Genomic DNA, 55,727 nt, shown 5'->3' on the forward strand with positions numbered 1-55,727 from the left:
GGGCAGTCTGGAGATCCACGAGGAGGTCCGGAGCCTCTCTGCGGCGGGACGGTATCTGGCGGTACTGTACACGGACCGGCTGGTGGTGTATAATGAAAACCTGCAGGTATATGCCTCTCTGTGGGGGATCAGCGGGGTCTCCTCGGCGCTGATGCGGCCGGACGGCTCGGCGCTGCTGCTCTCGTCGGAGTCCGCCAGCCAGTTCCTCCCATAGAAGCGAAAAATTTGCGGTGAGTTCACAAAACGTTTACAGCGTGAAAGGTAGGAAAATGTGACGGTACCTGTTATAATAGACATCATTGCGGCGGCCCTGCTGCTCGGATTTACGCTCTATGGGGCGAAACGGGGACTGTTTCGCGCCCTGGCGGGACTGCTGATTATAGTGCTGGCCCTGGTGGGCGCCCGCTTCGCGGCGGAGACTTTGGCGCCAGCCGTGGCAAGGCTGGCAGCGCCCGCCATTGAGCGGCACATTGAAAAGCGGCTGGACGAGGCTCTGCCGGACACTGCGGGCCAGATGCCGGAGGCGGCCCTCCCGGAGGAGCTGCTGGGCCTTCTGGGAATCACGGGCGGCCGGTTGGAGGATCTGGCGGAGCAGGCCCGGGCGGGCGTCCGGGAGACCGGGGTGTCCATCCTGTCCGCCGTGGCCCGGAGCGTGACGGAGTCCTTTTTCTACGCGGCCCTCTACATCCTGGCTTTTTTACTGCTGGCGGTTTTGCTGAATCTGGCCGCGAAGGCTATGGACCTGGCGTTAAAGCTGCCGGTGCTCCACGGCGCCAACGCCCTGGGCGGGGCGGCGGTGGGGCTGGCGGAAGGCGCGCTGGCCGTGTTTTTGCTGGTTCTGCTGGCGCAGAGACTGGGCGTCTCCCCGGAAGGGAGCTACATTTTACAATTCGCGTCCCGGATCTGACGGACGGGATGCCTTGCAACCTCAGCGGCGTGGCCGCTGGATTTTCTGGAGGTATACGATGCAGCCTACACTTTGTTCAAGATGCAAGAAAAATGTCGCCGTGGTGTTCATCTCCAAGCTGGACGGCGATAAGCCCATCAACGAGGGACTGTGCCTCAAGTGCGCCAAGGATCTGGGACTGCCCCAGGTGGACGACATGATGAAGCGCATGGGCATCTCCGACGAGGACCTGGAGACCATCAACACGGAGATGATGCAGGCCTTTGACGGGGTGGAGAATATCGAGGACCTGCCCGGCGGCGAGGAGAGCGGCGGGGAGGAGGAGGACGGCAAGACCGCCACCTTCCCGTTTTTGAACCGTCTGTTCTCCTCCGGCGAAAAGCCCGCCAAGGAGGAGCCCGCCGAGGAGGGCGGCTCCCGGGGCGGCCGGGAGAAGAAGGACGCCAAGAGCGGCAAGCGGAAGTATCTGAACAGCTACTGCATCTCCCTCAGCGACAAGGCCAAGGAGGGCAAGCTGGACCCGGTGATCGGACGGGCCCAGGAGATTGAGCGGGTGGTGCAGATCCTGAACCGCCGGCAGAAGAACAATCCCTGCCTTATCGGCGAGCCCGGCGTGGGCAAGACCGCCATTGCCGAGGGACTGGCCCAGCGGATCGCGGAGGGGGACGTGCCCTTCAAGCTGCGGGAGAAGGAGGTCTACCTTCTGGACCTCACCGCGCTGGTGGCCGGCACACAGTTCCGCGGCCAGTTTGAGAGCCGCATGAAGGGCCTCATTGACGAGGTGAAGCGGCTTGGCAACATCGTTTTGATGATTGACGAGGTTCACAGCATCGTGGGCGCCGGCGACGCCGAGGGCAGCATGAACGCCGCCAACATCTTAAAGCCCGCCCTCTCCCGGGGGGAGATTCAGGTCATCGGCGCCACCACCTTCAACGAGTACCGCAAGTCCATCGAAAAGGATACCGCCCTGGAGCGGCGCTTCCAGCCGGTGACGGTGAACGAGCCCTCCATTGAGGACTCCGTGGAGATTTTGAAGGGCCTGGCCCCCAACTATGAGAAGTTCCACGGCGTGAAGATCTCCGACGGTATCCTCCGCCAGGCGGTGGTGCTCAGCGAGCGGTACATCACCGACCGATTTTTGCCGGACAAGGCCATTGACCTCATTGACGAGGCCTGCTCCGACCTGAACCTGAAAGACCCGGACATCTCCCGCAGAATGCAGATCCAGCGGGAGCTGGACGACTATGAAAAAGAACGCATTATGCTGGAGGAGAAGGAGGAGAAGATCGAGGGGGACTACGCCCGCATGGCGGAGCTCAAAAGCCGGGAGCTGCAGCTGAACACGGAGCTCACGGCCCTGTGCGAGAAGGGAGACCCGCAGCTGTCCATGGAGAATTTGGCCCACGTCATCGAGCTTTGGACCAAGATCCCCGCCTCCCGCATCCGGGAGCAGGAGTTCCAGCGCCTGAGCCAGCTGGAGCAGCGGCTCAAGGGCCACATCATCGGCCAGGACGAGGCGGTCTCCGCCGTGTCCGCCGCCGTGCGCCGTAACCGGGTGGGCATCTCCCCCAAGCACAAGCCCGTCAGCTTTATCTTCGTGGGGCCCACCGGCGTGGGCAAGACGGAGCTTGTCAAGCAGCTGGCCAGCGATCTTTTCAACACGCCGGACGCCCTGATCCGGCTGGATATGTCCGAGTTCATGGAGAAGCACTCCGTCTCCCGCATCGTGGGCTCCCCCCCGGGGTACGTCGGCTATGACGAGGCGGGCCAGCTGACGGAGAAGATCCGCCGCAAGCCCTACGCCGTGGTGCTCTTCGACGAGATTGAAAAGGCCCACCCGGACGTTTTGAATGTCCTCCTCCAGATCCTGGACGACGGCGAGATCACCGACGCCCACGGGCGGAAGGTGAACTTTGAGAACACCATCATCGTCATGACCTCCAACGCCGGCAGCGCCACCAAGGAGGGCACCGTGGGCTTTGGCCGCACCCAGCAGGAGCAGGACGCGGACCGGGCCATGAAGGCCCTCCAGCAGTTCCTGCGGCCGGAGTTCATTAACCGGGTGGACGCGGTGATTACCTTCAACCGCCTGACGGAGGAGCACTTCCAGTCCATTGCCCGGATCATGCTGGAGGAGCTGGTCGCCTCTCTGAAAGAGAAGGCCGTAACGCTCACCTATGACGACGCCCTGGTGGAGCTGCTGACCCGCAAGTCCTACTCCAGGACCTACGGCGCCCGGAACCTCCGGCGGACCATCCAGAAGGAGCTGGAGGACCCCATGGCCACACGGATCATCGACAGCTATGAGAGCCCCATCACCCAGATCCGGGCCACAGCTGAGGAGGAAGCGGTCAAGCTGTACTGCCTGTAATTTTGATTTTGAAAGGGAAGCGTATATATGCTGTTTCGCAGGGATATGGACCCCCGGTGCGCCTACTGCCAGCGGGGGCAGCAGATCAACGAGCGGGAGGTGGCCTGTGTGAGGCGGGGCATTGTGCCGGTGGAGAACAACTGCCGGGCATTCCGCTATGACCCCATGAAGCGGGTGCCGCCCCGTCCGGCGGTGCTGGAGACCGAGCGGCTGAAACCGGAGGATTTCGCCATTTGACCGTGGTTTTCCGGGGAGAGGAGAAGCGAGATGGAATTGAAAAAAGTCTGGGCGGTGTATTACAGCGCCACCGGGACTACGGCCAAGGTGGTCCGCTCCATGGCGGAGGCCCTGGCGGAGCGTCTGGGCCTGCCCATGGAGGAGCGGAGCTTCACCCGGCCCAAAGAGCGGGCAGAGGCGCTGGCCTTCACGGCGGCGGACATTGTGGTAGTGGGTTCGCCCACCTACGCGGGGAAGCTGCCCAACAAGCTCCTGCCGGATTTCCAGGAGAAGCTCCGGGGAAACGGGGCGCTGGCGGTGCCCGTGGTGCTCTTTGGCAACCGAAGCTATGACAACTCCCTGGCGGAGCTGCGGGCGGTGCTGGAAGCGGGGGGGTTTTGCCCCGTTGCGGCGGGGGCCTTTGTGGGCCGCCACGCCTTTACGGACGAGCTTGCCTTCGGCCGCCCCGCCTGGAGTGATTTGGAGGAGATCAAGGACTTTGCCGGGAAAATCGCGGAGAAAGCGGGCAATCCCGCGCCGGTCCAGGTGCCCGGGGACCCGGCGGCGCCGTACTATATCCCCAAGGGATTGGACGGGGAGCCAGTAAAGTTCCTGAAGGCCAAGCCCAGGACAGATCTTGCCAGGTGCAGCAACTGCGGGGCCTGTGCCCGGGCCTGTCCCATGGGCGCCATTGACCTGGAAAACACGGCGGAGGTGCTGGGGACGTGCATCAAGTGCCAGAGCTGCGTGCGCAAGTGTACCCGGGGGGCCAAGTACTTCGACGATCCGGCGTTTTTGTCCCATGTGGCCATGCTGGAGCGGGATTTCCGGGAGCCCAAGGAGAATCAGGTGTTTTTGTGAGAAAAGGCAGAGGGGGCCGGACGCAAATGCGTCCGACCCCCTTTTTTGAGTGCGGTTAAAATTGGAAAACGCCTGGGCCTCGCCCAAATCCGCAGGGGCTTTGCCCCCACCGCCCTTTGAAAAGGGCGGCCCTAAACTTTATCGCTGTTACTGCCACCCTCGGGCGGCGGGGTCCAGCGTCTCCGTGGCGGCGTACAGCAGCGCATTGCAGATGGCAGCGGCCACGTTGCTGCCGCCCTTCCGTCCCATGGCCGCGATGGCGGGAACGCCGCGGGCCTCACAGGCGGCGAAGAGGATCTCCTTGCTCTCTTCCACATTCACAAATCCCACTGGCACGCCGACGACCAGGGCGGGCCGCAGGCCCTCCTCCATCAGCTCCGCAATCCGCAGCAGCGCCGTGGGTGCGTTGCCCACCGCCAGAAGGGCGCCGGGGTGCTCCCGCGCCGCCCGTTCCATGGAGACCGCCGCCCGGGTGAGGCCCCGCTCTTTGGCCAGTTTTGCCACCTCCGGCTCCGCTATGAAGCAGTGGAGCCCGCAGCCCAGCTTTTCCAGGCTGGGTCGGCTGATGCCCGCCTTTGCCATGTTGGTGTCTGTGACGATGGGGACGCCCCGCCGCAGTGCGGCCTGACCCAGCTCCGCCGCCCCGGGGGTGAAGCGGAGATTTTTCGCATAGTCGAAGTCCGCGGTGGTGTGGATGACCCGCTTTACCACCGCCTCGTGCTCCGGCGGCAGGACGATGCCCCGCTCCGCAAGCTCCGCAGCGATGATGGACATGCTGGTCCGCTCGATGTCCCCGGGCAGGGTGTGGCGTGTGTTCATGGCGACATTCCTCCTGTTCCGTATCGGGCGTACCGCTCCATGGCCTTGTAGACGGCGGTCATGTCCAAGCTGGAGCGCACGGCGTCCGCCAGCAGGTCGTACTGCCGCTCCTGATAGGCCAGGCGGCTCTCCACCGCAGTCTCCGATGGGGAGAGGCCTCTGCGCCCCAGGAGCCAGGCGGCCAGCCGCTCCGTCAGCGCGCCGCTGTCAAAGAGGCCGTGAAGATAGGTGCCGAACACGTTCCCAACGGCGGCGCCGTCCTCCTGGCCGGTTTCCAGGCGGCAGAAGGGAATGCCCTCCGTGCGCCGGGTCAGGCCCATGTGAATCTCGTACCCGTCGATTTCCACCCCGGCGAAGGGGCCCGCCGTGACGGCGGCGGCGATCCGGGTGCGGGTCTTTTGGGGGGAGAACACGGTCTTGCAGGGGAGCAGGCCCATGCCCCGCAGCTCGCCGCCCCGCTCCACGCCCTCCGGGTCGGAGAGGGTCTGACCCAGCATCTGGTAGCCGCCGCAGATCCCCAGCACCGGCACGCCTGCCGCCGCCAGCTTCAGGACGGCGGCCTCCAGGCCGCTCTGCCGCAGCCAGAGGAGATCGTCCATGGTGCTCTTGGTGCCCGGGAGAATCACCAGGTCCGGCGTCCCCAGGGAGGCGGCGCTGTCCGCGTACCGCACCCCCAGGGCGCCGTGGCTCTCCAGGGGGGAGAAGTCTGTGAAGTTGGAGATGCGGGGCAGGCGGATCACGGCAATGTCCACGGCCCGGCGGACCCGGGTCTCCTCCAGCCGGGGAGAGAGGCTGTCCTCGTCGTCGATGTCCGCCCGGGTGTAGGGCACCACCCCCAGCACCGGGATGCCGGTTTTCTCCTCCAGCATGGCAAGGCCCGGCTCCAGCAGCGCCGGGTCCCCCCGGAACTTGTTGATGACAAGGCCCGCGATCCGCTCCCGCTCCCAAGGCTCCAGCAGGGCGGCGGTGCCGTAGAGCTGGGCGAACACGCCGCCCCGGTCAATGTCCCCCACCAGCAGGACGGGGGCGTTCACCAGCTCCGCCAGCCCCATGTTCACAAAGCTGTCTCCGTCCCGCAGGTTGATCTCCGCAGGACTGCCGGCCCCCTCGATGACGATGACGTCGTACTGGGCGGCAAGGCTCTCATAGGCCGCCAGTACCTCCGGAATCAGGCTCTTTTTCATCCGGAAGTAGCCGGCTGCCTCGTACTGGCCCTGCACCTCCCCCAGGACGATGAGCTGGCTTCCGGTGTCGCTGGAGGGCTTGAGGAGCACGGGGTTCATCCGCACGTCCGGCTCGATGCCCGCCGCCTGGGCTTGGACTGCCTGGGCCCGGCCCATCTCCAGGCCGTCCCGGGTGATGTAGCTGTTCAAAGCCATGTTCTGGCCCTTGAAGGGGGCCGTCCGCCAGCCGTCCTGGCGGAAGATGCGGCACAGCGCCGCCGCCAGCAGACTCTTTCCCGCGCCGGACATGGTGCCCTGCACCATGATGCACCGCGCCATTTACAGCACCTCCTCCATGATTTTCAAAAAGAGATCGTTTTCCGCCTCTGTGCGCACCGCCGAGCGGTACCAGCCGGGGCCGAGACCATAGTAATTGGAGCAGTTCCGGATCAGAACGCCCCGCTCCGCCAGCCGCCGGGGCAGATCGGGAACGCCGCAGAAGAACAGCAGGTAGTTGGCCTCCCCAGGGCAGACCCGGCAGCCCAGGGCTGCCAGCCCTGCCGAGAGGCGCGGCCGCTCCTGCCGGATCAGCCGCCGGAGGGCCTCCGGACCCGCTGTGTCCGCCAGGGCCGCCATGCCCGCCGCCTGGGCAGGGGCGGAAACCGACCAGGGCGGACCGCCGCGCCCCATGGCCTCCAGCAGGGCGGCGTCCTGGCTGAGGGCGTACCCCAGCCGCAGGCCCGCAAGACCCCGGCTCTTGGTGAAGGCCCGCAGGATCAGCAGGTTCTCATAGCGCCGGAGGGATTTCAGCAGGGTATGCGCCTCCGGGTCGGCCAGAAGATCGTTGAAGCACTCGTCCACCGCCAGGAGCGTACCGCAGGCGGCGCAGTGCTCCAGAATCCGCTCCAGCAGCGAAAGGCCTGTGGTGCGGCCTGTGGGGTTGTTGGGCTCGCACAAAAACAGCAGATCCAGCCCGGGGACGATGGCGGTGAGGATGTCCTCTGTGACGGCAAAACCGTTCTTCTCATACAGAGGAAATCGGGACACGCGGCACTCCCACAGGGTCAGGGCGTTTTCGTACTCAGAGAAAGTGGGGGCGGTGACCAGAGCCCTTCCGGGCCGCCGGGCCGCCGCCAGACGGTAGATCAGATCCGCCGCCCCGCTGCCGCAGAGAATCCAGTCCGCCGGTACGCCGTGGTACGCCGCCAGCTTTTCCCGCAGGGCGCGGCACAGGGGGTCCGGATACCGCCCCGCCTCCGCCAGAGCCGCCTCCGCCGCCCGCCGGACGGGCTCCGGCGTCCCCAGGGGGCTGACGTTGGCGGAGAAGTCCAGAGGCGTACTGCCGTATGTTTCTGCAAAGCCGGCCCAGTCGCCGCCGTGGTCCGTCATAGGCTCACTCCTTTGATGATGAGTATCCGCAGTGCGCACAGCAGCGCCAGACAGAGAACGCTGGCGGCGTACAGCATCCGATTTGCCCGGAGAATGTCCCGGGGCTCCGCTTCCCGCAGGGCGTCGCCGATAAAGGGCTTGCCGTGAATCTGCCCGAAGTAGGACGCGGGTCCGCCCAGCCGGATGCCCAGGGCCCCGGCCATGGCGGATTCCGTCTGGGCGGAGTTGGGGCTGGCGTGGCGCCGGCGGTCCCGCCGCCAGATCCGCCAGGCGCCGGGAAGGCTTTCCCCCGTCAGGCCCGCCGAGAGGACCAGCAGCAGCGCCGCCAGCCGGGCGGGGAGGAGGTTGACGGCGTCGTCCAGCTTCGCCGCGGCGCGTCCGAAGTGGAGATACCGGTCGTTTTTGTAGCCCACCATGCTGTCCATGGTGTTGACGGCCTTACAGCACAGGGCCAGGGGCGCGCCGCCCAGGAGCATATAGACCATGGGGGAGGCCACGCCGTCAGCGAAGTTCTCCGCCACCGTCTCCACCGCTGCCCGGGTCACGCCCTGGGGGCTGAGAGCGCCGGTGTCCCGCCCCACAATGCGTCCCACCGCCCTCCGGGCCTCCTCCAGCGTGCCGCCGGTGAGGCTCCTGCGCACGTTTTCGCTCTCCGCCGCCAGGCCCCGCACGGCCAGGGCCTGCCAGCACCAGACGGTTTCCAGCGTGAACGCCAGGACGGGGTGGATCAGGCGGCAGAGGTGGAGCAGGCCCAGGGAGAGGGCCAGGGTTCCCAGGGGCAGCGCCGCCGCCAGGACCCATCCCGCGGCCCGCTCGCCGCCCGGCGTCCCGGGGAAGAGGGCCCGCAGGCGGCGCTCCAGGAATGTGATGCACCGGCCCATCCCCACCACCGGGTGGGGCATCCAGGCCGGGTCCCCCAGCAGCAGGTCCAGCGCGAAGCCGCCCAGAGCGGCATAGATGATCTCCATAGTCTCAATCCCTTGTAAACCGTACTTCTTTGATGAGCTCCAGCCGGCGGTGATCCCGCCAGGGGGCGGCGTCCAGCAAAAAACCGCCGCCGCAGGGGGACTTCCAATCAAAATATCCCCGGGGCGGCAGGGCAAAGCGTTCCAGCGCCGCCATCTGGGTGCCGCTGTGGGCTACGATTACAAGACGCTCCGCGCAGGAGGCAAGCTCCTGGTCCACCAGCTGGGCAAATGCTCCGCAGACCCGGTCTGAAAATTCCACGCGGCTCTCCCCGCCGGGACAGGGGCCCGTGCAGCCGCTCTCCACCCAGGCCCGGTAATCGGAATCGCGCTCCATCTCCCGCCAGGTCCGGCCCTCAAAGACGCCGAAGTCCATCTCCGTCAGGGCGGGGACGGGAATCCGCGCCGCGCCGGAGAACAGGGTTGCGGCGGTCTCCGCCGCCCGGGAGAGGGGGGAGACATAGACGCTCTCCGGGGAGAAGTCCGCCGGCGCCAGGGCCGCCCGGCCCGCGGGGGAGAGAGGAATGTCGCTTCGGCCCTGGTAGCGGCCCTCTGCGTTATAGGACGTAGCGCCGTGGCGCAGAAGATAGATCAGCACGGGAGATGTCCTTTCAGCACCTGGGGCAGGCCGCAGCAGACCCGGATTACCGTGTCCGCCCGCTCCGCCAGGAGGCAGCTGAGCCGCCCTGCGGCCTCCCGGGCGGCCCGTTCCGCCGGGTCCGTGGGCACCAAGCCGCCGCCCACCTCTGTGGCGATGACAATCTCCCGCCGGGAGAGGGCCTCCGCCAGGGCGGGGAGGTCCGGGGCCGCCGCCGCCAGTTCCTGCACGTCCCGCACGGCCCGCCGGGCGAATTCGTCCGGCGAGATGCCCAGGGCGGCGCAGATGCAGCTCTGTTTGCCCGCCAGCAGCGGGCCTGTGACAAAGATCATGACAGCCTCCTCAAAAAAGGTTCCAGATACTGCGCGGCGCAGGCCGCGGCCAGCATCCACAACTCGGCGGTCTGTAAAAACCAGCCCGCCAGATCCCCGGAGATCCCGCCGAAGGTGTTCCGGGCCATGGAGCGGTAGAAGAGAAATACGCCCAGGGCCGCCGCCGCCATGGAGATTCCCGCTGGGCCCCGCAGGCACAGCAGTGCAGCCAACAGGGCAGAGAGCGCCGCCAGCAGGGCGCGGAGCCGCCGCCGGTCCGCCGCCGCGGCGAAGGTGTGGGCAAGGCCAGTATCCCGGGCCAGGGGAAAGGCGGCGATGGCCAGTCCGGACAGGGCCCGGGACAGGCAGAAGGACAAAAGGAAGGCAGGGCCCTCGTACCGGGGCAGGGCCGTCCACAGCGCGAAGGAGGCCAGGAAATAACAGCACAGCCGGATGGCGGCAAAGGCCCCCAGATGGGGGTCCTTCAAAATCTCCTGCCGCCGCTGGGGGGAGGCGTGGCTGGCCAGGGCGTCGCAGGTGTCGGCATAGCCGTCCAGGTGGACGCCGCCGGTGATGAGCGGAGGCAGCAGGCACAGTCCCGCCCCCCGCAGGATGGCCGGCAGGGTCAGAACGCCGCACAGGGCGTCCCAGGCCCAGCAGGCTCCGCCGGAGACAAGGCCCACCAGGGGAAAGGCCGCCAGCATCCAGCGCATATGCTTTTCGTCCCAGGGTACCTGGGGGACGGGCAGGGCCGAGAACATGGAAAACGCGGCGGCAGCGGCGCCCAGAACGGTTTTCACGGCAGGGGCCCTCCCTTCAAATAGTTGGGCAGTCCGCAGATCACCTCCGCCACGGTGTCCGCCCGGGCCGCGAGAAGGCGGTTGATCCGTGCCAGGGCGCGCAGGTAGCGGAGGGTGTCCTCTTCGCAGGCCGTGCCGCCGGAGAATACCTCGTTGGTGACCACGGTCAGATGGCCGCACCGGGCCAGCAGGGCGTCCACGCCCCGGAGGACCGCCTCCTGGCCGCCGCCCTCCGGGTCATAGAGCTCGTTGGCGGTCAGGTTGCTCATGCACTCCAGCAGGACGTTGGCCCCTGCCGGGACCTCCGCCCCCGCCAGGTCCGTGTACCGCTCCAGGGTCTCAAAGCCCTTATCCTGCCGGAGACGGCGGTGGCGGGCGATGCGGGCGCGGCACTCCTGATCCCAGGGCCGCATGGTGGCGAGATAGATCCGCCGTCCGGGCAGGCGTACGACGCGGGACTCGGCGTACTCGCTCTTGCCGCTGGCGGCGCCGCCGATGACCAGTGTGAACATGAGCGCCTCCTTATTGCGGGACGTAGGCGTCAATGCCCAGACGTCCGAAGGTCTGGCCGCTGCGATAGACTGCCAGGGCCATGTCCAGCAGGGGAAGGACCGCCGCGGCCCCGCTGCCCTCTCCCAGGCGCATTCCGGCGGAGATCAGGGGACTGAGACCCAGGGCCTCCAGCATCAGCCCGCCCGCTGGTTCGGCGGAAACGTGGCTGGGAAGCATGGCGAACTCCGCTCCGGGCCGCAGCCGGGCAGCGCACAGCGCCGCCGCGCCGCTGATGAATCCGTCGATCACCACAGGAACGCGGTACAGCGCGCCCCCCAAAAACACGCCGCACAGACCTGCGATGTCCAGCCCGCCCACTTTGGAGATGACGTCCACAGGGTCGGAGGGGTCCGGACGGTTCAGTGCGACGGCCCGCTCAATGGCGGCGATCTTCCGGGCAAGCCCGGCGTCGGACAGGCCCGCCCCCCGGCCGGTGACCTCCCATGGGGACTTATCCAGCAGGACGGATGCCAGGGCGCTGGAGGTGGTGGTGTTGCCGATGCCCATCTCCCCGGTGGCGATGATGGACGCGCCGCTCTCCCGGCACTTTCGCACCAGCTCCGCCCCCAGCTCAATGGCGTGGACGCATTCCGTCCGGGTCATGGCGGGGCCCTGGGTGATGTCCGCCGTGCCGTTTCGCACCCGGCGGTCCCACACGCCGGGTGTGGGGGAGAAGTCCGCCATCCCCATGTCCACGGGAACGACCCGGCACCGGGCGCACCGGGCCATGTGGCAGACGGTGCTCTCCCCTGCGGCCAGGGCCCGGGCCACGGAGGCGGTGACGGAGCTGCCGCACTGGGTGACCCCCTGGGCCACCACGCCGTTGTCGGCGCACAGCACCAGCAGCGTCCGATGGTCAAGGGTGATGTCCGGGCTCCCGGTCACCGCCGCAATCCGGGCCAGGGAGTCCTCCAGCAGTCCGAGACTCCCCAGGGGCTTGGCCAGGCCGTCCCATTGGGCCAGACAGGCGGCCCTGGCGGCCTCGTCGGGGCCGGTGATCTGCGCCAGGATTTCCGAAAGCGTTTTCATATGTGTTCCTCTCTCCAGCGGGCGGCCCGGTCCGCAAAGCGCCGGGCCAGGGGCAGCTGGCCGTTAAAGTGCAGGTGAGGGAAGGCGGCGTACAGGGTGGGGGAGGCAAAGCCGCAGCGCCACGCGGTCTCCCGGCCCGCCTTTTGGGCCGCCAGGGCCGTGCCGTTTTCCGTGCAGTCCCAGTAGTGGAACTCGTGGGCGGGGACCGTCTCGCCCCGGCGCAGCAGCAGGCTGTCGGAATCCGCTGTCAGCGTCAGGTAGCCGAAGCGCTGCAGGCGCCCGGTTTGGAACCCTGCGCCCGCCAGCGCGCCGGCCATGGGCCAGGGGGTTCCGGCGTCATCCTCCAGCGTCCGCTGGAGATAGAGGAAGCCGCCACACTCCGCGACAGTGGGCAGGCCCACCGCGACGGCGCGCCGGATACTCTCCCGCATAGCTGCGTTTTCGCTCAGGGATCGGGCGTGGAGCTCCGGGTATCCCCCCGCCAGATACAGCCCGTCGATGCCGGAGGGCAGTTCCCGGTCCCGCAGGGGGCTGAAAAAGACCAGCTCCGCGCCGCTTTGACGCAGGGCGTCCAGATTGTCCTCGTAGAAAAAGCAGAATGCCTCATCCCGGGCTATGGCGATCCGGCAACGGGCCGGGGCGGGGACAGGGGCGGTAAACGGGTCAGACGCGGCCCTTGCCAGAGCCAGCAGAGCGGGAACATCCACGGTCCGCTCCAGCTGAGCGGCCAGGGCCTCGATCCGGGCGGAGAGGTCCGTGATCTCCCCGGCAGTCAGCAGGCCCAGGTGGCGGCTGGGAAGGACCGCCTCCTCCATGGGGGGCAGAAAGCCCAGCACCGGCAGGCCCGTCTCCCGCTCCAGGATGGGAGCCAGGTGGGTGTGGAGAGCGGGCCTGCACGCATTCAGCAGCACTCCTGCCAGATGGCTGGGAGTGCGGAAGGACTGGAGTCCCCGTATCTGGGCCGCCAAGGTCAGGCTGGAACCGGCGGGGCGCACCACCAGCACCGCCGGAATGTCCGCCGTGTCCGCCGTCTGCCAGGCGCTGGATTCCGCGGTGCCGGCTACGCCGTCGTAAAACCCCATGGCTCCCTCCAGCAGGGCCAGATCCGCCCGCTGGCAGGCCAGGGTGCGCCGCACGCCCTCCGGCCCCTGTAAGAAGAGATCCAGGTTCCGGCTGGGGGTGCCGAGCGCCTGCGTGTGAAACATGGGGTCGATGTAGTCCGGGCCGCACTTGAAGGACTGCACGGAGATTTCCCGCCGTTTCAATGCTGCCAGCAGGGCGCAGGCGACGGTGGTCTTTCCGCTGCCGCTGTTCATAGCGCTGAGCATCAACCGCCTCAAGGCCGCACCCCCGTGATGAGGAACACCGGGTTCTGAGCTGTCAGCAGGTGAAGCGGTCCCGCCGGTTTTCCCCGGGTGACGGCGATTTGTGTGACCTCCGTTTCCCAGTCCAGAGCCGTGAGAGTCTCCAGAGCGGTGTGCAGCGTCTCCAGGGCGATGGCGGAGACGCAGACCCGGGCGTTGAGGTTTGCGTCATGGACGGCCTGCAAAATCCGGGGCAGTTCGCCGCCGCTGCCTCCCACGAATACCGCGTCCGGTTTGGGCAGAGCGTCCAGGGCCTCCGGGGCTGCGCCCTCCACCGGGCGCAGGTTCCAGGCGCGAAACCGCTCCCGGTTGGCCCGCAGCAATTCCAGGGCCTCCGGATTTCGCTCCACGGCCCAGACCGCCTTGGATTGCAGAGCCAGCTCCACACTGACGCTGCCCGTGCCCGCGCCGATGTCCCAGCACACATCCTCCGGGCCCGCCGCCAGCTTTCCCAGGGCGGCGGCACGAATCACCTGTTTTGTCATGGGAACCCCGCCCCGCAGAAACGCCTCGTCGGGAAATCCCGGCGTCCGCCGGGGAAAGGTGGGGGCGGCCTCTGCCAGAAGTACGCTCAAAGGAGCGAAGTCCCGCCGGGCGAACTCCGCCGCCGTGCCGGATTCAATATGTTCCTCCGGGTAGGAGATATTCTCTCCCACAGTCACGGACAGCGTTCCCAGCCCGGCCTCCGCCAATTGGCGGCACAGCGCCGTGGGGCCCAGGGTCCCGCCGGTGAGGAAGCAGGCGGGCCTGCCCCGGCACACCGCCTCCACGGCGTCGCACTCCACCCCGTGGGCGGAGCGGAGGACCCAGTCCTGCCAGGGGCGGCCCAGCCGCGCGGCCAGGTACTGCACGCTGGAGACGCCGGGGAGAACCCGGGCCCCGATGCCCCGCTCTGCCAGCAGGGGCAGGAGACTCCGGGCGCCGGAGTAAAAGCCGGTGTCCCCGCTGTACAATACGCAGGCGTTTTCACAGCCGGAGTCCAGCAGCAGTTGTACGATCTCCCGAGGCTTGACGGCGCTCCTGCGCCGGGGGGTGATGCCCTCCGGCAGATGGTCCAGCAGCCGCTCCGCGCCCACCAGGAAGTCCGCCTGGGCCAGGGCCTCCCGAACCTCCGCCGTGACCGTGGCCGCCGTTCCGCAGCCAAGACCCGCCAGTGTCACCTGCATAATAATTCCTCCTTGATCCAGGATAGAACCGCCTCCAGACCGACGCCGCCGTCGGCGGGACGTTCCACCAGCACCAGACGGGCGCCCGTGTTTTGCGCGGCGGCCAGCTTTTCGCCAAAGCCGCCGGGGCCGCCGCCGTCCTTGGTCACAAGCCACATGATGCGGTACTGTTCCAGCATGGCCTCGTTCAGCTTTTGCGTGAAGGGGCCCTGGAGGGCCAGAATGTTCCGGTGGGGCAGGCCCAGGGCCTCACAGGCCGCGATGCTCTCATGGGTGGGAAGCACCCGGGCGTAGAGCCGCTCCGGCGGCAGGCGCGAGAAGGCCGCAAGCTCCTTAGAGCCGGTGGCCAGCAGGATATTGCCGGTCTGCTCCGCCAAAAAGGCGGCGGCGCCGGCACAGCTGGACACCCGGACCACGTTCTCCGCGGGACTCGCAGGCCGCAGGAGCCGCCGCAGGGGCGTATTCGTGTTTTCGCAGGCCGTCCGGACTGCGGCGGTGACGATCTTTGCGTAGGGGTGGGTGGCGTCTACGCAGCAGTCAAAGCCCGCCAGCAGAGATTCCATGGCGCTCTGGTCCAGCCGTCCCGTCAGCACGCGGACGCCGGGCAGTCCCGCCAGCTCCTCGGCTCCCAGGGGCGTCGCCACGCTGACGGCGACCTCCGCCCCCAGGGCGGCGGCCCGCTCCGCCAGGACGCGGCCCTCGGTGGTACCGCCGAAAATCAGCAGCCTCATGCCTTGGCCTCATAGCCCCGGGGGGTGACCATCCGGCCGCTCACCGTCCGGGTGGCGCTGCTGCCAATGAACACGGTGGTGAACATATCCACCGTCTCCTCCCGCAGCTCGCTAAGGGTCAGCACCCGGCGCTCCTGTCCCTCCCGGCCGATATTCCGCACCCAGCCGCAGACGGTCTCCGGGCCCTTCTCCCGCAGCAGGATGTCACAGGCCCGCCGCAGATAGTCCGCCCGCTTTTTGGAGGAGGGGTTGTACAGGCATATGGAAAAATCCCCCCTGGCGGCGCAGAGAAGGCGGCTTTCAATGGTCTCCCAGGGGGTCAGCAGGTCCGACAGGGAGATGACGCAGAAGTCGTGCATCAGCGGCGCGCCCAGCGCCGCCCCGCCGGAGAGGGCGGCGGTGACGCCGGGGACCACCTCCACCTCCACCTCCGGAAATTCCGGGCAGAGCTGGAGAAGAGGACCGGCCATGCCGTAGACCCCGGCGTCGCCGCTGCACAGCATAGCCACTGTCCGCCCGGACCGGGCGGTCTCCATGGCCCGCCGGCAGCGCTCCCGCTCCCGGGTCATGGGGGTGGTGAAAACCTCCTTGTCCGGGTACAGGGGCCGCACCAGATCGATATACACCGTGTAGCCGCACAGCACCTCCGCCCGGTCCATGGCCTCCCGGGCCTGGGGCGTGATCTGGTCCGCTCCGCCGGGACCGATGCCCACCACATACACCTTATTCATCCCGCCATCTCCAATCCGGGGAGAAGGGCGCCAGGGCCGCCGCCATGGTCACGCCGTCTCCCGCCTGTTTTTTTACAATCAGCGCTCCGCCGCTGCCCAGAACCGCGGCCCGCTCGCACACGTTGTCCACCCCGGTGACGCTCTGTACGAAAGCGGAGGGGGAGAAGCGGCCCTCCACGTCCCGAAGCGCCTGGGCGGAGAAGGTCTCAAGGGGGAGGCCGCGGTTTTGGCAGAAGGCCAGAAGTCCGGGTTCCTCCCGTTTTAAGTCAATGCTGCACGCCTTATAAAAGGCCAGCGAGTTCAGCCCGCTCTTCTCCAGAAGCGCCGCAAAGGCCCGCTCCAGGAGCGCCGCGGGCGTGTCCCTCCGGCACCCCACTCCCAGCACGGCGATGATGGGAATCAGGCGCAGGGCGTCCCCGCTCTCCCGGCGGAGAGTGAGCATGGCGTCGCAGCTGTGCTCCGCCGCCGGGGCCGTATGCTCCGGCGGCCGGCCCGTGATGGGCCAGGGGCTGTAAATGCCGGCGGTCTCGCCGGCGAGCACCTTGGAGGAAACGCGGACAATGGCCTCCGGATTTTCTACCCGGCAGTTCTGCCGCCTGGCCCACTCGTCCACGGCGAAGAGGCCCCGGACGTCCGTGGCGGTGGTGATGACCGGCACCGCGCCGCACTGGGCGGCGATCCTCCGGGCCAGGTCGTTGGCCCCGCCCAGATGGCCGCTGAGGATGGGCACCGCGAAGCGGCCCGCCTCGTCCACCACCACCACCGCCGGGTCCGCGGCCTTGTGGCAGACGTGGGGGGCGATGGCCCGCACGGCGATGCCCGCCGCCCCCACAAAGACCAGGGCGTCCGCCTGGGCAAAGCCGTCGGTGGTCCAATCCGCCAGTCCCAGGGGTGCGCCGCAGCGGGCGGCCTCGCCGCCCAAGGCCCCGGCCAGCGTTTGGGCCAGGGCGAATCCACGGGCCGTAAAGGCCAGCAGCCGAAGGGTCATTGGGAGGCCTCACGGAATCCCGTGGTAAAGGATGGATCGTAGAGTTTGCTCCGCTGGTAGTCCGGCTCCAGAAAATCGCCCACCAGCACCAGGGCCGTTTTGGTGATGCTGTGCTCCCGCCCAGCCTTCGCCAGGGTGCCCACAGTGCAGCGGACCACCTTCTCCTCCGGCCAGGTGGCCTTGTACACCAGGGCCGCCGGGGTGTCAGAGGTATAGGCCCCTTTCAGGAGCTCGGCCTGGAGTCCCTCCAGCATCCCCGCCGAGAGAAAGACCGCCATGCTGGCCCCGTGGCGGGCCCAGGCGGCGATGGACTCCGCCTCCGGCACCGGCGTGCGTCCGGCCATGCGGGTGATGACCACCGACTGGCTCACGCCGGGCAGGGTGTACTCCGCCCGGGCGGCGGCCGCCGCGCCGCAGAAGCTGGAGACCCCCGGCGTATCGTCGTAGGGGATGCCTCGGGTGTCCAGGGCGTCCATCTGCTCCCGGATGGCTCCATAGAGACAGGGGTCGCCGGTGTGGAGACGGACGGTGGTTTTTCCCGCCCGCTCCGCCGCCTCCATGACAGAGAGAACCTGCTCCAATGTCATCTCCGCGCTGTTATGAATCTCACAGTCTGCCTCGCACAGCTCCAGCAGGGCGGGGTTCACCAGGCTGCCGGCGTAGATGACCACGCCCGCTGCTTTTAAGAGCTCCGCGCCCCGGAGGGTGATGAGGTCCGGCGCGCCGGGCCCCGCTCCAACAAAATGGATCATAGCTTACTCCTTTACGATGACGGTTGCAAAATACCCCGTCTCCTCTGGCAGCCGCGTGAGATCCCGGCAGACCTGCTCCGTGGGCAGGCCGCAGTCCCGGACCATGGCGGCTTTCTCCAAAAGCCCCTTTTGCCGCAGGACCTCCGCCGCCTGGGGGAGCTGCCGGCCGGATTTCATCAGCACCTTGGTCCCCGGCAGGTCCAGCTGCTCCGCCAGGGAGCTGCTGCCGCCGGGAAGAATGTGAAGGGGGGAGGAGACGGTGGTGAGGCTGGCGCCCAGGCGGGCCGCCACGGCGCAGAAGCTGGGCACGCCGGGGACCATGACAGCCTTGTACCCTTCTCCGGTGAGCATGTCCATCAGGTAGCCGAAGGTGGCGTAGATGGACACGTCCCCCAGGTTCAGCATGGCTACGTCCTGCCCCGCCGAGAGGCGGGCCGCGATGGTCTCCGATGCCCGCAGACGGGAGGCGCGGAGAACGGCGGGGTCCCGGGACATGGTGAACTCCAGGGGAAGGATGGTCTTGCCCTCCAGGGGCATGGCCTGCCGGACGATGTCCAACGCCAGCATCTCGCCGCTCTTTGTCCGGGGCGCCGCGATCACCGAACAGCGCTCCAGTGTCCGCAGGGCCTTGGTGGTCAGCAGCTCCGGGTCGCCGGGGCCCACGCCTACGCCGTAGAATACGCCTTGTCTCACTTCCATGCCTCCATAATCTCCTTTACAGCTTCCGTCTGCCCCAGGGGGCCGTATTCGTTGGAAAATAAAATGACGCCGCTTTGGCAGGCCCCGCCGGTCCGGCGAATCAGATGCCTCTGGATGGCAGAGAGCATCCGCTCCAGCACCGCCTCCCGCAGGTCTGCTCCGTCCAGAATGGCGATGCAGGCGTCGGAGGAGACGGCGTCCATCAGCGCGCGGCACACCTCCGCGGAGGCCCCGCACACTGCCGCGTGGGCGCAGAACAGCTCCGTGCGGCAGTCGGCAAAGCGGCTGTGGGTGTTCATGATGCCGCCGGAGAGCTTTCCCAGCTTGCCGATGTGTCCCGCCAGCAGGACGGTCTCAAAGCCAGACCCGGCGCAGGCGTCCAGGGCGTCGCCAATGAAGTTGGAACATTTTACCACGGGAACGCCCAGCCTGTCCAGCCCCTGCGCACTAAGGAAGTCCAGCCCGAAGTTCCCGGGGGTGAGGATGATATGGCGGCTTCCCAGGGCCGCGGCCTGACGGATCTCCAGGGACACGGTGTCCGCCAGGGCCCGGAGGCTCATGGGCTCCACGATGCCGGAGGTGCCCAGGATGGAGATGCCCCCCTCGATGCCAAGCTCCGGATTGAACGTCTTTTTCGCCGCCTCCCGGCCGCCGGGGACGGAGACAGTGATCCGCAGTCCGCCGCCGTACCCCAGCTCGCCGCACACCGCCGCCGCGGCCTCCCGGATCATCTGCCGGGGCACGCGGTTGATGGCGGCGGCCCCCACCGGCTGGTCCAGACCGGGTTTTGTCACCCGTCCCACGCCCTCGCCGCCCTCGATGACGGTGCCGGGGGCGTCCTGCCGCTCCGCGTGGGCGAAGACCAGCAGTCCGGCGGTGGCGTCAATGTCGTCTCCGCCGTCCTTGCGGACGGCGCAGGAGGCCCTGCCGCGCTCCAGACTGCAGGACTCCAGGGGCACCTCCACGGTGATTCCCCTGGGGGTCTCCAGGGAGACGGAGGCCGGCGGGGCGCCGGTGAGCAGCAGCCGGACGGCCCCCGCCGCCGCCAGAGCGGCGCAGGTGCCGGTGGTGTAGCCGCACCGGAGACGCCTGCCGCCGGAGAGGACGTAGTGTTCAAATCCCGCGCTCATAGAAGCTTCCCCGCCTGTTCCGCCAGCTCCCGCAGGAGCCGGTTTTTTTCGTTCATGGGCCCGAAGGCGGAGAGGGGACAGAGAACCTTGGCGCAGGACGCCATCCGCTCCGCCGCCAGACGGAACCCCTGGTCTCCGATGGGGGTGAAGGCCGCCTCGGAGATCACCTCCGCCGCCAGGGACTTCGCCACCGGGTAGTCCAGATCGTTTTCATGGAGGACCCCGGCGGCAAAGGGCACGCCCTGCCGTTGGAGGCGGCGGTACACCGGAATGCCGCTCCCCCCGCCGCCGATGACAAACACCTGGGGAGCTCCGGCGGGGGGCTCCAGCTCCAGACAGCCGAAGGCCGGGTTGTAGCTGCCCCGGGCGGCTTCGTACAGCTCCAGGATGTATTCGGCGGTGAAGATCTCCTCCGGCGCCCCGCAGCGCTCAATGGCGTGGTTGTGGACGCAGGCCACGCGGTCGGAGACCTTCTGGGCCAGGTCCAGCTCGTGGAGGCTCATGAGCACCGCCAGATTGCGGCGGCGCACCATGTCCTTTAGGATGGAGAGCAGCTCCAGCTTGTAGCGGATGTCCAGAAAGGAGGTGGGCTCGTCCAGCACGATGACCTCCGGCTCCTGACAGAGGGCCCGGGCCAGCAGGACGCGCTGGCGCTGTCCGTCGCTGATCTGGGAAAAATCCCGGTCTGCCAGATTCTCCCCGTGGACCAGGGCCAGGGCCTCGTCCACCTTCTTCCAGTCCGCCGCGGTCAAAAGACCCAGCTTTCCGGTGTAGGGGTAGCGCCCGGTGGCCGCCACGTCCCGGCAGGTCATCAGCTCCGGATGAACCCGGTCTGTCATCAGCACGGAGAGCCGCCTGGCAATGTCCAGGGCCGTCATACGGTCCATGGGGCGGCTGTCCAGGTACACCGCGCCCCGGATGGGGGCCAGCTGGCGGATGACGCTGCGCAGAATGGTGGACTTTCCCGAGCCGTTGGGGCCGATGAGGGTCATGATCTCCCCCCGGCGCAGATGGAGGCAGATGTTTTCAATCAGGGCCTGGCCGTTGTAGCCCACGGCCAGATTCTCCGTGTACAGATAGGCCTCCATCCGGCATCTCCTCTCCGTTATATTTGCAGTCAGTATTACAGCTTGGGTTTGCCCCGCTGGAAGGCCATCATGTAGATCACAATCGGCGCGCCGAAGACGGCGGTGACGGAGCTGATGCTGACCTCCGTGGGGGCGAAGGCAGTCCGGGCGATGAGATCGCAGAACAGGCAGAACACCGCGCCGCCCAGAAAGCAGGCGGGGATAATCAAAATGGGCCTGGCGGTGCGGAAGAGGCTCTTCACCAGATGGGGCACCGCGATGCCCACAAAGGAGATGGGCCCGGCGAAGGCCGTGACGCAGGCCGAGAGGACGCTGGAGAGCAGAATCAGCGCCAGCCGGAAGGCCCGAATGTTGACGCCCATGTTCCGGGCGTACACCTCTCCCATCTGATAGGCCCCGATGGGCTTGGAGAGGAGGAAGACCAGGGCCATGGCAATTCCCACCACCGCCGCCATTACCTGCACGCTGTCCCAGTAGATACCGGAGAAGCTGCCCATGGACCAGTTGTGGAGGTTGACAATGTTGGAGTCCTCGGCAAAGGTGACGGCGAAGTCCGTGATGGCGGAGCAGATATACCCGATCATCACGCCGCAGACCACCAGCATGCTCATCCGCTTTACCCGCTGGGACACAGCCAGGATAAAGCCCATGGACAGCATGGCTCCTCCGAAGGCCGCGCCGATCAGCGCCGCTGAGCCGGCGACGGCTCCCCGGCTCAGCAGGAGGATCATGGTCAGGGACACCGCCAGCTTGGCCCCGGAGGAGATGCCCAGCACAAAGGGACCGGCGATGGGGTTGGCAAAAAAGGTCTGGAGCAGAAACCCGGAGACGGACAGCCCGCCGCCCAGAATGACGGCGGCGCAGATCCGGGGCAGCCGCAGGGTGCGCACGATGCCGTACTCCGTACTGCCGTCAGGGGAGCTGAATAAAATACGTAGGATTTCCGTCCCGGACAGCGGAACGCTGCCGGCGTTGATGTTCCAGACCACCAGCAGCGCCAGAAGTGCCAGCAGCAGCAGGAATGCCCCCAAATAGCGGGAGCGGACTTGTTTCATGGGTTCGCCTCCTCCGGGGCCTGTTTGCACAGGCCCTAGTCCAGATGGTGCAGGTACGTCAGGGGAGCGTCTTCCCCGGAGAGAACGGTGTGGAGATCCGCAATCAAGTCCCCCAGGCCCAGGCTCTCCTGGAAGAGATTCTTCCCGGTGCACCAGACATTTCCCTCCTGTACGGCCTTGAAATCCGCCAGGACGCCGCTCTTCTCCAGCAGCTGGTCCACGGTCTGGAGCTCGCCGTCAATGGCACTGTTGTAGATCAGGATGTCCGTGTTTCGTGCGCCCTCGTAAAAGGACTCCATCTGCATGTTCATGGTGGACTTGACCCCCTCGCCGCTCTCCAGGTCCGAAAAGGCGTAGACGCCGCCGGCCAGACCGATGGACTTGGCGATGTAGTCCCCGGAGCGGCGCACATTCACCGCCCCAGTGGAGGTGATGTAGAAAAAGGCCACGGTCTTTCCCGTGTTCTCCTGCTCCAGGATGGGGGCCAGCCGCTCCATGAGGCCGTCAAAATAGTCCGCGGCCTCCGCCTCTTTTCCCAGCAGCGCGGCGTAGAGCTTGATCCACTCCATGCGGCCCAGGGGATGGCTCTCATAGCTGGAGCGCTCCACCAGCACCGGGATGCCCAGCCGCTCCAGCTGCTCCTTGACCTCCGGGGTGTGGTAGATCATGGTGGACTCCACCGCCAGATCGCACCCCAGGTCCAGAATACGCTCGTAGTCCGGGGCGCCGTACTTTCCAGCGAAGACCATGCGGCCCGCCTCTATGGCCTCCCGGGCCTCCGGGATATACCAGCCGCCGGCGTCTAGGCCGGCGAGGGTGATGGCGTCAATGGCGTCCAGCTGCCGGAAGAGGTCCATAGCGGAGGTGGCCACCAGATAGATGCTGTCCAAAGGCTGGTACAGCACTGTGACCTCCTCTGGAATGCCGGAGGGAGCGTTTGCCCCCTCCGGTACCACCAGATAGCGGTTGCCGTCTCCAATGGCGATCTTCTGATAACCATTAGTATAATAATCGACAGAAAATTGCTCGGCGTAGAGAAGATCCAGACTGCGCTCATACTCCAGCGCGTCCCAGGAGAGGGTCTGGGGCGCCTCCGGCTCCGGCGAAGGGAGCTGTTTAGCGCCTTGGACGCAGCCGCAGAGAACCAGCAGGAGCGCCAGCGCCAAAAGACCCCGAAGGGGCAGGCGGTTTCCCGTGGTCATGACGCGCTTTCGATAGAGGCGGAGTCGAAGCACAATGTGTACTCGATCTCGTGGGGAGTGCTCATGGCGGTGGTGTCGGCGTAGACCACCAGCCTCCGGTCGAAGTACTCCACCGGGATCTCAAAGGAGGAATTGCCCTCGGCATTCAGGGGGAGGAACTTCTCCTCGCCGATTCGCATATAGTCATAGTTGGAGCTGCTCCAGATAATGGTGGCAAAGGCCCTGCCGCCCTCCACCCGCAGGGCGGCGGGAGAGTCCACCTTGGCCTTGCCGGAGCCGCCCTCCAGCTGGACGGACGCGGTGTAATTCCCGTCGGCCAGTCCCAGGCTTTCCGCCGTGGCGAAGGAGCCCTCCTGGAAGGCCTCGGTTGGCAGGGAGTCCGCCCTGAAGACCAGAGTGCGCTCGTACCACAGTTCCTTCTTCTTGCTGTACGCTGCGCAGTCTACGCCCATATCCAGGGCCTCCACGGGAAATACGAAGGTGTGGGCGCCGTCTTTGTCCTGGGCGTAGGGAATCAGGGCGCTCTCTTCCGCCTGGGCGGCCTCTTCGCCGGTGCCGGGGAAGACGTACAGATAGCCCGTGCCGCCCATGTGCATTACGGCGGTCATTTTACCGCCGGCCACTGTCAGCTCGCAGGCGGTGATGTTGAACATGGAGGAGCTGGAGTCCACTGTGACGTCGTAGGTGCCGTCCTGAAGGGCGTCGGCGTAGACGGGAACCAGGTCCGGGTCCACCACATTCTCCACCGGAGCCATCTGGTCAGCGGAGGCCACCTTGGGAGCATCCGGGGCTTCCGGCTCCGCCGCCGGAGGCGGTGTCTCCGGCTCGGAGGGAGCGTCGTCCGGCGCGGCGCCGCAGCCGGCGGCCAGCAGGACTGTCAGAATCAGGGAGAACAGCAGAAGAAGGGACTTTTTCATGATTTTAACCTCCGTGTTTTGCACGGCAGACCGGAGCGTGCTTCCGGTCTGCCGTGTGATAGTGATGTATGGGCTTTGGGACGGGGGTTTCAGCCCAGCGTGTCAATGGCGGCCTGCGCGTGGGCAGCCAGCAGGTTCTGGATGGCCTCGTACTCACCCAGACCCTTCAAAACACATACCACCTCATAGCCGGCGTTTTCAAATACGGTCTTCCAGGAGTCCTCGTCGTCGCCGGCCATGTCGTTGTTGGCGTGGTCGCCGGAGACGATCATCATGGGCTGGAGCACCACCCGCTCATAGCTGCCCGCCTGGACCATGGCCAGCACGTCGTCCAGGGTGGGAGCGGCCTCCACGGTGCCGATGAAGTAGTTGGCGTATCCGGCGTCGGTCATCACCTGCTGCATTCTGGCGTAGATGACGTTGGAGGCGGCCTCCGTGCCGTGGCCCATGAAGCAGATGGCGGTCTTGCCGTCGTCGTACTGGGCGGTGGCCTCTGCCATGGTCTTGGCGACGATCTGGAAATCCTCGTCAGAGGTCAGCAGGGGCGCGCCGATGGCCATGACCTCAAAGGCGTCGGCGTACTGAGCGGCCTCGTCGACCACGTCGTTGTACTCCAGGCCGTCCATCAGGTGAGTGGGCTGGATCACCAGGCGCTTGACCCCGTTTTCCACGGCCCGGTCCAGCGCCTGACCCACGTTGTCAATGACCTCGCCGTCCCGGCGCTGGACGCGGTCGATGATGATCTGGGCGGTGAAGCCCCGGCGGACGGACCAGTCCGGGAAGGCCTTCTCCATGGCCTCCTCAACGGCGCCGATGGTCAATCGGCGGTTGTCGTTGAAGCTGGTGCCGAAGCTGACGACCAGCAGCTCGTCCTCACCGATGCCGTCCTGATTCCGGGGATTGTCCAGAGAGGCGTCGCCGGTGGTGTAGTCCTCGTCGTCGTCCTCAGCGGGCTCCGGCGTTTCATTTTCCGCGGGAGTATTTTGGGCGGGGGCGGGGTCCTGGGGGGCGCCGGGGGTCTTGGTTCCGCCGCAGCCGGCCAGCAGTCCGGCCGCTATGACAGCCATAACCAGCAGGGAAAGCAGTTTTTTCTTGTTCATCTGTGTATTCCTCCTTGTGTTTTCGAGGCGGGGTATCGTCAACACATTTGAAAAGAATCAGAATGATTCTTTTCAGCCTAGCGGCAGTTTTACTGCCGCCAGGGACCATGTAAACGGTCATGTGTTTGACTTCATAGGTGAAGTGGGCAAAGCCCGTCCGGCGGATCAGAGACCCGCCAGTTGAAAATCCGCAATTTGCGGATTTTCAAGTGCTTCAACCATATGTGTCTCCGCCCCTCTGATGTATGGTGAAATTTTACATCAGCAAATTCAGGGTACAGGAATACACAGGACAAAAAAAGCGGTCATCTGAATCAGATGACCACAAGCGCATGCCCTTAAAGGGGAAGCGGTACAATCAAGCCCTCGTGATCTGGAACACCGGACGGTATTCCTGTACCAGCAGGCGGCAGGTTTCCTGACTCGTAAATCATCGCGCGCCATCGCCTTCCCGGCTTTCGCCAGTGGCTGTCCTGTTTCGACTGAGACAGCGCGCTCATTACATACAGTGACGAGATCGTACAGGCCTTGCACCTGTTTCCCTATTACCCGTTCCCCAAGGGGAGAACGGCTCCGACTGCTTTGCGATATTTATTTTTCGACAGTATTATACTACGCTGCTTCTGAAAACGCAAGCCCCCGCCGGCGTTTTCTTTACGTCTCTCGGGACTGCTTCGACGCCGCCTTCGAGAACTTCTGGATGATATAACCATAGTTCTCCGGCCGGTGGGGGATGGTGCAGCCGCTGCAGTCCTTGATGCCGGAGGCGGTGTAGGTGAAATTTCCGCCGCACTGGTCCCCCATGAGGTACAACGGGCAGTAGCAGAAGAGGCAGTTGAAGGACGCCTCGTCCACTCCCTGGTGGCAGGGGAAGAACTCGCACTCCCTGTGGGAGAAGTGGGAATAGTTTTTATCGCGCCAGGACTCGTCCATGGGAAAGCTCCTCTCTGTTTGAAATTGCGGATGTCACAGCGCCACGATGGCGGACACCAGCAGGGGCACCGCCAGTGAGAGAACCATGCCGCTGGTAAAGGAGTAGATGGTAATCCGCTCGTGTGTGGCGCCGATCACCACGGGGAGGACGGTGTCCATGGCCGCCGCCCCCGGCAGAGCCACGCTCTCCACAAAGCCGACGCGCCGGGCCACCAGAGGAATGGCCAGGATGGCGAAGACCTCCCGCATGACGTTGGACAGGAAACACACGGCGGACACCGGGAGGGAGTAGGGAGCCAGCAGGCTGGGGGCCAGGGAGTACCACCCCAAGCCGGCGGCCACCGCCATGGCGTCCTTGGGGCCGATCTCCAGCGCCAGACCCACCAGGGCCGCCGCCGCCAGAGAGCCGGCAGCCACCGCCACGGGAATCAGCAGTACCTTGAAGCCGGCGGCCCTGATGTCGGAGACCACCGTGCCCTGCCGGCCCATGTCCATGCCCACCAGAAACAGCAGCAGGTACAGCCCCAGATCGATCACCTGCCCGCAGTAGGCCACAATGGCATCCGGCACCAGGAAATAGCCCGCCAGCATTCCCAGGGCCACCGCCCCCACGATCCACTTGGTCAGGGAGTTGTCGGCCTTCTGACCACCCTCGCCCCCTGCCTCAGCGGAGGCGGCGCCGCCTGTCGGCAGGCCTTGGTCATCCAGGCGCAGCACGAAGCGGCGCAGAAGCCACAGGGCCAGGACGGACCCGGCCATGGCGGCCGCGGTAATCAAAAAGGCGGTCCAGCCGATCTGTCCCAGAGAGGCGATGACCTCATCGTCCGCGCCAAGTTTCACGCCCAGGGAGACGATCAGGATCATCAGCGCCGCCAGCTGGAGCTTTCCCAGCCAGGGAAGAGGCCGTGTGCGCACGCCGGAGCGGGAGCCCAGCCACGCGCCCAGAGCCACCGCGGCGATGTAGCCGGCCAGATTCCAAAGCGTGCCAAGAGCGGTATTCATGTGATCACTCCGTTTTCCGATTTTTCTCTCTTTGAGTATACATGGGTTGCGGCGTCTGCGCAAGTGCAGAATCGTGATGGTATCCATCCGGAAAAGTCATGACGTGCCGAATGGCGCCGCCGGGACCGTATACCGTATTATATATAATGTATGCGCCGCAGTCAGAGAGAGCTCTCCAGCCACTGGAGGGTGAAGTCCCGGAAGCGGCGGATCAAGGGGGACACGGGCCCGCCCCGGCGGACCGCCAGTCCGATCTCCCGGTAGCGGGGCCGCTCCAGGGGGATGGCGGTCACATTCCGCTGGCTGCCGCGCACCACCATCTCCGGCAGAATGCTGATGCCCAGGCCCTGCTCTACCATGGCCAGAATGGCGAAATCGTCGTTGACGGTGTACTGGATGTTGGGCCGCAGGCCCTCGTCCTGGAAGATGCGGGAGAACTCCATGTCCCAGTGCTCGTGGATGCGGATATAGGGGTCCTGGGCAAACCGGGCCGCGGGATAGCACTCCGCCCCCGCCAGGGGATGATCCGGAGGGAGTACCGCCAGCAGGCGGTCCCGCCGCAGAAAGGCGGTCTCCAGCGCGTCCCCCGCAGGAAGGGCCAGAAAGCCGCAGTCCACCTGGCCCCGGCGCACCAGCTCCTCCACCTCGGCGAATTCCCACTTGCTGACCAGGTCGAACCGGATGCCGGGATAGAGGGCCAGAAACTCTTTCATGATCCCCGGAAGCCAGTGGATGGAGACGCTGGTGAAGGTACCCACCCGCAGGGTACCGCGGGTGAGACCGTGAAGGGCGGAGACCTGGGTTTCCAGAGTCCGCTGGGCGTTGCACAGCGACTGGATGTCCGGCAGCAGGGACTCCCCCTGGGCGGTGAGGACTACCCCGTCCTTGTTCCGGGTCAGCAGTGTCACGTCCCACTCCCGCTCCAAGTCGGCGATGGAGCGGCTTACCGCCGACTGCGTATACCCCATGTCCTCCGCCGCCCGGGTGATGCTCCCCAGCTCCACGGCTTTCAGGAGAATCTGACACTTGATTGTGTTCATTTAACCATTCCTTTAACTCATATAAAACATGAAAATTATTCGTTTGTGTAATGTTTTGTGTTAGAGTATACTGATTACAGAAACAAGAAAGGAGCATACAGCTATGAAGAAGATCAATGAGTTTGCCGCAGTGAAGAAAGAGATGGGACTGAAGTACCTCGCCGGTGTGCCCGCCGCCGAGAAGCGGCTGTATTGGTCCGAGAGTCCCTGGGCCGCCTTCCGCGTCCTCGTCCGCTGAAAAAGGAAATGCCGCCCCACTCCAGACGGAGTGGAGCGGCAAACGCGTTTGTCAGAAGATTTGTCCCTCCCGGGGTCAGGCCGTCTTCTGGGACTCGGTCACCTTGCCGACGATGAGCATGGTGACGATGGTGGAAGCGATGGCGATGATCAGGCAGACGATCTCAGGCACCACATTGATCAGGAAGCCGGTGATCACGTAGTTCACGAAGGAGATGGCCGCCACAGTGACTGCGTAGGGCATCTGGGTGAGCACGTGATTCAGGTGGTAGCACTGAGAGCCGGAGGAGGCCATGATGGTGGTATCGGAGATGGGAGAGCAGTGGTCGCCGCAGACCGCGCCGCCCAGGGTGGCGCCGATGCCCACCATGAGGATGGGCACTTCGTTCAGGGCGTCAGCGGTCAGGTTGGCGAAGCCGCCGGGGGTGAACACGTCCAGCACGATGGGCAGCAGGATGCCGAAGGTGCCCCAGGAGGTGCCGGTGGCGAAGCCCAGGAAGCAGGCGATCAGGAAGATCACGGCGGGCAGCATGTTGCGCAGAGTGGGACCGAAGGACTTAACCAGCCCGGCCACGAAGTCGGGAGCGCCCAGGCCGTAGCGGGTCACGCCGCCGATGGTCCAGGCGAAGCACAGGATCAGGATGGCGGGAACCATCTGTTTGAAGCCCTCGGGGATGCAGTCCATCAGCTCGGTGAACTTCATGGAACGGCGGAAGGCGAAGAAGATGAACGTGATGATCAGAGCGACGGTGGAGCCCAGAGGCAGGCCCACAAAGGCGTCGGTGTTGGCGAACATGCTCAGCAGGTTGGTGCCGCCGTTCAGGTAGCCGGCGTAAACCAGGCCGCCCACGCAGCCGATAATCAGGATAATCACGGGGATCACCAGGTCGATGACCTTGCCGTTGGGATTGAACTTCATCTCCTCAACGCCGGCGAAGGGACGCTCGGGCGTGGTGTAGATGTCGCCCTTTTTGGCGTTGTCCTCGTGGGTCTTCATGGGGCCGAAGTCGATGTCCCGTGCGATCATCACAATGATGAACACGATGGTCAAAATCGCGTAGAAGTTGTAGGGGATGGCCCGGCAGAAGATTTGGAAGCCCAGCTCCTCGTTGTCGATGACGCCGGTGACGGCGGCGGCCCAGGAGGAGACGGGCATCATGATGACGATGGGGGCGGCGGTAGCGTCGCACATGTAGGCCAGCTTGGCGCGGGAGATCTGGTGCCGGTCGGTGACGGGACGCATGACGTTGCCGGTGGTCAGGTTGTTGAAATAGTCGTCCACGCCCAGGATGGCGGCCAGGATAAAGGTGGACCAAAGGGCGCTCTTCTTGGTCTTCAGGTGCTCCACGGCCCAGTCACCGTAAGCCTTGGAGCCGCCGGCGCGGATCATCAGGGCCACCATGGTGCCCAGGACCACCAGGAAGATCAGGATACCGGCGTTGCCGCCGATGTTGTCGCCCAGGTCGGCGATCAGCGTGGTGATGGCGGCCACGGGGTTGAATTCCATCTGGATCAGGTAGCCCACCAGGATGCCCAGGAACAACGAGGAGTAGACCTCCTTGGTAATCAGCGCCAGAACGATGGCCACGATGGGGGGAATCAGGGACCAGATGGTGCCGTAGAACCTGCTCTGGCCGTCCTCAGCCGCCAGGGCGAAGGTGGTCATGAGGGGGACCAGTGCGTACATGACCAGCAGAACTTTGCCGAGTCTGTCCTTCCAGTTTTTCAGGGATTGCATTGCGAAACCTCCTTTTCTCTCTTGGACCTCCGGTTCTCTCAGCCGGGGCCCGCGCGGATGAATGCGCCGGGGGGATGGGGGTGCCTCAGAGCAGATCCCAAAATCAATTGTGAGTGGAAAATTTTGGGATATACTCCCAATCAGCCGTCCTGTCTCAGTTACCTCCCTTCTTTTACAAATGGATACCGCCGGGGCCGGGAGCGGTTGAACTCCCGGCCTTTCGCGTTTGCCTCAGACAGGACGGACGGATCACTTGTTCAGGCGGCGGACCAGCTCCTTCGAGGTGAAGGTGGCCACGTCGTCGGCGTAAGTGCCGGCGCCAAAACCGGCGTCATAGCCCAGCTCCTTGGCCAGGGCGTGGGTGACGCGGGCGCCGCCGCAGCAGAAGATGTACTTCTCACGAACGCCCTCGGCCTCCGCCAGCTCGATGAGCTCGGTGAGGTTCTGAATGTGGACGTCCTTCTGGGTGACGGTCTGGGAGACCAGCAACACGTCGGCGTTGACCTCGGCGGCCTTGCGCAGGAACTCCTCGTTGGGGACCTGGCTGCCCAGGTTGTAGGCCTCTACCATCTCATAGCGCTCCAGGCCGTAGTGTCCGGCGAAGCCCTTGCGGTTCATGATGGCGTCGATGCCCACGGTGTGGGCGTCCGTGCCGGTGGACGCGCCGATGACCACCATCTTGCGGCCCAGGCGCTCTTTCAGGAACTCGTCGGTCTCGTGCATATCCATCACCTCGTCGGTGACGGTCTGGACCACGATCTCGTTGTAGTTGACGGTGTGGGTCAGGGAGCCGTAGACCACGTAGAAGGTGAAGTTCTCGTCCAGCTTCTGCCGCAGGGCCACGTTGGGCTCCGACAGGCCCATCTTCTGGGCCACCAGCACGGCGGCTGCCGCGCCCCGGTCGTCGTCCTTCACCGGGAGTGTGAAGGAGGTCTGCACCTTGCCGTCGTTCATGGTGTCGCCGTAGGGCTTCAAACGGGTCAGGTCCAGGGTGGTGTCCAGGTTTTTATCGCGAATCTGATACAGTCCGGAGCTCATTTAGCGGCACCCCCTTTCATCATGGGTTCCAGGAACGGGTTGAAATAGCCCGGCGTCTTGCTGACGACGCCGTCCAGGCCCTTGCCGCCGTCGCGGGGGCGCTTGATGTCGGCGAAGATGCCCCGCTCCAGCGTCTCGAAGATGCCCAGCTGCTCGATCTGGCCCAGCAGGTCGGTGGCCTTTTTCAGCACCTCGTTGGCACGGGTCTGCATAATGCCGCCGTCCTTGAACACAATCTCGCCGCCCAGGTCCTGCATGGTGCGGAAGATATACTGGGCGTTCTGAATGGCCAGGAAGCGGTCGGACAGGAAGGGCGTGTGGATGGCCTCGGTCATCATGCCCAGCAGGTGGATCTTCTGGCCCGTCAGGATGGTCACCATGTTGAAAAGGGCGTCCTGCACGTGGCCGCGGAACACGTTGCCGGTCATGAACTTGGTGGGAGGCATGTATTTCAGCGGCGCGTTGGGGAAGATCTCCCGGGCCATCTCGGCCTGCGCCAGCTCATAGAGGAAGCCGTTTTCCACGTCGGGGTCGATCTCGAAGGCGTGGCCCAGGCCCATCTGCTCCTCGGGCAGGCCCGCCTTGAGGGCGAAGGCCTCGTTGAGGAACTGGGAGGCCAGCACGGTGTGGGCCTCCTCCACCGCGTCGGCGGTGGTGAGGTAGTTGTCCTCGCCGGTGTTGATGACGACGCCTGCGTAGGCGTTGATCGCCCGGGAGAAGGACTGGTCCACCAGGGTGCGCTGCATGTTGATGTCGCGGAACAAGATGCCGTAGAGGGCGTCGTTGAGCATCACATCCAGGCCCTCGAAGGCGCCCATGGCGGCGATCTCGGGCATGCACAGACCGGAGCAGTAGTTGCACACCCGGATGTAGCGGCCCAGCTCCTCGCCCACCTTGTCCATGGCCTCCCGCATGAGGCGGAAGTTCTCCTGGGTGGCGTAGGTGCCGCCGAAGCCCTCGGTGGTGGCGCCGTAGGGCACGTAGTCCAGCAGGGACTGGCCGGTGGTGCGGATGACGGCGATGACGTCGGCGCCCTGGCGGGCGGCGGCGGTGGCCTGGACAATGTCCTCAAAGATATTGCCGGTGGCCACGATCAGGTAGATCCACGGGCCGTCCTTCTCGCCGCCGTGGGAGGCGATGAAGTCCTCCCGGCGCTTGCGGCGGGTGCGGATTTTTTTCAGGCTCTCCTCCACAATGGGAGCCAGGGCGGCGTGGATGTCCGCCTCGGCGTGGGCGGGCAGGGCCGTCAGGTCCAGCGTGCCGGCGGCGACCTCCTCAGCCAGGGCCTGGGGGTTTTTGCCGGTCTCCACCATGGCGTTGCCCAGCCAGAAAGCGGCGCCCTGGGACAGCGCGCCCTTTTCCATCAGGTGGTCTACCACCACGCTGGGCAGGGGCACGCCCAGACTGTTCTCGCCGGTGATGTCCAGGGCCTCTCCACCGCTGACGCCGTCGATGCCAAGCAGCCGGCAGATGGTGCGTTCCACGGCCACGGTGGTGTAGCCGTCAATAAACCGCTGGGTCTCGTCGGCTACCTGGGCGGCGTGGGCGCGGGCCTGCTCTACCAGCTTAAAATCAAGGTTCAGTTTGGATTCCAAATACGCTCACATCCAATCATCTGTTTATTGGGATACGCATACCGGACTGCGCCCGGGGACCCGCCAAGGCGGGGCCCCGGGTAGACCGGTGAAGGTGATTACTCGTGGTGAGAACGCTTGTGGCGCTCCAGGTTGGCGGGCTCCATGGAGAGGGCCTGGCCCCGCTCCAGTCCGGCGACGCCCATGAGCTCCGTCTTGCGCTTGCCCTCACGCTCGGCCCGGCAGTATTCGCACTGGCAGGTCTCCTCATAGTGCTCGGGCTCGGTGTAGGTGGTGATGACGCCCTCGTAGTTGCGCAGGATGACTTTATGAGGCGTCTGGGAGATGATGTACTGGGGCATAACGGGGGTCTTGCCGCCTCCGCCGGGGGCGTCCACCACGAAGGTGGGCACGCAGAAGCCGGAGGTGTGGCCCCGCAGAGCCTCGATGATCTCGATGCCCTTGCTGACGGGGGTGCGGAAGTGCTCCAGACCCATGGACAGGTCGCACTGGTAGATGTAGTAGGGGCGGACCCGGATCTTCACCAGCTCGTTGACCAGCTTCTTCATGGTGTGGACACAGTCGTTCACGCCGGCCAGCAGCACGCTCTGGTTGCCCAGGGGGACGCCGGCGTCAGCCAGCATCTGGCAGGCCTTGGCGGACTCGGGGGTGATCTCGTTGGGGTGGTTGAAGTGGGTGTTCAGCCAGATGGGGTGATACTTTTTCAGCATATTGCACAGCTCGGGGGTGACACGCTGGGGGCAGACCACCGGGGTGCGGGAGCCGATACGGACGATCTCCACGTGGGGGATCTCCCGGAGCTTGGCGATGATGTACTCCAGCCGCTCGTCGGAGCAGAGCAGCGCGTCGCCGCCGGAGAGCAGCACGTCGCGGATGACGGGCGTCTTGCGGATGTACTCAATGGCCTGATCCACCTGGTCCACGGGGAGACCCGCGTCCTTCTGGCCGGCGAAGCGCCGGCGGGTGCAGTGGCGGCAGTACATGGAGCACTGGTCGGTAATCAGCAGCAGGCAGCGGTCCGGATAGCGGTGGGTCAGACCGGGGGCCGGGGAGTCCTCGTCCTCATGCAGGGGGTCCAGCAGGTCGGAAGCGGCCTGGTGCAGCTCGGACCCGGTGGGGACGGCCTGCTTGCGGACGGGGTCGTGGGGGTCGTTGGGATCGATCAGGGAGAGGTAGTAGGGGGTGATGGCCATGCGCAGCGTGCCAAGGCACGCCTTGACGCCCTCCTCCTCCTCGGGAGTCAGGGAGACGTATTTTTTCAGGTCTTCCAGGGTCTCAACGCGGTTTTTGATCTGCCATCTCCAGTCGTTCCACTCGGCGTCGGTGACGTGGGGGAACAGCTCTGCGCGGCGGGAAACTTTCATTATGGATTACCTCCACTTTTAATTTCGCGGGACAGGCCCGATTCCATGGAACAGGATCAGACGTACTTCTCCTCAAACAGCTTGCGGAGCTTGGCGTTCTCGCGGATGACGCCCAGGGTGATCTCGGCGTGGTCCTTGGTGTAGCCGTTGCCCACAATCATGGTGACGTCCTTGCCGATGCCCTCGGCGCCCAGGGCCGCCTTGGTGAAGGAGGTGGCCATGGAGAAGAAGTACACCAGGCCGTCGTCGCGGACGGGCAGGATGGCGGACATCTCGCAGCTTTCGATGTTGACGCAGCAGATGGAGATGTCGTACTCCTTGCCGCCGTTGGCGGCCAGGGCGGCCTCCATCACGTCCACGGGACGGGTGCAGTCGGCCACGACGATGTCGGTGTAGACGCCCAGCTCCTTCAGGTCGGCCACCTGCTTGGGGTTGCGGACGACGCCGATGACCTTGCCGTTGGGGCCGACCTTCTTCATGGCCTCGTAGCCGCACAGAACGCCGGACTTGCCGTTGGCGCCCAGAATCAGGACGCTGTCGCCCTCCTTGGGGAGCTTGCGGGCCTGGGCGGGAGCGCCGGCCACGTCCAGAGCGGCCAGGGCCAGGGGCTCGGGCATATCGTCGGGCATCTTGGCGTAGATGCCGCTCTCAAACAGGATGGCCTGGGCGTCCACGTCCACGCGGTCGATCTCCTTGTGGATGGCCTTGATCTTGTTGATTTTCAGGGGGGTCAGGGACAGGGAGACCAGGGAGACGATCTTGTCGCCCTCCTTGAGGTCGATCTTGCCCTTGAGGTCGTCGCCGATCTTGGCCACGTTGCCCATGAACATGCCGCCGGAGCCGGTGACGGGATTCTGCTGCTTGCCGCGCTCGGCCACGATGCCCATAATCATCTCGCCAATCTTGGTCTCGTCGCCGCCGCAGGCGTCGGCGATCTGGGTGAAGGAGGCGGAGTCAATATTCAGAGCAGTGACGTTGCACAGGATTTCGTTGGAGTAGATCTCGTCCATATTGTTGTCGATCTTCTGGGCGGCCTGGGTCAAAACGCCCTTGGGCTCGATAACGCGGTGGGTTCCGTACTTGTTGCCTTTCTTCTGCATGGTGGTGTTCCTCCTCAAAAAAATTTGTATGGTAAGATTTGTGGTATGAACAAAATGATGAAATGGAATACTTGAACCGTCAAGAAGCGGCCGCCTCTTACTTGGTCAGGGAGAGGATTTTGCGGGCCTCGTCGGGAGTGGCGATCTCACGGCCCAGGAGCTTTGCCAGAGCCACGACCTTGGCGACCAGCTCGCCGTTGGAGGCGGCCTTATGGCCCCGCTCTAAGTAAATGTTGTCCTCAAAGCCCACACGGACGTTGCCGCCCATGACGATGCCGGCGGCGGCCATGGGCCACGCGCCGCGGCCCACGCCGGTGACGGTCCAGGTGGACCCGGCGGGGATCTTGTTGACGAGGTAGTCCAGGTTGCCCAGAGTGGCGGGGGTGCAGCCGTTGACGCCCAGCACAAAGTTGAACTGCATGGGGGCGGCGGGGACCAGACCCTTGGCGGCCATGTTCAGCACGGTGTCCAGGTGGCCGATCTCAAAGCACTCGTACTCGGGCTTGATGTTGTTCTCCAGCATCCGCTTGCCGAAGGCCCGCATGGTGGGCATGTCGTTGACGAAGATGTCGTCGCCGAAGTTGCAGGTGCCGCAGTCCAGGGTGGCCATCTCGGGGAAGAGCTCGGTGGGCTGCAGGCGCTCCTCCGGGGTCATGCCGGTGGCGCCGCCGGTGGAGGGAATCAGGATCACGCCGGGGCAGGCCTCCTTGATGGCGTCCAGAACCACGCGGAAGCGCTCCTTGTCCTGAGTGGGGGTCCCGTCGTCCCAGCGGACGTGGACGTGGATGACGGCGGCGCCGGCCTCAAAAGCGCTTTTGGCCTCCCGCACCATCTCCTCCACCGTGTAGGGAACGGCGGGGTTGTGCTCCTTGGTGACCTCGGCTCCGCAGATCGCTGCTGTGATGATGAGTTTCTCCATTTCGTACCTCCTGCTAAAAAAACTTGGAACGCTATCCTACTCCGCATACCTGTGTACGCGGAGTAGGATAGCGCTCCATCAACATAAGGGGGCTATTTACACCCGACAGGAACACCACATACCGGCCGCTCTGCGCAGGCGTAAATAGCACTCCATGCTTTCCATGACAAACCGTACGCGCTGGGCGTACAGGTCCAAGAGGGGTGACGGCATTGCACACTCTCTTTCGGCGGTACGGACATTCACAAACCTCCTCGGACTTGCCTGTCCTTTACATCGGTCTGCTACCTTGCGTTCCGCGCCTCTATCCACACTTTATTCAGTTTGCCTAAAAACAATATACTCTAAACGGCGGCTTTTGTCAAGTTTTTTGATATAGCGGTTTTGCATAATTTTTCCATGCAATTTTTTACAGCCATTTTTCCACTTTAAGGCGTCAAAGATCCGCCTGAAACAGTGCCATCAGAGCCGGTTCCAGGTCCAGAAGGCGGCAGACCCGCAGGGCGTCCCTGGGGCAGGGTGCGCCGGGGGGAGCGCTCTGGAGCCGGTAGTCCATCCGCCGGGCGATGCGGCTGCGGGGGTCGTCGTTCTCGTCGCCCTGGATCTCCCGGACCAGCCCCGCCACCTGATAGTGGGCTCCCGCTACGTCGGAGACGCCGTCGTAGTGGGTGGTCATCAGGGCCACGCAGTCCAGGGTGCCCAGATACTGCACCAAAGCCCGGGCCAGGGCGGCACCCTCCTGGGGATTGGTGCCCCGGGCGAACTCGTCCAGGGCCAGAAAGAACCGCCGGCCCCGGGTGCGCTGGAGCAGACGGTCCAGCAGGTGAACCTCCCGTCCGAAGGAGGAGAGGCCCCCGGAGCCGGGACCGGTGTCCGCCAGAATCAAAGACACCTCGTGGAACAGGGGCAGCGCGGCGGAATCGGCAAAGACGAAGAAGCCGCACTGGCACAGCAGCAGGCTCAGCACCGCGGAGCGCAGAGAGACGGTCTTGCCGCCCATGTTGGCTCCGGTGATGACGGTACAGCCGGCGGAGAGGTCCAGGTCCAGCCGGGTGAAGTCCTCTCCCCGCTGGGCCAGCTCCTCGGCCACCTGGGGGTGGCGCAGGCCTTGGAGGGTGATTTGGGCGCCGCCGGACAGCGCGGGCCTGACGCAGTTGTACCGCTTGGCCAGCTTTGCCTTGGCCAGAAACAGGTCCATCCGGCCCAGAGCCTCCATGTTGGCGAGGAAGTCCGCCCTGCGGACCATGAGGCGGCGGGTGAGGTCCCGCCGGACCTCCAGCTCCAGCAGGTCCTCCTGCACGGTGAGGCGGTGGCGCCGGTCCAGAAGCGCGGCCTTCTCCTCCTCGCCGGCGGCACGGATGGACCGCTCCAGGGCGGCCTTTTCCGACCGCAGAGGACCCAGGTCCGGATGATAGGTCTCCGACACGGAGAAGGCGGGCAGGCGGCGTCCGTCCGGGTCCAGCAGATTCAGGGCTTCCTCCATGGGCACAAAGGCCAGATCCCGAAAGGGAGGCAGCTTGGCGTAAGCCTCGGTCAGCTGCTCCAGCGTCACCAGAAAGTGCTTGATCTCAAAGAGCTCCACCAGGTCGAAGGGGTTTTCCGGGTCCCGGTCCAGGGAGCCCCGGATGTCGTGAAACAGGGGAAGGCACCGGGTCACACCCCGGAGAATGGCGGCCATATCCTTCAAAGAGGCCGGGTCCAGCCGGGGCGCGCCGCAGCAGCAGGGCTCCGGCTCCGCAGGAGCGGGCCCCGCGGCGTTCCAAAACTCCAGCGCCAGGGCCACATTGTCCAGCTCGGCCGTAAGCGCCGCCTCCTCTCCGGGGGCGTACCACCGCAGAGTCCGGGCGGCGGCGCGGCCAAAGGGCGACATGGGGGTCAGCCGCTCCAGCACCCACTGGAGACCGGATTCCTCCCGCAGTTCAAGGGTCAGTTCCATGGTCAGTCCTCCTTTTCGTTTACGTTCACCACCGGTACCGTCAGCGTCTGCCGGAGGGCCTCTTCAAATTCCCGGGGCTGGAAGTGCCAGCCGTAGGCCGACCAGGGGTTGGCTCCCACGGCGGCGATGGACAGCTCCCGCCGGACGACCAGCTCTCCGCCGGCCCGGGTAAAGAGCTCCAGCACGTTTCGTCCCGCCAGGACGTGGGTGGCGTCCGCCGCCGCCAGGGTGATGGGCGCGCCCCGGCGGGCCAGGGTCTTGAGCAGCGGGTCGGTGACGCCGCCGGCTACCCAGAGAGCGCATTTCTCCCGGGGGAGCTTGTTCCAGCGGGGCAGGCCGTTTTCGTCCAGAGGAAGCTCCCAGAGCTCCCCGCCGGGGCCGAAGAGGGCGAAGCGCTCCTCACAGCCGTCCAGTGCGGCGGCCAGACCCGGGGATGCGGGCCGCCTGCTGGCAAAGAGGCGGCAGATATGGGCGGTCTCCGCCACTACCAGGTCCATGTTCCGGTCCAGAGAGGCCCCGGTGCACAGGAGGGCGGTGCCCTCCACCCCGGCCCCCGCCAGGGACTTCCGCCCGGCGGCGCCGTCAATGAGCACCCGGTCCGCGCCCAGGGCGTTGAAGCTGGCGCACAGGGGTTTCAGCTGCCCAGCGGCGGAGGGGCCCGCCAGCTGGATATAGCCGTCGGACAGGGCGCGGAACACCGCCACCTCCCCCAGAGGGGTCATGACGCCGGTGAGGGCCGCCGCCTCCAGGGTGACGTCGCACAGGCTCATCATGCCCCGGGCGGTGGCGAACAGGTCCCCTCGCTTGATGTAGAGATCCGGCTTCTCCGTGCCGGTCACCAGGTCCGTGGCCTCGCCGTCCCGGCCCACGGAGGTGAGGCCCAGGCACTCGTCCTCCAGTTCGGCCATCAGGCGGCGCAGGGCCGTGGTCTTGCCTGCGTTTTTGCACAGGCCGATGGCCGTCACCATCGGCGCATTCCCCACCAGGGGGGCCAGAATCTTTTTCAAAGAGCCGCACCTCCGTTGTCCGCGGGATCGTCCCCGCTGTTTGCAGTATTGCCGCCTTCGGCGGAGAGGGAATCGCACCACCGGCCCAGCTGGTCCAGAATGGGAATCAGGGACCGGCTCTGCTCCGCAATGTCGTACTCCACCCGCACAGGGACCTCCAGGAACTCCCGCCGCACCACCAGCCCGTCGACCTCCAGCTCCCGCAGGGCCCCGGCCAGCACGGTGTTGGACACGCCGTCCAGGGTCCTTTTCAGCTGGTTGTACCGGGTGGGGCCGTTGTTGTGGAGGGAGCAGAGGATCTGCATCTTCCACTTGCCGCCGATCAGCTTCAACGCCCGATTCAGCGGGCACTGGGCCATGCAGGGGCAGTTTTCATGGCTGGACATGGTCAGCGCCTCCTTACCAGGTAGCAAATTTCTGCGCTCTTGCGCGGCGGCGGGATGTGTGATATGGTCAGGTCAAGACATACGGGAGGGATGTTTCTATGGGTCTTTATTTGCAGGGCCTGGCCATCGGGCTGGCCTATGTGGCCCCCATCGGGATGCAGAATCTGTTCGTCATCAACGCCGCCCTGACCCAGCCCCGGCGGCGGCTGGTCCCCATCGCGCTGATCGTCATCTTCTTTGACATCAGCCTTCTGCTGGCCTGCTTCTTCGGCATCGGCGCACTGGTGGAGCGGTTCGCCTGGCTCCAGATGATCGTGCTGGCGGCGGGCGGGCTGGTGGTGTGCTGGATCGGCGCGGGGCTGATCCGGGAGAAGCCGTCCATGGATCACGGCGTAGACATGGACATCCCCCTGGCCAAAATCGCAGGTAAGGCCTTTGTGGTCACATGGCTCAATCCCCAGGCTCTGATCGACGGGACGCTGCTCTACGGCAGCTTTCGCGCCGGCCACCCCGGGGCGGACGGCACGCTGCTGGCGCTGGGCTCCGCCACCGCCTCCTGCCTGTGGTTTTCCGGCGTCACGCTGGTGATCTCCCTTTTCTCCGCCCGGTTCAACGACCGCATTCTGCGGCTCATCAACATCGTGTGCGGCAGCGTGATTCTGGTCTACGGTTTGCGGCTGATTCTGCAGTTTATCCGCTCCATATAGGGCAAAAGATGTTATTTTTGTGACAGGATTGACAAATACCGGAAAAAAGCTTACAATGAAATTCGTCAACCCGAACAAGGGAGGATGCGGAGCGATCCGCAAATAAAAAACAGGAGTGATTTTGACATGGAAGAGAAGAAGTACACATCGCTGATCCGCCTGCGCATGTCCGCCAAGGATGCCCACTACGGCGGGAACCTGGTGGACGGCGCCCATATGGTCCATCTCTTCGGCGATGTGGCCACCGAGCTGCTGATTAAGACCGACGGCGACGAGGGCCTGTTCTGCGCCTACAACAACGTGGAGTTCAAGGCGCCCGTCTATGCCGGCGACTACATCGAGGCCTACGGCGAGGTCACCCATATCGGCAACACCTCCCGCAAGATGCGCTTTGAGGCCCGCAAGGTCATCGCCACCCGCCCCGACATCAACGCCTCCGCCGCGGACGTTCTGGAGGAGCCCGTGATCGTGGCCATCGCCGAGGGCACCTGCGTGGTCCCCAAGGAGTTCAGCCGCAAGAAGCCCTGAGTTTTGTGAAATTCAGTAAACTGCCGGCCCGGCGCCCAAGCGCCGGGCCGTTTTCCATAAACGGCCGCAGGCGCCATCGCTTGACAAGAGGCAGCGGACAGCCGCCCCGGATGCTGTCTCTTGTCAAACCATGGAACAAAAGGAGGAACAATATGCACTTTTACATTGCGGACGCCTTTACAGTTCAACGCTTTTCCGGCAACCAGGCGGGCGTGGTCCCACTGGGGGAGGACCCCTTTCCGGAGGAGGCGCTGATGCGCGCCCTGGCTGGGGAATTGAAGCACTCGGAGACCGCCTTCGTCCGGCGGACCGGGGAGGAGAGCTTCCACATCCGCTACTTTACCCCGGCGGAGGAGGTGGACCTGTGCGGCCACGCCACCATTGCCGCATTCACCGTCCTGCGCCAGACCGGAGAGATCCCGGCGGGGCAGTACGCTCTCCACACCCGCTCCGGGGATCTGGAGGTCTCTGTGGAGCCGGACGCCGTGTGGATGGACATGGCCCCTCCGGCGGAGGGCCGGACCTTTTCCCCGGAGGAACAGGCGGAGCTGTATGCCGCCTATGGCCTGACCCCGGCGGACCGGCCAAAGGGGCTGGAGCCCCAGGCGGTCAGCACCGGCCTTCTGGACATTCTGCTGCCGGTGCGGGACATTACCGTTTTGAACCGGGCCCGGCAGGACGAGGCGGAGGTTTGCCGCCTGTCGGAGCGGTACGGCGTTGTCGGCGTCCATATGTTCTGCTCGAAAACGGAGGGGCTCTGCCAGGGGGCTTACTGCCGCAATTTTGCGCCGCTGTACGCCATCCCGGAGGAGGCCGCCACCGGCACCTCCAACGGGGCGCTGACCTTCTACCTGTACCGCCGGGGATTTATTTCCCCCGGAAGGGAGAATAGCTTTATACAGGGAATGGCGATGGGCAAGCCCTCGGAGATTCTCAGCCGCCTCTCGGAGGAGGGCGGCGCTGTCCGGGTCCGGATCGGGGGACGGGCGGTGCTCACGCTTCGGGGGGAAGTGCTGTAACGGCTTTTCCAGGTTGAAAGATGGGAGCCCCGGCATTTGGCCGGGACTCCCATTTTTGCAAAATGGGTGAGATTACTCTTCCTCCATGGGCTTGAGGTCGGGGCTGACGATGAGCTCGCAGCCGGTGGCGGCCTTGATGTCGTCCAGGGAGTAGTCGGGGTGCAGCTCCTTGAGGACGATGCCCTCGGGAGTAACCTCCATCACGCCCATCTCGGTGATAATCATGTCCACCACGCCCACGGCGGTCAGGGGCAGGGTGCATTCCTTGAGGATCTTGTGCGCGCCCTTCTGGGTGTGCAGCATGGCCACGATCACCTTCCGCGCGCCCACCACCAGGTCCATGGCGCCGCCCATGCCGGCCACCATCTTGCCGGGGATGATCCAGTTGGCGATGTTGCCCTTCTCGTCCACCTCCATGGCGCCCAGCACCGTGGCGTCCACGTGGCCGCCGCGGATGATGGAGAAGCTCTCCTCGGAGCCGAAGAAGTTGCCGTAGGGGGCGTAGGTGACGTAGGCGCCGCCGGAGTTGATGACGTCCACGTCCTCCTGGCCCTTCTCGGGGGCGCCCAGCAGGCCGGTAAAGCCGTTCTCGGAGTGCAGCACGATGGTCACGCCCTCGGGCAGGCAGTTGGCCACCATGGTGGGCAGGCCAATGCCCAGATTGGCGATGTCGCCGTCCTTAAATTCTTTCGCCGCACGCTTGGCGATTCTCATCTTCAGATCTGCCAAGGCTGCTCACCTCCTACGATATAGTTCACATACACGCCGGCGGTGGTGAAGGTGTCCACATCCACCTCGCCGATCTCCACAACCTTCTCCGCGCCGAGGATGACGGTGTCCGCCGCCATGGCCATGACGTGGTTGAAGTTCTTGGTGGCCTTGGCGCAGCTGAAGTTGCCGAACTTGTCGCAGATGCTGGCCCGGCACAGGGCGAAGTCCGCGCGGAGGGGCAGCTCCAGCAGATACTCCCGGCCCTCGATGGTCAATGTCTCCTTGCCGTCGGCGATGATGGTGCCAACGCCCGTGGGGGTCAGCACGCCGCCCAGGCCCGCGCCGGCGGCGCGGATCTTCTCCGCCAGGGAGCCCTGGGGCACCAGAGTGCATTTCAGGGTGCCGTCGTTCATGCCCTTGCCGATGATGGGGTTCATGCCCACGTGGGAGGCGATGATGTGGTCGATCATACCCGCGCTGAGGAGCTTGGCCACGCCCCGGTCCGTGGTGCCGGTGACGGAGGCGGGCAGCCCGCCGTCGTTGGCGATGACGGTCAGGTGTTTTACGCCCTTTTCCACCAATGCGTCGATCAGGATCTCCGGCGTCCCGGTCCCCAGGAAGCCGCCCACCATGACGGTCATCCCGTCCTGGATTCCTGCAACAGCTTCCTGGGCTGTTCTCATTTTGTTAATCATAGTTGTTTTTCTTACTCCCTTCGCCGTGCCAATGCCGTCCGGTACGCCGGACCGCCGTCTGCCGCGGTGGCGGCGGCGCTTCCGGCGCCGGAATTGGTCACGACCGTAATTTTAGGAAGGACCGGCGGAATCTGCGTGCGCGGACCGGCCCGGCGCTTCCCATACCCTGCAGCAGACTGCGCTTTGCTTCAAACCTCCTCATGCTGAAATGCACCGTTGAGCATAGGACCTGCTATCCGTCTGTTCGGCATGTGCTTGAAGCTATCATAGCCCAAATTTTAGGGATTGTCAAGTTTACTAAACAGGGGAATCAAAATGCTCTGAAACCCGTCAGGATACCCAATGCGGAAGGAGCTCCGCGCGGTTGAAAAGTGGATGCGGTGCATAAGAGCGGGGAAGGCCTGCGTTGGGCGGCGGGAGAAATTTTCGCGGATTGTGTCATGAAATCAGAGCAGGTAATCGTATACCTGTCCGGCAGATGAAAGGCGCAGTTTCTGCGGCCTTTTTTCGGGGCCCGGCGCGGGGATGGGTCACATATTATATATATACGGCAGGGTGTGGATAGAGAGGGAGCGGGGCCGCCTGCCGGGTTCGGTCTGGAGCTGGCTTCGCTGGGAAAAATTGAAAAAATTTGCCGCTTGGCCTTGCAATTGCGGATGAATAAGCGTAGAATGAAAACGGAAGTGTATAAGGCGCTTTCAAAAGTCTGTCAGGGGGAATGTGAATGGGGAGCGATCCGCCGGAGAGAGCGCCCGCCGCCGATGCGCCGTTGGCGGCGGGGAAGACCGTAAGGCGAGGGCAAACCATGGGAAACTGCGGGGCGCAAAGCTATGGGGACTACGACGGTAAAACAGGTACCTGTTTTAAGTTTGCGGCATGCCGCAAACTTAATCCGTTATGTCAGCCCGGCTGCTGGAAAGCTGGATCTAGTAAACCGTCTGAAAGGGCGGGACACAAAGCCACGGGGCCTAACGCGCCGTCCCCTGCGGGGGAGGGGGCCATGGCAGCCCAGCCGCCGGACCCTTTGCGTCCGAAATAGCAAAGAAAGGAAAGAATTGCTTATGAGAATTATGAGAAAACTCCTATCCGTCGCAGTAGCGCTGTCCCTGTGCGCCAGCCTGGCGGCTCCGGCGTTGGCGGCCTCCTTCGATGATCTCCAGGATGCCATTGACGGTAATACTGAAACTGGTGAGCGCATCGAATCAGACCGTGAGGATCACTATGGCTACGACAAGGATGAAGACGGCAAGTATGGCGTCGAGTCCTGGAAGAACGATGGTGGCGGACGGGATGTCCAGATCAATGAGAAGGTCGAGTACGACAGCGAGAAGGACGAAAACACCACCATTACTGTTAAGGACGATGTCACCATCGATCTGAATGGCAACGACATCGACGGCGGCTACAAGGCTGGCGAAAGTGACGGCAGCAAGGACAGTGTCATCACCGTCACAGATGGCGCCGATCTGACCATTAAGGACTCCTCTGAGGACCAGAGTGGAACGATCACCGGCGGCAACGCGGTTGGTACTATACATGAGAACAAGGCCGGCGGCGGTGTCTATGTGGCTGACGGCAGCCTGACTTTGGACGGCGGCACGATTTCCGGGAATTACGCTGAGGACAACGGCGGCGGCGTATATGTCGGAAAAGGCAGCTTTACCATGGAGGACGGCAAGATCAGTGATAATGCCACCGGCAATGCCGGCGGCGGCATCTATCTGAACACGGAGCTGAGCGCGCGGGACGATCAAGAGGCCAAATTCGTCATGAATGGCGGCGAGATCTCCAACAACACAGCGGGTTCAACTACGGCTGGCACCGGTTCCGGCGGCGGCATTGGCGCGGTAACATACGAGGAGAATAAGGATCAGACCCAGGCGTATGATACCATTATCATCAATGGCGGAGCCATTACGGGCAATGTTGTCGGCGGAGAAGGCGGCGGCATTGCCAGCACCAACGGAACCGTTGTAATCAATGGTAAAGACGACGCTAAGGTTGAAATTTCCGGCAATACGGCCGGCAATAATGGCGGCGGTATTTACAGTCATGACTCGAAAGTGACGATCAACAACGCGAACATTTCCGGGAATCGTGCAGAAAGTTTCGAGGATGAGGATCGTAATACCAAGGGCGGTGGCATCTATTCCCAGGGTGGGAGTACTGTAGAGGTGCGCAATAGTACCATCTCCGGTAATGAAGCCAAGTATGGCGGCGGTATTTTCAACTACCAGAGCAACCTCACGATTCGCCAAACCAACAAGATGTTCAGTAATACTGCTACCGGTCACAGCGATGATCTGTATAACAATAATTCAGGGACAGATTTTAAGTTGACACTATATGTCGTTACTGGCATGGATGCCACACTTGAAAAGGATGGAAAGCCTGTTACTGGTTGGTATACAGATGGCAGTACCCGCTGGGGTGATGGATATACGGAATTTGTTCTCGCATATCAGCCGGGTACAGTCTATAAGGGCGGTATTCTGTGTCTCAAGGCGGCCCACGATGAGTATTTCGATGTGGAGTACATTGATGGTTTGGGCGGAGCCCTGTTTGAAAACCAGACGTACGAGGTGGAGAACAAAAACCCCATTCCTGTGTTTGGCGGCGAGATTCCCGTCCGTCCCGGCTACACCTTTGCAGGTTGGCTCGTTGATGACGAGAATTTCGATCCCGAGAGCGGAATTGTTACCGGGACTTTGACCCTGGTGGCTGCTTGGATTCCCGTTCCCGAGGAGCCCGAAGTTCCCGTGATTCCCGAGGAGCCTGTGGTTCCTGAGGAGCCCGTGGTCCCCGAAGTCCCCGTGATCCCCGGCGACACCGATGACACGGATGCCGCGGACGACGGCACCACCATCGATGAGACTGCTGTGCCTCTGGCCAGCGGTCCCGTCACCCGCGCGGAGTTCGTGGACTATCTGTGGCGTCATGAGGGCCAGCCGGCCCCCGTGGCTGACAGCGGCCTGTTCGAGGACGTGACTGAGGAGCACACGTACTCCCCGGCTATGGCCTGGGCCAAGTCCATCGGGATCATCAAGAGCTACGAGGACGGCACATTCGAGCCTGACGAGCTGGTGACGGTGTCCGCCGCGCGCGGAATCCTCACCCGCTACGCCGCCTATCTGGGCATCAAGATGCCCGAGCTCACCGCTCTGGTGGGCGAGGACGACGAGCTTGTGCTCAACTGCGACGAGGTAATCAGCGAGTTTTTCGGCGAATAAGAACCATTCTTTCAACCTGACAGACAACCCCCAGGCCGGACGCGAGAGCGTCCGGCCTTCTTTGTGCGGCTCCGCAGGCGCCGGGCTCTGTTCCGGCCTGTCCGCCGGAAAGCTGGTGTTTTCGGAAAAACGGACGGGGACAGCGCCCCGCCCCTACAGAGCCGCAACCCCCAAATTCTAGGCCCTGTTTGAAAAAATTCAAAACGCCCAAACGGTGGATCATTATCCGCCGCTCTGCGTTAAATTTTCTTGCCGGGCGTCAGCCCGCCTGCAAAGATTTGCCTTGATTGGCGAAAAAACTCTCGCCGTTGGGCATTCCGTCATTTTTCAAACAAGGCCTAGATGGTATAGTCGAAGCACTTGAACATCCGCAAATTGCGGATGTTCAACCAGCGGGTCATCGACCCGCTGGACGGGCTTTGCCCGTGTGCTTTACCTATGAAGTCAAACACACGGCCGTTTACACGGTCCCTGGCGGCAGCAGAACTGCCGCCAGGGTGAAAAGAATCGTTCTGATTCTTTTCAAGTGTGTTGACTATAAAATGCCCGGTTGGCCGCCGCCTCCTCCGGAGCGGAGGTTGACAGAAAATTCCTGTCATGATATACTTTTTCAAAAATGATACAGAGTTTCAAGCGGCGAGAGGAGGCGGGCCCATGGGCGGAAAGGTGAAAAAGCGCATTGCGATCCTGGTTGTCTGCGCGGTGCTGGCGGCGGGAATGATGGCGGTGGCCGCGTCGCTGGATATGCCCAGTGAGATGATTATGCGGTGGTTCGGAGCTTCCTATGACTCCCTCTCCACCATGATCCTCTTCGTCCTCTTCTGCGGCGCTCTGGGATTCCCGGTGCAGATTCTGGTCAAAGCGTTTCCCCGGGCGCTTTTAATGCTCCAACGGATTTCCATGAGGCGGGCAAAGATACTGCTGGCGGTGCTGGATACAGCGGCCCTCTTCCTCATCATGGCGCTGGTGGACCGGCTGATGAGCACGGTGCTGGTGGGCTATGTGATTTTGTTTCTTATTGCGCTGGTGATGGCGGTGCTCTCCATGGATGATCTGGAGGGCTGGGAAAACCGATAAACGACAGGCGGGAGGCGTGTTTCGGCGCTTCCCGCCTTTATAACGCCCTGAGACGGGGCGAACGGAGGAGACGGGTTTGTCAGACGGCGGAAGATGTGGTATAGTTGAAGCACTTGAGCATCCGCAATTTCCGGATGTTCAACCAGCGGGTCGGTGACCCGCTGGACGGGCTTTGCCCGCGTGATTCACCTATGAAGTCAAACACACGACCGTTTACACGGTCCCTGGCGGCAGTAGAACTGCCGCCAGGGTGAAAAGAATCGTTTTGATTCTTTTTAAGCGTATTGACTAGGCCCTGTTTGAAAAAAGTCAAAACGCCCAAACGGTGGATCTTGATCCGCCGCTCTGCGTTAAATGTTCTTGCCGGGCGTCAGCCCGCCTGCAAAAATCTGCCTTGATTGGCGAAAACATCTCTCGCCGTTGGGCATTCCGCCATTTTTCAAACAAGGCCTAATACCAAAAACACGAGGGAGGAACGGCCCTATGAAACGCTGCTTTGTCTTTGCCGCCGGCGCCTTTTACGGCCTGCGGGAGCGTCCGGGCGAGCCCGGAGATCTCATCATCGCCGCCGACGCGGGTTATCAGATCTGCCTGCGGGAAAACATCATTCCCGATCTCCTGTTGGGGGACTTCGACTCTATGGAGCCGCCGGCGGACTTTCGCCATATCTGCCGCCTGCCGGTGGAAAAGGACGACACCGATACCCTGGCCGCCCTCCGGACAGGGCTGGAGGCGGGCTGTACGGATTTTTGGATCTACGGCGGCACCGGCGGCAAGCGGCTGGACCACACTCTGGCCAACCTCCAGTCCCTGCTGTTCCTCCGCAGGAGAGGGGCCCGGGGCTGGCTGTACGGCGACGACTTTCTCTGGACCGTGATCGAAAACGAGGCCCTGGACATTCCCAAGACGGTGGAGTGGGGCCTGTTCTCCGCCTTCTGCCTGGGGGACCGGGCGGAGGGGGTGGACGAGACCGGCTTTCAGTATCCCCTGAAGAGCGCCGTGCTGACGCCGGATTTTCCCGTGGGAGTCAGCAACCACATTCTCGAGCCCATGGCCCGGGTTTCCGTCCGGAGGGGCGTCCTGGCGGTGGGCTGGGAGCTGCCGCCGTTGGACTAAAAGTAGAATAACGAATTGACAAAAGTGTGGTTGCGTATTGTTCTCATTTCAGGTATAATGTACAAGAAAAGAAAGGTCGACCTTTTCGGAAATTACACATGACCGTGGGACCGAGGGCGGGCACGGGAACAAGGAGTCTTTTATGGCAACGTTTCGCGTAAATGGCAAGACTGTGACTGTGGGAAAAAACCAGAAGCTGCTGCGGTACCTGCGGGATACCTTGAGGCTGACCTCCGTGAAGGATGGGTGCAGCGAGGGCGCCTGCGGCACCTGCACCGTCCTCGTTGACGGCAAGCCCACCAAGGCCTGCGTCCCCCAGACCGACAAGCTGGAGGGCAAGGAGGTCCTCACCGTGGAGGGTCTCAGCGAGTTTGAACGGCAGGTGTATACATACGCCTTCGGCCACGCCGGGGCGGTTCAGTGCGGCTTCTGCATCCCGGGGATGGTGATCTCCGCCAAGGCCCTGCTGGATAAGAACCGGAACCCCACCCGGGAGGAGGCGGCCTTCGCCATCCGCAACAACATCTGCCGCTGCACCGGGTATGTGAAGATCATTGACGCCATTTTGCTGGCGGCGGAGCTGTTCCGGGCCGGGGAGGTCCCCCAGGCGGCGGAGAACTGGTCCCTGGGGGCCCGGGTCCCCAGGATCGACGTGGAGGAGAAGGTCACCGGCACGGGCGTTTACCCCGACGACATCTATATGGACGGCATGATCTACGGCAGCGCCGTCCGCAGCGAATATCCCCGGGCGCGGGTGCTGGCCATTCACACCGAGGAGGCCAGGCGGCTTCCCGGCGTGGTGGGGGTGTTCACCGCCGCAGACGTGCCGGGCAGCAACAAGGTGGGCCATTTGAAGCGGGACTGGGATACTATGATCGCCGTGGGGGACATCACCCACTACCTGGGGGACGCCATCTGCCTGGTGGCGGCGGAGACGCCGGAGATCCTGGCCCAGGCCAAGGCCCTGGTAAAGGTGGACTACGAGGAGCTGCCCTGTGTCCGCAGTCCCCGGGAGGCCATGCTGCCGGACGCCCCCCTGGTCCACCGGGAGGGGAACCTGCTGAGCCACAAGCACATCCAGCGGGGCAACCCGGCGGAGGCCATCGCCAAGAGTAAGTACATGCTGACCCAGCGGTTCTATACGCCGTGGACGGAACACGCCTTCCTGGAGCTGGAGTGCGCCGTGGCCTATCCCGACGGGGACGGAGTTATGGTCCTCTCCACCGACCAGGGCGCCTACGACACCCAGCACGAGATCATGACCATGCTGGGATGGCCGGCGGAGCGGGTGAAGGTGCGCAACTGTCTGGTGGGCGGCGGCTTTGGAGGCAAGGAGGACGTGACCGTCCAGCACCACGCCGCCCTGATCGCCTGTCTGACGAAGCGGCCGGTGAAGGTGAAGCTCACCCGGGCGGAGAGTCTTTTGATCCACCCAAAGCGACACCCCATGGAGATGGAGTTTTCCCTGGGCTGCGACGAGAACGGCATCATCCAGGGCGTGGCCGCCGAGGTCATCGCCGACACCGGGGCCTACGCCTCTCTGGGCGGACCGGTGCTGGAGCGGGCCTGCACCCACGCCGCCGGACCCTATAACTATCAGAACTTTGAGATTGACGGCTGGGCCTACTACACCAACAATCCCCCCGCCGGGGCCTTCCGGGGCTTTGGCGTGACCCAGACGTGCTTTTGCATCGAGAGCCTCCTGAACCGCATGGCGGATCTGGTGGGCATCACCCCGTGGGAGATCCGCTACCGCAACGCCATCCGCCCGGGGCAGGAGCTGCCCAACGGCCAGATCGTGGATGAGTCCACCGGTCTGGTGGAGACGCTGGAGGCGGTGAAGCCGTACTACGACAAGGCCAAATACGCGGGTCTTGCCTGCGCCATGAAGAACGCCGGCGTGGGCGTGGGCATCCCGGACACGGGCCGGGTGCGGCTGACAGTGGAGGGCGGCAAGGTCCATATCTTCGCCGGGGCCTCCTGCATCGGCCAGGGCCTGGGCACGGTGCTGACGCAGATGGTCTGTGACCAGACGGGAATTTCACCGCAGAACGTGGTATACGAGCGGTCCAACACCTACTTTGCGCCGGACTCCGGCACCACCTCCGGCTCCCGGCAGACGCTGTTCACTGGCGAGGCCTGCCGGCGGGCCTGCCAGGACCTGAAAGCGGCGCTGGCGGGCGGCGGCCTGGAGACCCTGAACGGCCGGGAGTTTCGGGGAGAGTATTTGGGGAAGACGGACCCCCTGGGGGCCAATGTGCCCAACCCCGTCAGCCACATCGCCTACGGCTACGCCACCCAGCTCTGCATCCTGGACGAGGACGGCAGAATCCAGCAGATGGTGGCGGCCCACGACGTGGGCAGGGCGGTGAATCCCCTCTCTGTGGAGGGACAGATCGAGGGCGGCGTGGTGATGTCCATGGGCTTCGCCCTGACGGAGCGGTACCCCCTGGTGGACTGCAGACCCACCGCCAAGTACGGCACCCTGGGCCTCTTCCGGGCCAACCAGATTCCGGAGATCACCGCCATTGTGGTGGAGAAGGAGGGGCTGGACGTGGCCTGCGGCGCCATCGGCGTGGGGGAGATCACCTCCATTCCCACGGCCCCGGCCATTGCCGACGCCTATTACCGCTATGACGGCAAGTTCCGCACGGCGCTGCCCCTGGAGGACACGCCCTATACCCGGAAATGACGCCTTCGGGAAGGGCGCCGGAGGACATCTCCGCACTTCTGGGGGCGGGATGCTGTGCAGTGTGCGCGGGGTTTTGCGGCGCGGTGGAAAGACAATTTGGAGCGGAGGCCCTGTGGAGCAGCGGCGGAATACGTTGGAAGTACGAATGCCAATACCGCTGGAGGGGAAGGCGTCTTTGCACGCTGTATGTACGGAGAAGCTGTGCCGCCTTGCAGATTGTATTCAACAGGGCGGAGCAGGCGAGGTTTCAATCGGAGAGGGAGACATATCATCCGCGGATACGGCGGGCCTTCGATATTGCGGAGACTTACCCGGATGGAAAGCGCTTTTTGTTTGGCCTGGCAGATGAGCTGTTATTTCCGGAGTTTCTCCGTCTGTTGGAATACAAACGAAAATAGAGGAGACGGCTGGCCGTCCCCTAACGTATTTTCTGGCTTCGATTTTGCATTTTTTCCAGCGCCTCCGCGGTATCCACGTCCGCCAGCTCCTCCTCCGGCACCTCCAGGAGCCGCAGGTCCTCCTCATGCCTCCGGATGACGGTGTTGCCGCCGTGGTCCTCCGTCAGCTCCAGCAGCTCCGGGAAAAACCGGGCGGGGAAGACGCAGGGATTGCCCCGGACGCCGCCGTGGGCCAGGGCTGCCAGCTTGTCCGGCTGCTCCTGCCAGAAGCGGGCCAGGGCCGCCACGCTCTCCCGTCTCAAAAGGGGCTGGTCGCTGACCAGGAACATCACGCCGCAGCAGTCCCGCAGGGCGGTCAGCCCTAATGCAATGGTGCGGCTGATGCCGTGGTCCGGGTGGGCGTTGTGGACGGCGGAGAAGTGAAACTCCCTGGCCAGGCGCATGATCTCCGGATACTGGGTCACCACCACCACATTCTCAAAGGCCTCCGCCGGCACGGCCTCCAGGGCCCGAAGGATCAGACTCCGCCCCCGCAGCTGGGCCGCCAGCTTATTCTGGCCGTACCGCCGGGCATTGCCCGCCGCCATGACCACACAGCCTAATTTCAACACAGCAGATACCCCCGTTTTTATCATTATTATCAGGATTTGGAATTGGAAAGAGGCCAAATTCTGAATTCTTGATTGAGGATAGTATATCCGATTTTTCCAATTCATGCAAACGAAAAGGAGGGATTCTCTATGAGCAAGAGCGTCGGCAGAAGCGTCACACGGGTGGACGCCTATGACAAGGCCACAGGCCGGGCCAGATACATGGACGACCTCTGCGGCCGGGAGGCGCTGGTGGTGAAGATCTGCCACTCCACCATTGCCCACGGCTTTGTGAAGTCCATCGACACTGCGGCGGCGGAGGCGGTTCCCGGCGTGGTGAAGGTTCTGACCTGCTTTGAAGTGCCGGACATCCCCTTTCCCACGGCGGGCCATCCCTGGTCCACGGACCCCGGCCATCAGGATGTGGCTGACAGGCTGCTTTTGAACCGCCACGTCCGCTACTACGGCGACGAGGTGGCGGCGGTCATCGCCGAGAACGAGGTGGCGGCGGCACAGGCCGTCCGGGCATTGAAGGTGGAGTACGAGGAGCTGCCCTTTGTGCTGGATGTGCAGGAGGCCATGAAGGACGGCGCCCCTCAGCTCCATGAGAAGTACAAAAACAACATCTTGGGCCACTCCGACGTCCGCAGGGGCGACTACGAGACCGCCCGGCGGGAGCCCGGCCTCATCAAGGTGGAGGGCTGGTACGACACCCCCACGGTCCAGCACTGCCACATTGAAAACCACGGGTGCTTCGCCTATGAGGAGGCGGGGCGGATCGTGGTGGTCAGCTCCACCCAGATCCCCCACATCGTCCGGAGAGTGGTGGGGCAGGCCCTGGGGATTCCCTGGGGCAAGGTGCGGATCATCAAGCCCTACATCGGCGGGGGCTTCGGCAACAAGCAGGACGCGCTGTACGAGCCCTTGTGCGCCTGGTGTTCCACCCAGGTGGGGGGGAGGCTGGTGAAGCTGGAGTGCAGCCGGGAGGAGACCTTCGTCTCCAACCGGGTCCGCCACGCCATCCGCACCCATATCATCTCCTACGTCCGGCCCGACGGGACGCTGGCGGCCCGGAAATTCCAGTCCTTCTCCAACCAGGGGGCCTACGCCTCCCACGGCCACGGCGTCAACGCCAAGGGCATGAACGCCTTCCCCCAGCTCTATCCCTGCCCGAATGTGGAGTGCGACGCCTGGACGGTGTTCACCAACAAGCCCGCCGCAGGCGCCATGCGGGGCTACGGTATTCCCCAGGCCATGTTCGCCGGAGAGAGCCACATCGACGACATCTGCAGGGCCATTGGTATGACGCCCCTGGAGTTCCGGCGGAAAAATCTGATGCCCGTGGGCTATGTGGACGGCTTTTCCAAAAACGAGCTGTACCACGACACCTTCAACCAGTGCATGGACAAGGGAATGGAGGCCATTGATTACCTGCGGAAGTTCACGGAATACCAGAATCAGACCGGCCCCGTCCGCCGGGGCGTGGGTCTGGCGGTGTTCTGGTACAACACCGCCGTGTGGCCCATCTCCCTGGAGAGCTCCTCCTGCCGCATGGTGCTGAACCAGGACGGCTCCCTCCAGTTCCAGACCGGCGAGACGGAGATCGGCCAGGGCTGCGACACCGCCTACTCCCAGATGGTGGCGGACGCTGTGGGGATTCCCTTTGAGGATGTTCACGTGGTCTCCGCCCAGGACACCGACGTCACCCCCTTCGGCACCGGGGCCTATGCCTCCCGGCAGACCTACATCGGCGGCTTTTCCATTATGCAGACGGCCCTAGCCCTGCGGGAGCGCATTTTGAACGCCGCCCATGAGCAGACCCGGATGCCGGTGTCCAACCTGGACCTGGCGGACGGGCAGATTATCCGCAAGTCCGACGGGCGGATTTTGAAGTCCCTGGGAGATCTGGCCACGGAGAGCCTCTACTCCCTGGAGCACAGCCAGCACATCACCGCCGAGACCACGGCACAGATCAAGTCCAACGCCTACTCCTTCGGCTGTTCCTTCGCCGAGGTGGAGGTGGACATTCCCATGTGCAGGGTGAAGCTGCTGCGGCTGGTGAATGTCCACGACTGCGGTACGCTGATTAACCCCGCTCTGGCGGAGGCCCAGGTCCACGGCGGCATGTCCATGGCCATCGGCTACGGTCTTTCCGAAGAGCTGAAATTTGACGAGAAGACCGGCAGGCCCCTGAACAACAACCTGCTGGACTACAAGCTGTCCACGTTCATGGACCACCCGGAGCTGGAGGCGTTCTTTGTGGAAAACCCGGAGCCCACGTCCCCCTACGGCACCAAGGCCCTGGGCGAGCCCCCGGCCTGCTCCGGCGCTCCCGCCATCCGCAACGCCATTTTGAACGCCACCGGCGTGGCTATCGACTGCTGTCCCATCACGCCCCACGTCCTCTACCGCGAATTTAAGGCGGCTGGACTGATTCAGGATTAAAGGAGGGAACCGCGTATGTATGACATGAAAGCCCTGTATCAGGCGAAGAGCGTCGCCGACGCCGTGGCCCTCCGCCTGGCCCATCCCGAGGCCCAGATCATCGCAGGGGGCTCCGACGTGCTGGTGCAGATGCGGGAGGGAAAACGGGCCGGCGCGGAGCTGATCTCCATCCAGACCCTGGACGAGATCCGGGGCGTGTCCGTGGATGACGACGGGACCCTCCGGATCGGCTCCCTCACCAGCTTTTCCCACATCACCCGGAACCCGCTGATTCAAAAGTATATCAACGTGCTGGGAGAGGCCGTAGACCAGGTGGGGGGCCCCCAGATCCGCAACATCGGCACCATCGGCGGCAACACCTGCAACGGCGTTACCTCCGCCGACTCCGCCTCCACCCTCCACGCCTGGGACGCCGTAGTGGAGCTGACGGGTCCGGAGGGCGTCCGCCGCCAGCCCATCCGCGACTTCTACATCCGGGCGGGCAAGGTGGACATCCGGGAGGGGGAGATTCAGACCGCCATCCTCATTCCGAAGGAGAGCTACAAAAACTGCTTCGGCCACTACATCAAGTACGCCATGCGCAGCGCCATGGACATCGCCACCCTGGGCACCTCCGTCAACGTCCGCCTGTCCGCCGACCGGAAAACGGTGGAGCGGGCCCGGGCTGCCTTCGGCGTGGCGGGACCCGTGCCCCTGCGGGCGGCGCACGCCGAGGCGCTGGCGGCGGGCCGGCCGGTCTCCATGGAGCTGGCGGACGCTTTTGCCCAGGCGGTGAAGGAGGACATCAATCCCCGGGACTCCTGGCGGGCTGCAAAGGACTTCCGCCTCCATATCGCCGTGGAGAGCGCCCGGCGGGCCTTCATCGAATCTGTGAAACTGGCGGGAGGTGAGCTGTAATGGAGAGGCATCAGATCCAGTATCAGACCGTTCATTTCAACCTCAACGGCAAGGACGTGGAGAAGACAGTGGACGTCCGGGCCAGCCTCACGGACATGCTGCGCAACGACTACCACACCCTGTCCGTGAAAAAGGGCTGCGAGGTGGGGGAGTGCGGCGCGTGCAACGTGCTGATCGACGGCGAGACCTTCAACTCCTGCATTTACCTGGCCGTCTGGGCCGAGGGTAAGCAGATCCGCACGCTGGAGGGTCTCATGGGACCGGGCGGCGAGCTCAGCGACATCCAGCAGGCCTTTATCGACGAGGCGGCCATCCAGTGCGGCTTCTGCACGCCGGGCTTCATCATGTCGGCAGTGGAGCTGCTGGAGAGCGGGAAGGAGTACACGGACGAGGAGATCCGCAAGCTCCTCTCCGGCCACCTGT

54 protein-coding genes and 4 riboswitches (2 of these 58 cut by a window edge) are annotated in these 55,727 nt (G+C 64.3%); of the genes, 17 read left to right on the forward strand and 37 right to left on the reverse strand.

All coding sequences use genetic code 11. The features are described 5' to 3' along the window. The 5 genes in view from C816_RS04355 to C816_RS04375 are tightly spaced (at most 58 nt apart) and all read left to right on the forward strand, a layout consistent with a single transcriptional unit that may run on beyond the window. Positions 1-214, forward strand: partial view of a DUF5711 family protein gene (locus C816_RS04355; RefSeq protein ID WP_016321204.1) — the 3' end only. 980 nt of this gene lie to the left of the window's left edge; the window shows 214 of its 1,194 coding nt (coding positions 981-1,194); its start codon lies beyond the left edge, outside the window; the stop codon is at positions 212-214. A 57-nt stretch (positions 215-271) separates the two neighbouring features. Further along, on the forward strand, positions 272-907 hold the full coding sequence (locus C816_RS04360; RefSeq protein ID WP_016321205.1) for a CvpA family protein: 636 nt from the start codon (positions 272-274) through the stop codon (positions 905-907). A 58-nt stretch (positions 908-965) separates the two neighbouring features. Then, on the forward strand, positions 966-3,278 hold the full coding sequence (locus C816_RS04365) for an ATP-dependent Clp protease ATP-binding subunit (protein WP_016321206.1): 2,313 nt from the start codon (positions 966-968) through the stop codon (positions 3,276-3,278). A 27-nt stretch (positions 3,279-3,305) separates the two neighbouring features. Then, entirely contained in the window at positions 3,306-3,515 is a 210-nt protein-coding gene (locus C816_RS04370; protein ID WP_016321207.1) for a hypothetical protein, read from the forward strand. A 30-nt stretch (positions 3,516-3,545) separates the two neighbouring features. After that, entirely contained in the window at positions 3,546-4,355 is an 810-nt protein-coding gene (locus tag C816_RS04375) for a 4Fe-4S dicluster domain-containing protein (protein ID WP_016321208.1), read from the forward strand. 147 nt (positions 4,356-4,502) lie between these two features. Here the strand turns inward: C816_RS04375 and C816_RS04380 are convergent, their stop codons facing one another. From C816_RS04380 to C816_RS04500, 25 genes are all read right to left on the reverse strand, one after another. Continuing rightward, on the reverse strand, positions 4,503-5,174 hold the full coding sequence (locus C816_RS04380; protein ID WP_016321209.1) for a precorrin-8X methylmutase: 672 nt from the start codon (positions 5,172-5,174) through the stop codon (positions 4,503-4,505). Next, a complete protein-coding gene (locus C816_RS24180) occupies positions 5,171-6,676 on the reverse strand; it encodes a cobyric acid synthase (RefSeq protein ID WP_016321210.1) in 1,506 nt (501 codons plus the stop codon). The genes C816_RS04380 and C816_RS24180 overlap by 4 nt, the downstream gene beginning before the upstream one ends. Continuing rightward, on the reverse strand, positions 6,677-7,726 hold the full coding sequence (locus tag C816_RS24185) for a pyridoxal phosphate-dependent aminotransferase (protein WP_016321211.1): 1,050 nt from the start codon (positions 7,724-7,726) through the stop codon (positions 6,677-6,679). Next, positions 7,723-8,694, reverse strand: a complete 972-nt coding sequence (gene cbiB / locus C816_RS04395) for an adenosylcobinamide-phosphate synthase CbiB (protein ID WP_016321212.1) — start codon at positions 8,692-8,694, stop codon at positions 7,723-7,725. Before cbiB ends, C816_RS24185 begins: the two co-directional genes overlap by 4 nt. A gap of 4 nt (positions 8,695-8,698) precedes the next feature. Further along, the gene (locus tag C816_RS04400; RefSeq protein WP_016321213.1) at positions 8,699-9,289 is read right to left on the reverse strand and encodes a histidine phosphatase family protein; all 591 of its coding nucleotides are present in this window, start codon (positions 9,287-9,289) and stop codon (positions 8,699-8,701) included. Further along, a complete protein-coding gene (locus C816_RS04405; protein WP_016321214.1) occupies positions 9,283-9,621 on the reverse strand; it encodes a bifunctional adenosylcobinamide kinase/adenosylcobinamide-phosphate guanylyltransferase in 339 nt (112 codons plus the stop codon). The genes C816_RS04400 and C816_RS04405 overlap by 7 nt, the downstream gene beginning before the upstream one ends. After that, entirely contained in the window at positions 9,618-10,400 is a 783-nt protein-coding gene (locus C816_RS04410) for an adenosylcobinamide-GDP ribazoletransferase (RefSeq protein WP_016321215.1), read from the reverse strand. The genes C816_RS04405 and C816_RS04410 overlap by 4 nt, the downstream gene beginning before the upstream one ends. Continuing rightward, positions 10,397-10,912 (reverse strand): bifunctional adenosylcobinamide kinase/adenosylcobinamide-phosphate guanylyltransferase, encoded by a 516-nt coding sequence (locus C816_RS04415; RefSeq protein ID WP_016321216.1) that lies wholly within the window; start codon positions 10,910-10,912, stop codon positions 10,397-10,399. The genes C816_RS04410 and C816_RS04415 overlap by 4 nt, the downstream gene beginning before the upstream one ends. Positions 10,913-10,922: 10 nt before the next feature. Further along, on the reverse strand, positions 10,923-11,981 hold the full coding sequence (gene cobT, locus C816_RS04420; RefSeq protein WP_016321217.1) for a nicotinate-nucleotide--dimethylbenzimidazole phosphoribosyltransferase: 1,059 nt from the start codon (positions 11,979-11,981) through the stop codon (positions 10,923-10,925). Beyond that, positions 11,978-13,321 (reverse strand): cobyrinic acid a,c-diamide synthase CobB, encoded by a 1,344-nt coding sequence (locus C816_RS04425; protein ID WP_040654610.1) that lies wholly within the window; start codon positions 13,319-13,321, stop codon positions 11,978-11,980. The genes cobT and C816_RS04425 overlap by 4 nt, the downstream gene beginning before the upstream one ends. Next, entirely contained in the window at positions 13,318-14,511 is a 1,194-nt protein-coding gene (locus tag C816_RS04430; RefSeq protein ID WP_016321219.1) for a bifunctional cobalt-precorrin-7 (C(5))-methyltransferase/cobalt-precorrin-6B (C(15))-methyltransferase, read from the reverse strand. The genes C816_RS04425 and C816_RS04430 overlap by 4 nt, the downstream gene beginning before the upstream one ends. Beyond that, positions 14,502-15,242 (reverse strand): precorrin-6A reductase, encoded by a 741-nt coding sequence (gene cobK, locus C816_RS04435; RefSeq protein ID WP_016321220.1) that lies wholly within the window; start codon positions 15,240-15,242, stop codon positions 14,502-14,504. The genes C816_RS04430 and cobK overlap by 10 nt, the downstream gene beginning before the upstream one ends. Beyond that, the gene (cobJ, locus tag C816_RS04440; RefSeq protein ID WP_016321221.1) at positions 15,239-15,973 is read right to left on the reverse strand and encodes a precorrin-3B C(17)-methyltransferase; all 735 of its coding nucleotides are present in this window, start codon (positions 15,971-15,973) and stop codon (positions 15,239-15,241) included. The genes cobK and cobJ overlap by 4 nt, the downstream gene beginning before the upstream one ends. Beyond that, positions 15,966-16,961 (reverse strand): cobalt-precorrin 5A hydrolase, encoded by a 996-nt coding sequence (locus C816_RS04445; protein ID WP_016321222.1) that lies wholly within the window; start codon positions 16,959-16,961, stop codon positions 15,966-15,968. Before C816_RS04445 ends, cobJ begins: the two co-directional genes overlap by 8 nt. Then, a complete protein-coding gene (cobM, locus tag C816_RS04450; protein WP_016321223.1) occupies positions 16,958-17,713 on the reverse strand; it encodes a precorrin-4 C(11)-methyltransferase in 756 nt (251 codons plus the stop codon). The genes C816_RS04445 and cobM overlap by 4 nt, the downstream gene beginning before the upstream one ends. Positions 17,714-17,716: 3 nt before the next feature. After that, a complete protein-coding gene (gene cobI, locus C816_RS04455; protein WP_016321224.1) occupies positions 17,717-18,412 on the reverse strand; it encodes a precorrin-2 C(20)-methyltransferase in 696 nt (231 codons plus the stop codon). Further along, complete coding sequence (gene cbiD, locus C816_RS04460; RefSeq protein WP_016321225.1) at positions 18,403-19,542, reverse strand: cobalt-precorrin-5B (C(1))-methyltransferase CbiD; 1,140 nt, start codon at positions 19,540-19,542, stop codon at positions 18,403-18,405. The genes cobI and cbiD overlap by 10 nt, the downstream gene beginning before the upstream one ends. Continuing rightward, entirely contained in the window at positions 19,539-20,630 is a 1,092-nt protein-coding gene (locus C816_RS04465) for an ABC transporter ATP-binding protein (RefSeq protein ID WP_016321226.1), read from the reverse strand. The genes cbiD and C816_RS04465 overlap by 4 nt, the downstream gene beginning before the upstream one ends. Before the next feature lie 35 nt (positions 20,631-20,665). Beyond that, a complete protein-coding gene (locus C816_RS04470; protein WP_016321227.1) occupies positions 20,666-21,685 on the reverse strand; it encodes a FecCD family ABC transporter permease in 1,020 nt (339 codons plus the stop codon). A gap of 35 nt (positions 21,686-21,720) precedes the next feature. Next, the gene (locus C816_RS04475) at positions 21,721-22,920 is read right to left on the reverse strand and encodes an ABC transporter substrate-binding protein (RefSeq protein ID WP_242832109.1); all 1,200 of its coding nucleotides are present in this window, start codon (positions 22,918-22,920) and stop codon (positions 21,721-21,723) included. Continuing rightward, a complete protein-coding gene (locus tag C816_RS04480; RefSeq protein ID WP_016321229.1) occupies positions 22,884-23,804 on the reverse strand; it encodes a hypothetical protein in 921 nt (306 codons plus the stop codon). The genes C816_RS04475 and C816_RS04480 overlap by 37 nt, the downstream gene beginning before the upstream one ends. A gap of 89 nt (positions 23,805-23,893) precedes the next feature. Then, a complete protein-coding gene (locus tag C816_RS04485) occupies positions 23,894-24,904 on the reverse strand; it encodes a sirohydrochlorin cobaltochelatase (protein WP_016321230.1) in 1,011 nt (336 codons plus the stop codon). A gap of 390 nt (positions 24,905-25,294) precedes the next feature. Next, positions 25,295-25,497, reverse strand: a riboswitch (cobalamin riboswitch). Between the two features lie 61 nt (positions 25,498-25,558). After that, positions 25,559-25,837 (reverse strand): cysteine-rich small domain-containing protein, encoded by a 279-nt coding sequence (locus C816_RS04490; RefSeq protein WP_016321231.1) that lies wholly within the window; start codon positions 25,835-25,837, stop codon positions 25,559-25,561. Between the two features lie 33 nt (positions 25,838-25,870). Further along, positions 25,871-26,839, reverse strand: a complete 969-nt coding sequence (locus tag C816_RS04495) for a LysO family transporter (protein WP_016321232.1) — start codon at positions 26,837-26,839, stop codon at positions 25,871-25,873. A gap of 161 nt (positions 26,840-27,000) precedes the next feature. Continuing rightward, complete coding sequence (locus C816_RS04500; RefSeq protein WP_016321233.1) at positions 27,001-27,879, reverse strand: LysR family transcriptional regulator; 879 nt, start codon at positions 27,877-27,879, stop codon at positions 27,001-27,003. Positions 27,880-27,982: 103 nt separating this feature from the next. Here C816_RS04500 and C816_RS25305 point away from each other — a divergent pair, with 103 nt between their 5' ends. Continuing rightward, positions 27,983-28,117, forward strand: coding sequence for a hypothetical protein (locus tag C816_RS25305; protein WP_016321234.1), 135 nt, complete (start codon positions 27,983-27,985; stop codon positions 28,115-28,117). Positions 28,118-28,192: 75 nt separating this feature from the next. Here C816_RS25305 and C816_RS04505 read toward each other — a convergent pair whose 3' ends face one another. From C816_RS04505 to C816_RS04545, 9 genes are all read right to left on the reverse strand, one after another. Continuing rightward, positions 28,193-29,854, reverse strand: coding sequence for a Na+/H+ antiporter NhaC family protein (locus C816_RS04505; RefSeq protein WP_016321235.1), 1,662 nt, complete (start codon positions 29,852-29,854; stop codon positions 28,193-28,195). Between the two features lie 249 nt (positions 29,855-30,103). Beyond that, on the reverse strand, positions 30,104-30,892 hold the full coding sequence (locus C816_RS04510) for a lysine 5,6-aminomutase subunit beta (protein WP_016321236.1): 789 nt from the start codon (positions 30,890-30,892) through the stop codon (positions 30,104-30,106). Continuing rightward, the gene (locus C816_RS04515; protein WP_016321237.1) at positions 30,889-32,487 is read right to left on the reverse strand and encodes a lysine 5,6-aminomutase subunit alpha; all 1,599 of its coding nucleotides are present in this window, start codon (positions 32,485-32,487) and stop codon (positions 30,889-30,891) included. Before C816_RS04515 ends, C816_RS04510 begins: the two co-directional genes overlap by 4 nt. Positions 32,488-32,585: 98 nt before the next feature. After that, positions 32,586-33,851 carry a lysine 2,3-aminomutase gene (ablA, locus tag C816_RS04520; RefSeq protein ID WP_016321238.1) on the reverse strand — a complete coding sequence of 422 codons (1,266 nt, stop codon included), beginning with the start codon at positions 33,849-33,851 and terminating at the stop codon, positions 32,586-32,588. Positions 33,852-33,907: 56 nt separating this feature from the next. Then, the gene (locus C816_RS04525) at positions 33,908-34,951 is read right to left on the reverse strand and encodes an L-erythro-3,5-diaminohexanoate dehydrogenase (RefSeq protein WP_016321239.1); all 1,044 of its coding nucleotides are present in this window, start codon (positions 34,949-34,951) and stop codon (positions 33,908-33,910) included. Between the two features lie 97 nt (positions 34,952-35,048). Further along, positions 35,049-35,870 carry a 3-keto-5-aminohexanoate cleavage enzyme gene (locus tag C816_RS04530; RefSeq protein ID WP_016321240.1) on the reverse strand — a complete coding sequence of 274 codons (822 nt, stop codon included), beginning with the start codon at positions 35,868-35,870 and terminating at the stop codon, positions 35,049-35,051. A gap of 137 nt (positions 35,871-36,007) precedes the next feature. Then, a riboswitch (Lysine riboswitch) is annotated at positions 36,008-36,185 on the reverse strand. A gap of 121 nt (positions 36,186-36,306) precedes the next feature. Continuing rightward, positions 36,307-37,806, reverse strand: a complete 1,500-nt coding sequence (locus C816_RS04535; RefSeq protein ID WP_016321241.1) for a lysine 5,6-aminomutase reactivase ATPase KamC — start codon at positions 37,804-37,806, stop codon at positions 36,307-36,309. A gap of 2 nt (positions 37,807-37,808) precedes the next feature. Beyond that, positions 37,809-38,813, reverse strand: coding sequence for a lysine 5,6-aminomutase reactivase subunit KamB (locus tag C816_RS04540; protein WP_016321242.1), 1,005 nt, complete (start codon positions 38,811-38,813; stop codon positions 37,809-37,811). Next, complete coding sequence (locus C816_RS04545) at positions 38,810-39,199, reverse strand: winged helix-turn-helix transcriptional regulator (protein ID WP_016321243.1); 390 nt, start codon at positions 39,197-39,199, stop codon at positions 38,810-38,812. Before C816_RS04545 ends, C816_RS04540 begins: the two co-directional genes overlap by 4 nt. A 98-nt stretch (positions 39,200-39,297) precedes the next feature. Between C816_RS04545 and C816_RS04550 the strand changes: the two genes are divergently transcribed. From C816_RS04550 to C816_RS04560, 3 genes are all read left to right on the forward strand, one after another. Beyond that, positions 39,298-39,906, forward strand: a complete 609-nt coding sequence (locus C816_RS04550) for a LysE/ArgO family amino acid transporter (protein WP_016321244.1) — start codon at positions 39,298-39,300, stop codon at positions 39,904-39,906. A 126-nt stretch (positions 39,907-40,032) separates the two neighbouring features. Continuing rightward, positions 40,033-40,434, forward strand: coding sequence for a 3-aminobutyryl-CoA ammonia lyase (locus C816_RS04555; RefSeq protein WP_016321245.1), 402 nt, complete (start codon positions 40,033-40,035; stop codon positions 40,432-40,434). Positions 40,435-40,586: 152 nt separating this feature from the next. After that, complete coding sequence (locus C816_RS04560) at positions 40,587-41,453, forward strand: PhzF family phenazine biosynthesis protein (RefSeq protein WP_016321246.1); 867 nt, start codon at positions 40,587-40,589, stop codon at positions 41,451-41,453. 72 nt (positions 41,454-41,525) lie between these two features. Here C816_RS04560 and C816_RS04565 read toward each other — a convergent pair whose 3' ends face one another. Together C816_RS04565 and C816_RS04570 are read right to left on the reverse strand one after the other, a co-directional pair. Then, positions 41,526-42,182 (reverse strand): 3-oxoacid CoA-transferase subunit B, encoded by a 657-nt coding sequence (locus C816_RS04565; protein WP_016321247.1) that lies wholly within the window; start codon positions 42,180-42,182, stop codon positions 41,526-41,528. Next, positions 42,170-42,859 (reverse strand): CoA transferase subunit A, encoded by a 690-nt coding sequence (locus C816_RS04570; protein ID WP_016321248.1) that lies wholly within the window; start codon positions 42,857-42,859, stop codon positions 42,170-42,172. The genes C816_RS04565 and C816_RS04570 overlap by 13 nt, the downstream gene beginning before the upstream one ends. A gap of 787 nt (positions 42,860-43,646) precedes the next feature. Next, a riboswitch (cyclic di-GMP riboswitch) is annotated at positions 43,647-43,776 on the forward strand. Between the two features lies 1 nt (position 43,777). Continuing rightward, a riboswitch (cyclic di-GMP riboswitch) is annotated at positions 43,778-43,879 on the forward strand. 41 nt (positions 43,880-43,920) lie between these two features. Between C816_RS04570 and C816_RS04575 the strand changes: the two genes are divergently transcribed. The 5 genes from C816_RS04575 (at position 43,921) to C816_RS25555 (ending at position 51,372) form a co-directional block, all read left to right on the forward strand. Further along, positions 43,921-46,089, forward strand: a complete 2,169-nt coding sequence (locus C816_RS04575) for an S-layer homology domain-containing protein (protein WP_016321249.1) — start codon at positions 43,921-43,923, stop codon at positions 46,087-46,089. Between the two features lie 654 nt (positions 46,090-46,743). Beyond that, entirely contained in the window at positions 46,744-47,166 is a 423-nt protein-coding gene (locus C816_RS04580) for a YrvL family regulatory protein (RefSeq protein WP_016321250.1), read from the forward strand. A 483-nt stretch (positions 47,167-47,649) separates the two neighbouring features. Next, a complete protein-coding gene (locus C816_RS04585; RefSeq protein ID WP_016321251.1) occupies positions 47,650-48,282 on the forward strand; it encodes a thiamine diphosphokinase in 633 nt (210 codons plus the stop codon). Positions 48,283-48,424: 142 nt separating this feature from the next. After that, entirely contained in the window at positions 48,425-50,974 is a 2,550-nt protein-coding gene (gene xdh / locus C816_RS04590) for a selenium-dependent xanthine dehydrogenase (RefSeq protein ID WP_016321252.1), read from the forward strand. Beyond that, complete coding sequence (locus C816_RS25555; RefSeq protein ID WP_016321253.1) at positions 50,971-51,372, forward strand: DUF3788 family protein; 402 nt, start codon at positions 50,971-50,973, stop codon at positions 51,370-51,372. Before xdh ends, C816_RS25555 begins: the two co-directional genes overlap by 4 nt. A 20-nt stretch (positions 51,373-51,392) precedes the next feature. Here C816_RS25555 and C816_RS04600 read toward each other — a convergent pair whose 3' ends face one another. Continuing rightward, entirely contained in the window at positions 51,393-51,983 is a 591-nt protein-coding gene (locus C816_RS04600) for a nucleotidyltransferase family protein (protein WP_016321254.1), read from the reverse strand. A gap of 129 nt (positions 51,984-52,112) precedes the next feature. Between C816_RS04600 and xdhA the strand changes: the two genes are divergently transcribed. The 3 genes in view from xdhA to xdhC are tightly spaced (at most 15 nt apart) and all read left to right on the forward strand, a layout consistent with a single transcriptional unit that may run on beyond the window. Beyond that, on the forward strand, positions 52,113-54,407 hold the full coding sequence (xdhA, locus tag C816_RS04605) for a xanthine dehydrogenase subunit XdhA (protein WP_016321255.1): 2,295 nt from the start codon (positions 52,113-52,115) through the stop codon (positions 54,405-54,407). 15 nt (positions 54,408-54,422) lie between these two features. After that, entirely contained in the window at positions 54,423-55,304 is an 882-nt protein-coding gene (gene xdhB, locus C816_RS04610) for a xanthine dehydrogenase subunit XdhB (RefSeq protein ID WP_016321256.1), read from the forward strand. Continuing rightward, a protein-coding gene (gene xdhC, locus C816_RS04615; protein ID WP_016321257.1) for a xanthine dehydrogenase subunit XdhC crosses the window boundary here: on the forward strand, positions 55,304-55,727 show its 5' portion. The gene runs 80 nt beyond the window's last position; only the first 424 of its 504 coding nucleotides appear in the window; the start codon lies at positions 55,304-55,306; the stop codon falls past the right edge of the window. Before xdhB ends, xdhC begins: the two co-directional genes overlap by 1 nt.

This window comes from Oscillibacter sp. 1-3 (assembly GCF_000403435.2).
Classification (GTDB): Bacteria; Bacillota; Clostridia; order Oscillospirales; family Oscillospiraceae; genus Oscillibacter.

What these genes read in the sequence shown, in the direction of transcription:
- C816_RS04430 (WP_016321219.1), bottom strand. Translation starts at nt 14,511, where the DNA reads ATGCAGGTGACACTGGCGGGTCTTGGCTGCGGAACGGCGGCCACGGTC.
- C816_RS25305 (WP_016321234.1), top strand. Translation starts at nt 27,983, where the DNA reads ATGAAGAAGATCAATGAGTTTGCCGCAGTGAAGAAAGAGATGGGACTG.
- C816_RS04580 (WP_016321250.1), top strand. Translation starts at nt 46,744, where the DNA reads ATGGGCGGAAAGGTGAAAAAGCGCATTGCGATCCTGGTTGTCTGCGCG.
- C816_RS04480 (WP_016321229.1), bottom strand. Translation starts at nt 23,804, where the DNA reads ATGAAAAAGTCCCTTCTTCTGCTGTTCTCCCTGATTCTGACAGTCCTG.
- C816_RS04550 (WP_016321244.1), top strand. Translation starts at nt 39,298, where the DNA reads ATGGGTCTTTATTTGCAGGGCCTGGCCATCGGGCTGGCCTATGTGGCC.
- C816_RS04470 (WP_016321227.1), bottom strand. Translation starts at nt 21,685, where the DNA reads ATGAAACAAGTCCGCTCCCGCTATTTGGGGGCATTCCTGCTGCTGCTG.
- C816_RS04405 (WP_016321214.1), bottom strand. Translation starts at nt 9,621, where the DNA reads ATGATCTTTGTCACAGGCCCGCTGCTGGCGGGCAAACAGAGCTGCATC.
- ablA (WP_016321238.1), bottom strand. Translation starts at nt 33,851, where the DNA reads ATGAAAGTTTCCCGCCGCGCAGAGCTGTTCCCCCACGTCACCGACGCC.
- C816_RS04530 (WP_016321240.1), bottom strand. Translation starts at nt 35,870, where the DNA reads ATGGAGAAACTCATCATCACAGCAGCGATCTGCGGAGCCGAGGTCACC.
- xdhA (WP_016321255.1), top strand. Translation starts at nt 52,113, where the DNA reads ATGAGCAAGAGCGTCGGCAGAAGCGTCACACGGGTGGACGCCTATGAC.
- cobI (WP_016321224.1), bottom strand. Translation starts at nt 18,412, where the DNA reads ATGGAAGTGAGACAAGGCGTATTCTACGGCGTAGGCGTGGGCCCCGGC.
- C816_RS04415 (WP_016321216.1), bottom strand. Translation starts at nt 10,912, where the DNA reads ATGTTCACACTGGTCATCGGCGGCGCCGCCAGCGGCAAGAGCGAGTAC.
- C816_RS04510 (WP_016321236.1), bottom strand. Translation starts at nt 30,892, where the DNA reads ATGAGCTCCGGACTGTATCAGATTCGCGATAAAAACCTGGACACCACC.
- C816_RS04370 (WP_016321207.1), top strand. Translation starts at nt 3,306, where the DNA reads ATGCTGTTTCGCAGGGATATGGACCCCCGGTGCGCCTACTGCCAGCGG.
- C816_RS04495 (WP_016321232.1), bottom strand. Translation starts at nt 26,839, where the DNA reads ATGAATACCGCTCTTGGCACGCTTTGGAATCTGGCCGGCTACATCGCC.
- C816_RS04465 (WP_016321226.1), bottom strand. Translation starts at nt 20,630, where the DNA reads ATGGAGGCCTATCTGTACACGGAGAATCTGGCCGTGGGCTACAACGGC.
- C816_RS04375 (WP_016321208.1), top strand. Translation starts at nt 3,546, where the DNA reads ATGGAATTGAAAAAAGTCTGGGCGGTGTATTACAGCGCCACCGGGACT.
- C816_RS04575 (WP_016321249.1), top strand. Translation starts at nt 43,921, where the DNA reads ATGAGAATTATGAGAAAACTCCTATCCGTCGCAGTAGCGCTGTCCCTG.
- C816_RS25555 (WP_016321253.1), top strand. Translation starts at nt 50,971, where the DNA reads ATGACGCCTTCGGGAAGGGCGCCGGAGGACATCTCCGCACTTCTGGGG.
- C816_RS04555 (WP_016321245.1), top strand. Translation starts at nt 40,033, where the DNA reads ATGGAAGAGAAGAAGTACACATCGCTGATCCGCCTGCGCATGTCCGCC.
- C816_RS04445 (WP_016321222.1), bottom strand. Translation starts at nt 16,961, where the DNA reads ATGACCCTTCGGCTGCTGGCCTTTACGGCCCGTGGATTCGCCCTGGCC.
- C816_RS04505 (WP_016321235.1), bottom strand. Translation starts at nt 29,854, where the DNA reads ATGCAATCCCTGAAAAACTGGAAGGACAGACTCGGCAAAGTTCTGCTG.
- cobT (WP_016321217.1), bottom strand. Translation starts at nt 11,981, where the DNA reads ATGAAAACGCTTTCGGAAATCCTGGCGCAGATCACCGGCCCCGACGAG.
- xdhB (WP_016321256.1), top strand. Translation starts at nt 54,423, where the DNA reads ATGTATGACATGAAAGCCCTGTATCAGGCGAAGAGCGTCGCCGACGCC.
- C816_RS24180 (WP_016321210.1), bottom strand. Translation starts at nt 6,676, where the DNA reads ATGGCGCGGTGCATCATGGTGCAGGGCACCATGTCCGGCGCGGGAAAG.
- cobK (WP_016321220.1), bottom strand. Translation starts at nt 15,242, where the DNA reads ATGAGGCTGCTGATTTTCGGCGGTACCACCGAGGGCCGCGTCCTGGCG.
- C816_RS04365 (WP_016321206.1), top strand. Translation starts at nt 966, where the DNA reads ATGCAGCCTACACTTTGTTCAAGATGCAAGAAAAATGTCGCCGTGGTG.
- C816_RS04485 (WP_016321230.1), bottom strand. Translation starts at nt 24,904, where the DNA reads ATGAACAAGAAAAAACTGCTTTCCCTGCTGGTTATGGCTGTCATAGCG.
- C816_RS04380 (WP_016321209.1), bottom strand. Translation starts at nt 5,174, where the DNA reads ATGAACACACGCCACACCCTGCCCGGGGACATCGAGCGGACCAGCATG.
- C816_RS24185 (WP_016321211.1), bottom strand. Translation starts at nt 7,726, where the DNA reads ATGACGGACCACGGCGGCGACTGGGCCGGCTTTGCAGAAACATACGGC.
- cbiB (WP_016321212.1), bottom strand. Translation starts at nt 8,694, where the DNA reads ATGGAGATCATCTATGCCGCTCTGGGCGGCTTCGCGCTGGACCTGCTG.
- C816_RS04500 (WP_016321233.1), bottom strand. Translation starts at nt 27,879, where the DNA reads ATGAACACAATCAAGTGTCAGATTCTCCTGAAAGCCGTGGAGCTGGGG.
- C816_RS04535 (WP_016321241.1), bottom strand. Translation starts at nt 37,806, where the DNA reads ATGGAACTGACCCTTGAACTGCGGGAGGAATCCGGTCTCCAGTGGGTG.
- C816_RS04545 (WP_016321243.1), bottom strand. Translation starts at nt 39,199, where the DNA reads ATGTCCAGCCATGAAAACTGCCCCTGCATGGCCCAGTGCCCGCTGAAT.
- cbiD (WP_016321225.1), bottom strand. Translation starts at nt 19,542, where the DNA reads ATGAGCGCGGGATTTGAACACTACGTCCTCTCCGGCGGCAGGCGTCTC.
- cobM (WP_016321223.1), bottom strand. Translation starts at nt 17,713, where the DNA reads ATGATCCATTTTGTTGGAGCGGGGCCCGGCGCGCCGGACCTCATCACC.
- C816_RS04490 (WP_016321231.1), bottom strand. Translation starts at nt 25,837, where the DNA reads ATGGACGAGTCCTGGCGCGATAAAAACTATTCCCACTTCTCCCACAGG.
- xdh (WP_016321252.1), top strand. Translation starts at nt 48,425, where the DNA reads ATGGCAACGTTTCGCGTAAATGGCAAGACTGTGACTGTGGGAAAAAAC.
- C816_RS04525 (WP_016321239.1), bottom strand. Translation starts at nt 34,951, where the DNA reads ATGCAGAAGAAAGGCAACAAGTACGGAACCCACCGCGTTATCGAGCCC.
- C816_RS04560 (WP_016321246.1), top strand. Translation starts at nt 40,587, where the DNA reads ATGCACTTTTACATTGCGGACGCCTTTACAGTTCAACGCTTTTCCGGC.
- cobJ (WP_016321221.1), bottom strand. Translation starts at nt 15,973, where the DNA reads ATGAATAAGGTGTATGTGGTGGGCATCGGTCCCGGCGGAGCGGACCAG.
- C816_RS04570 (WP_016321248.1), bottom strand. Translation starts at nt 42,859, where the DNA reads ATGATTAACAAAATGAGAACAGCCCAGGAAGCTGTTGCAGGAATCCAG.
- C816_RS04585 (WP_016321251.1), top strand. Translation starts at nt 47,650, where the DNA reads ATGAAACGCTGCTTTGTCTTTGCCGCCGGCGCCTTTTACGGCCTGCGG.